This window comes from Streptomyces griseoluteus (assembly GCF_004784465.1).
In the GTDB taxonomy this organism is placed as follows: domain Bacteria; phylum Actinomycetota; class Actinomycetes; order Streptomycetales; family Streptomycetaceae; genus Streptomyces; species Streptomyces griseoluteus.
Window position 1 is genome coordinate 282,945 of the sequence record NZ_SRRU01000009.1, and the last position, 57,671, is coordinate 340,615.

The following is a 57,671-nucleotide window of genomic DNA, read 5'->3' on the forward strand; positions in this document are numbered from 1 at the left end:
ATGGTCATCCCTCGCTGAAGCCCTGTCTCTCACCTTTCCCTCTGGTACGGGGGTAGCGGGGGAGTGCGTTCAAAGAATGTGCGACCAGACGTCCGTTCCTGCCTTTTATTTCGACCGCGGTGAGCAAGTGTGCGAAAAAGTTCAGACGCACGGTGCTGGTAAGGGCTTCCCGTCGCGCCGAAGGTTCGCCGGCCCCCGCCGACGGTGGCCTCCCCTACCGGGAGGTCCACGGAAAACGACCTGTGACGTCCGGGCGCGGGGGCCGGTGCGGCTGACCGATGGCACGGCCGAGGCCTTCGCGCCGGCGGCGCCGCTGGGGGACGAGGGGCGGGTCCACCCCTTTGACGACCCGGTCGTCGTCGCCGTTCAGGGCGCGGTCGCCCGGGAGCTCGCGCGCGACGCCGACGACCTCACCGGCGTCCTGGTCGGCGTCATCGCCCCCGCACACCACCAGTCAGCGCCATCCCCCGGCTCCGACCCGCTCCACTACCCGCCGGACGGCCGGCAGGAGACACCTGGCGGCGGGCTCAGGCTCCTGGGCGGAGCGATCCGGGCTGCGCTGAGGAGTCCGAGGCTCGGCTGAGCGATGGACTCCGCGTCCCGCCCCCTCTGCCCTGAGCCTCCCTCGGACGTCCTGTGACGGTGACGACCGGGGCCTCGCGCAAGGTGAGCCAGCAGCTGCTCGATCCCCGTACAACGAGTGCGCCTCGCCCTGTTCGTGAGGAGTGGACGATTGCTGCGGGGCAACATTCCGGCCGCATGCGATGGGCGGAATGACAGGAAGAACACTTCGCTTTCCTGGCGGGTCCGCGACGCTTCCGCTCGCAGGGGCCTGACCGGTCGTAAGGGGAGGGGCTGATTCCTGCCCGCGTGGAGGGGGACTTTGTGGGCAGCACCCGAATTCCTGTGCGGTTTCTGTGACAGGTTGTGGGTCGCCCGTGACCGCTGGGGTCGCCGTGGCTCATCTTCCTGTGGGGGGAAGTCGTGCATTCACGTGTCTTCGGCGCGCCCTTTTGGCGTGCCCGCAAGAGAGCAACACACCTCGCCGCCGCGGCGGTTGTCACTACGAGTGCACTCGCACTGTCACTCCTGCCCGCCGCCGGCGCGGCCGCGGACGCCAGCAAGCCGGTCTCGGTCTGGGGCAAGGGCGCGCCCCGGTTCACCATGCCGGAGGTGAAGGTCGGCTCCACCAAGCCGGTAGCCACACGACCGGAGCGGCAGCCCTCGAAGGGGCTGGTCGCCTGGCGCAAGGAGCAGAAGGAACACGCCGTCAAGACGACCCGGTCCGGCACCGCACCCCTCGCCGCCGCTGAGGAAGCGGGCATCTTGAGCATGGTGCCGGAGGGACAGGGGGACGTGCCCTGGCACCGCATCACCGACTTCGCGATCACGGACGCACTCACTGCGCGGATCGACTACTCGACCGGCAACCTGATGCTCACCGGGACCGACTTCGACATCGCCGGCGTCGGGCAGCGCCTCACGCTCGCGCGCACCTACAACTCCCTGGACGCCCCGTGGGGGAAGGTCTCGCAGCGGTGGTGGCAGCAGTACGAGCGCTACCTCTCCCTCGGCAGCAGCGAGGCGGTCTTCTACGACTCCAGCGGCGCCACCGTCCGGTTCACCAAGAACAGCGACGGCTCCTTCACCACACCGAAGGGCTACTCGCAGGAGCTGAAGAAGAACAGCGACGGCACGTACACGCTGACGAACTGGAAGTCCGGCTCGAAGGACGCCTACGACGCGAACGGGACCCTGACGAAGGTCACCGACCGCAACAAGGGCTCGATCACCGTCACCCAGCACGACGAGAGCGGCGAGCACAAGGGCTTCAAGCTGACCGAGACCCGCTCGGGCCGGTGGGTGGATCTCCTCAAGACGAATGCCTCGCAGTGGCAGGCCAAGGACCACACCGGTCGCACCGCCGTCTTCGACCTCGACCCGTCCGGGAACCTCTGGAAGACCACGGACACCGAAGGCAAGACGACCGTTTTCGGCTACGACTCCTCCGGACGCGTCTCGAAGATCACCACGCCCGAGGGGCGGGTCACGGTCTTCACCTACGACGACGCCAACCGGGTCACCTCCATGCTGCGAGCCACGGGACTGAACGGCTCCGGGCACACCGGTCCGACCTGGACGTACCTCTACGACACGACCTCACCGGCCGACGCGGGCACGACGAAGGTGACCGACCCCGAGACCCACGCCACCGGCTACAAGCACAACTCCGACGGTGAAGTCTCCGAAGTCACGGACGCCAAGGGCCGCAAGCGCTCCACGAAGTTCGACGTGAACCACAACATCGACAGCGCGACGGACGCGATGGGGTCGGGCAGCACGCCGGGCAACGTGACCGAGTACGGCTTCAATACCCGCAACAACCTCGAAACCGTGACGCTGCCCACGGGCGGCACGACGACCAACCACTGGCAGACCATCGCCGGCGGTGACGTCCCCACGGACTCCACCAACCCGGACGGCGAGAAGACGGACTTCGGCTACGACACGGTCGGCAACACCACGTCCGTGGCCCAGACCGGCACCGGCGGTGGCAGCGTCACCTACACGTACAACAAGTCGACCCCGACCTGCGGTGGCTTCGAGGGCCAGCGCTGCAAGCAGCAGACGAAGATGTCGTCGACGAAGACGGTCACCACCGACTTCCACTACGACGGCAAGGGCAACCTCGACACCGTCACCCCGCCCGCCCCACTGAACAGGACCACCTACACCTCGGACGATCTCGGCCGCACGAAGACCGTCACCGACGCCCGCGGCGTGACCGTCTCCTACACGTACGACAACCGTGACCGCATCCGCATCGTCGACACGACCAACAAGGCGCGCGTCGAGTACTGGTACGACGGCGACGGCAACCTCCGTCAGCGCAGCGACGGCACCGGCACGATCTCCTACGAGTTCGACCCGCTCCAGCGTGAGACGGTCCGCCACCTCCAGGACGGTTCGCAGACGTTGCTGGCCTACACGCCGGCGGGCAACGTCGACTACTACACGGACCCGTCCGGGACGATCGACTTCACCTGGAACGAGGTCAACAAGCTCCACCAGCTCAAGGACCAGCAGGGCAGGACCACGACCTACGGCTACAACAACAACGACGTCCGCATCACCACCACCTACCCCGGCGGCACGGTGCAGAAGGTCGACCCGGACAAGTCCAACCGCCCCAAGTCCATCAAGGCGACCTCGCCCCAGGGCACGCTGGTCGACCTCGCCTACACCTACGGCTACGGCGCCAACGCGGCCACGGACGGCAGCAAGATCCGCACCTCCACCGACAACGTCTCCGGACTGAAGCGCACGTACAGCTATGACAGCGCGGGACGCTTCTCCTACGCCAAGGAGGAGAAGAACGGCACGATCGCCGACTCCTGGCAGTACTGCTACGACCTCGCCGGCAACCTCACCTCCCAGGGCACCGACCCGGGCTGCCCGCGCGGCACCACGTACACGATCAACGACGCCCAGCAGATGACCGGCAAGTCCACCTCGACCGGCACCTGGTCCTACGACCAGATCGGCAACGAGACCGCCGCCGACTCGACGCCCGACTACACCCGCACCGGCGAGACGTGGACCGACCACTCCCAGCTGTCGGCGATCACGGTCAACGGCAAGACGTACGCGGGGCAGTACGGCTCGACCGACCAGAGCGAGCGCGTCAAGCTCGGCGACACCGTCTTCCACAACGGTCCGCTCGGCCTGTCCGCCAAGACCACCGCCGGCACGGACATGGGGTTCAACCGGGAACCCGGGGGCACGCTGAATTCCATGGCTACCGGGGGCAAGACGTACTTCTACCTCACCGACGCTCTCGGCTCGGTCGTCGCCCTGGCCGACATCGACGGCAACAAGGTCGACTCCTACACCTACAGCCCCCGCGGTGTCCGCATCCTGGCTCAGTCCACCGAACTGGTCGCTCAGCCGTACCGATTCGCCGGCAACTACCAGGACCCCACCGGGCTTTACCACCTTCAGGCCCGCTATTACGACGCCAACATCGGCCGCTTCACCCAGCCCGACCCCTCCGGCCAGGAACAGAATCCCTACCTCTACGCCGAAGGTGACCCCGTCAACCGTATCGACCCCGACGGCCTGCTCAGCCTGGGCGGCATCGGGGACGGACTCGGCATCGCGACCATCCTCTACGAAGGATTCACCGGCGGAACGGGAGCAGCCGAGAAGGCCACCGCGGGCATGATCGCGGACATCGGAATCACAGGCCTCTGCGAAGCTGGGGCCGCGGCGTTCACCGGACCGGGTGCCGTCCCCGCGCTGCCCTACTGCATGGCTATCGGCGCGGCTGCGGGCGGCTACATCGGTGCCACCTACAAAAGCTGACGGGTGAATCGCGGGTGCCGGCGCCGGCATTGCCCTGCGCCGGCACCCGGACCTATCGAACGGAGAGAATGAGATGATCAGGTCAGGAAGAGGGACTCAGATTCTGCTCTTCGGCACGCTGGCTCTCGTCTGCGGCGCACTTCTTCTGGCCATCTCTTCCCGCGGCCCGGCAGGAGCACTCGGATGGCTGCTCCTTGTGGGTGGTGCCCTTTGCCTGCCTGCGGGGCTGATCAGCAACAGGAAGGGGCAAGATTGATGGGGTCTCTTTCTGCCCCGCCGTTGCTGCAGGATGGACGATCAGCGCTCTTCTTCACCCTCGGATTCATCGTGCTGGTAGGGGCCGCTCTGTTCCTCTTCGGCAAGAGGAACAGGTGAGGTCCCTGTGACGCCGTAGCGCAATCGCCGCCGGCGCGGTCGCCCAGAGGTACTCGCACACCGGGACGCATGACGCGCCCGCAGCGTGGAGTTTCAGCAGTGCGTGCCTACCCCGGAGCCTGACCGTCACAGCACCTGGTCGTCCTGGCCCAGGGCCGGCCGTGCGGAAGGCTCCAGGGAGACTCGCAGGGCGTTCCCGCTCAGCGTTCGCGTGAGGGCTCAGTCGTCCGAGCCGGGCGGCGGCCGCTCGATGAGGTTCTGCACCGCCCGGCTCAGCACCAGCACACCGCCGACGATGAAGAGCGCCCCCAGCGCCTCCGGCACCAGCCACCAGCCGGTGCGGATGCGCTCGTGGAAGAGGAAGACGCCCAGGGCCAGGCTGACCACCGCGTCCCCGATGGTCAGCGCCGGCTGGGCGGCGGCCAGTGGACCCGCCTGGAGCGCGTTCTCCAGCAGCAGCACCGCCGCCGTGCCCGCCAGCGCGAACCCGTACGTCTGCCAGGCCGTCATGAACGCGAGGAACCCCTCGTCCGCGAACGTGCCCGTGGCCGACTTCAGCAGAGCCGCCGTCAGCGCGTTGGCGATCGCCGAGCCCGAGGCCAGCAGGGCGGCGCGACCGGTCGCCGGGCGCTCGTGCCGGGCCAGCAGCGTGACCACCACGACCGCCCCCACGCCCACCACCAGCGCCGGCACCCAGCGGGTGAGCGGCGCCTGGTTACCGGCCCCGTGCGGCGCGGCCGCCGCCAGCAGCACGGCCAGGCCCACCACCACCCCGCCGACCCCCCACCAGCCGTAGCGGGGGAGGTGCCGGTGCAGCAGCGGGCCGACGATCAGCAGCGCGAACGGCAGCTCCAGGATGAACAGCGGCTGCACCAGCGCCAGCGGCCCGTTGACCAGCGCCAGGCTCTGGAACACCGCGGCACCGATCACCCCGGCCATGCCCAGCACCCACGCCGGACGGCGCACCAGCTCCGCCAGAAGCTTCACGCCGCCGCGCTCGCTGGCGGAGGCCGCCTTGCGCTGGAACGCCGTACCCATGGCGTTGCTCGCGGCACCCGCGACGGCGAAGGCCGCGGCCAGTTCGATCACTGATTTCTCCCGCCTGCGTAAAGGCCATGAAAAGCCTACGAAAGCCCTGCCCCGCGCGCCGCTGGACCGCGCCGGGCGCACCCGTCCGCGCGAGGCCCTGGCGGAAGCCCCGGCCCGTATTCACTCGTTCGGGTACTTTCTGTGCTGATGTCCGGGTCCGGGTGCATGGCGCGTCACTGGACGGAGAGAAAACGGGCATGCACGAACCGAATCCGGGCAGCCCCCTCCCCGGTCCGCGGTCCGCCGCCGCTCCCGACGTGGTGTTCACCGCCGACTTCACGTCCGAACGGCAGTGGGTGGCGGGCCGGTCCTGGGCCTATCCCGACGGCGGCCCGGTGAATCCGGGCGACGACAAACTCGACCATCTGGTGGCCGACCCCGCCTTCAGCCGCTCGGGCGTCTTCCGGGCCAGGCGCAGACCGGACGGCCGGTGGAACACCGGACTGCTCACCACCGAGGGAAGCCAGGACGGCTTCGAGGTCCGCACCGGCGACATCCTGGAGGCGCGCGTCCGGCTGCCCCGCGAGATCGGCGCCTGGCCCGCCATCTGGACCTGGCGGGACGGCGGCCAGGAGGTCGACGTCTTCGAGTACCACCCCGACAACCCCGACCTGCTGGAGTTCACCAACCACGTACGCGGCAGCAACCGCTACTTCCGCGACGACATGATCAGCCCCGGCGCCTGGGCCGATCTGCGCACCGAGTTCGGCGCCCGCTCGGTGGTCTGGTGGGTAAACGGCAGACGGGTCTTCGCCGACCAGCGCGGCACCGGGCGCAACTGGCACGCCTACCTCATCGTCAACCTGTCCGTGTGCGGCGGGCGCTACCATCCGCCGCCCCGCCGGGAGACCTCGGAGATGTCGTACAGGGTGAGCAGACTCGTCGTCCGCCGCCCGGACTACGGACTCACCGCTCAGCCCCTGGGTGCCACCGCCGAGGAGGAGGGAGCCGACGAGCAGAAGGCCGGGGCCTGACGCACCGGAACCCGCTCAGTCCACCGGCCAGGTGTGCACCGGGGCGTTGAGGTGCATGTAGTCCATGTACATGTTGTCGGCGTGCGCGATTGCCGCTCTCACCTGCGACTTCGTGGCGTGCTCTGAGCCTGTGAGGCGCCCAGGGACTTCTCAGGGACATTCGGTTGTGGATCTTGACCGAACCACTCGTCCATGGCGGCGAGGCCCCGCTTGCCCGCCCCGGGCATGAAGTGAGCGTAGTGGGTCAGCGTGGTCTGCGGAGAGGCGTGCCCGAGCCACGCTGACACGCTCATGATCGACTCGCCGGCCTCAAGCTGGGTACTCGCGTACGTGTGTCGGAGGACGTGGAACATGTCCTCGCGGGAGAGTTCGTACCGACGGCTGCGGCCTCCGTACGTCTTGGCTTCCTCGCCGACCTTCTTCACGACGCCGGCCGCCCCGAGCGCGGGCCGCCAGCTCAGCTCGTTCCACTTCGAGTAGTTGATTCGATTCTCCTGCGAAGTGATCAGGACCAGCCGGACGCTGATCGGTTTGCGCTGTCGCGCTTCCAACTCGGTCGTCGGCGGTTCAGGGTTGCGCCACGGGAGCGTGCAGGCGACCGAAGGGAAGCGGTGCAGGTGGTCCTGGACACGCCTGGCGAGGTTGGGGGAGAGGGGAACCTCTCGCGTCTTGCCGCCCTTGGGCAGGCAGAAGTACGGCCTTCCCTTGGAGTCCCACCGCAGCTGTCGGCGGACGTGTACGACACCGGCATCGAAGTCCAAGTCGTCCTCGCCGAGGCCGAAGGCCTCGCCTTGGCGTAGGCCGAGTCCGACGCCGAGGTCCACCGCGATGCGGTATCGATCGTGGAGGCCCGCCCGGACGGCATCCACGGTCGGCCTGGTCCATGCTTTGGCCTTCCTCTTCGCAGGTTTGGGGGCCTTGACAGTCCGGCTGGCCTTGCAGGGGTTCTTGACGAGGCGGCCGTCGTCGACGGCGGCTTCGAGGATCGTGGAGAGGTGGATCCAGATGACCTGGGCCGTGGACGACTCGACCCGTGTCAACAACTGGGTCTTCCAAGCGCGTAGCACGGCAGCGTCGATGTCCCGGAGTGCCGTTGCGCCCAGGAACGGGATGATGTGGTTCCAGATCTTGCTGCGCATGGGGGCGGCGGTCGACGGTTCGTCCGATCGGCTCGGCCACCAGTGCTTCTCGATGTACTGGGCGAGGGGAATCGCGCCGTCACGGGGGTCGACGAATTCACCACGCGTGGTGTCGGTCTGCGCCTTGGCGAGCCACTGCTTCGCGTCCTCGCTCGTCTCGAACGAGCGGTCCCGGACACCCGGAATGCCCTTCACTCGATAGCGCTTGCCCTGGCCCCACAGGGCAGTTCGCTCCCGCTTGCCGGTGTCCCTGTTGGGCTTCTTCTTGAGCCAACGGTCTTCTATGTACCCCGCCAAGGGATTGTTCTCCTATGAACTCAGTTGGGTGTGGTCCTAGGTGTGGGTATCCACGTGCTGGCACTCCGAGTGATCGACGCACCGCTTTCGGGTCCGTGGGGAGCGCTCAAGGAGCGTGTATGGAGTGGTTCATCGGCGTTTGTGGGTGAGAGGATTGAGAGCAGTGTTGGAACGTGAATCTGCCTGCTCCTGCGCTATGACCCACTCATTCAGCGCTGAGATCCTGTACATGACGCGTCGGCCCATTCGGAAGCTCGGCGGGCCCTGTCGTCGGTGACGCCAGACATACAGGGTGTTCGACGAAATGCCCAAGTATTCGGCCGCCTTGTTCAGATTCAAGAAGGCGGCTTCATGTGTGGGTGCGATCTGGTCGTGAATCTGCGGCCTCCAAGCTGAGCAACGTTGATGAAGCCACGATCCGGATAAGCTTGGGCTTGGTGTAGCCGGGAGATTCTGGTAATGAGCGGATTCGCTCCCTCAGGGGAGAGGCTGAGGTGGAACTGTCGATCTCGGACTCGGCAGTCTATGGCGTTGAATGATCCTCTCGTTGAGCTGCGGCTTTGCCCGCATCCGTACGTTGGCATGGTGTTCACGCGGCCTCAAGTCATGGGTGTCTGCCGTAGGCGAACTGCCTTGAGCCCAGGGCTGGGTGAAGCGGCAGCGGCCTGATAACCGCGTGGGTGACTGCCTAGTGCCAGACGGCCGAGATTGAGTCGGGCAGGCCCTTGAGCCCGTCGCAGACGACCATGCACATGTCCTCGACGCCGCGTTTCTTGATCTCAGTCAGGACCTGGAGCCAGTACTTGGCGCCCTCGCTGCCGTCGCCGGCCCACAGTCCGAGGAAGTCGGGTGCTCTCCACCGTGAACGCCAGGACGACGTAGATCGGCCGGTTCGCCACCTGCCCGTCACGCACCTTCACGTGCACGCAGTCGATGAAGATCACCGGATAGACCAGGTCCAATGGCCGGTTATGCCACCCGTCCATGCCCTTGTCGGTGATGGTCGAGATGGTCTGCTTGGACACGCTCGCGCTATAGACCTCGGCCAGGTTGGCGGAGATGTCACCGTGCGTCAGGCCGCACGCGGACAGCGACAGGACCATCTCGTTTACGCCGGTCAGCCGCCGCTGCTGCTTCTTGACGATCTGCGGCGCGAAGCTGCCGTCTCGGTCACGTGACACCGTGACCTCCACCGGCCCGACGTCGGTCACCACGGTCCTGGACCGGCCTCGTTGCGGCTGTTGCCGCTGCTGGAACCGGCCGGGTCGTGCTTCTCATAGCCGAGGTGGTCCGTGATCTCGCCTTCGAGCGCGGACTCCAGCACGCGCTTGGTCAGTTGCTGCAGCATGCCGCCCTCACCGGTCAACTGCAGGCCGCTCGCGCGGGCCGGTCGACCAACTGTCCGATCAATTGCTCGTCCAGCACGTTCGCCGACAATTCGGCAGGCCGGAGCTCTTCAACCGCCTCGGAAGAGGCAGTCACGTCACTCAGCAGGTGCTACTTCCGTGATCGGGAGTACACCGAGACCGTAAAGCCCCTTGCCTGGTGTGCAGCGGCCATGGATCCTGAAAAGCTTGCCATAGTGGCAGGCGTTTGGGGGATGTGATGGCCCGCCCAGCGGTACGAGATGGCAGCGATCCCAAAGCCGTCCGCGACACTCGCGTCTTGATCGACTGTCTGCAGGAGCTGGTGCGGGGCGCCATCTCCAAGACCATCCGCGACTGTGCCAAGTACCCGGAAACGGTGTGGCTCGCGGACGCTCCCGATGGGACCGTGCGCCGTGCTGCGGACGCTGATCCTCGCATCATGGTGGTCAAGCACCGTCCGCCCCAAGAGGCACCGCGGCTGCCGGCGATCCTGCATGGCAGGGTCTCCGCCGAGGCCGCCGCCACCGCCGGACCGCAACCTCCCGGCCTGATCGACACTCCACAGAATGAACCTCAAATGGCCGAGGGGCAGGTGGTTCTGGACGAGAACCAGCTGGCACTGGAGAGCGGCAGCTCCGAAGAACGTAAAGCGTACGAGACGTGGGCCGGCAAGTGGATGCGATGGTCGCAAGAAGAGCTGGCGGCCGAGCCGCAGCGGCGACTGCACCAGCAGCTGTACCGGATGGCCAAGAAGATCGAGCAGGACAGTGACACCTTCGAAGTAGTCCTGGCCGTAGGTCTCTTGCAACTCGGAGCCGGTCGTCCCTCGGCCCGGGTCCGCCGGCACATCGTGACAACACCGGTGACTCTCACCGTTGAACCGGCATCGATCAACGTGACCGTTTCTCTGGTGCCCGAGCACCCCGGCCGTCTGGAAGACACCGACTTCCTCAGCGAGTCCGACGGCTACACGTCGGAGTTGCTGGGGGTCGTGCGCTCCGCTGTCGAGGACGTCCCCTTCCACCCGCTGTCGGACCGGGCGGCACAGGCCGTGCGCTCGTGGGCGCAGCGGGCTTTCGGAGTCGACCGCGTGCTCCCGTTCGACCCCACCGGCCAGCACCCCGACCTCACCGCTGAACCCCAGACGCGGTCCCTGCATCTCGCGCCCGCCCTCGTCCTGCGCGAACACAGCCAGCGCTCCGTCCTCGGCTTCTACGAGAGCATCGCCCGGGCGCTGAAACGTCCCGGAGCACAAGCGCCTTTGGGACTGGCGCAGCTGCTGTATGACCTTGAACCGGAGCACCGGACGGCCTGGGGGAGCAGGAATGGCTCCGTGCCGCCAGCACTGGGACCGGATCCGCTGTTCCCGATGGTCACCAACGCTGCCCAGCGCGATGTCCTGGACCGGCTGCAGCACGACACCAGTGTCGTGGTCCAAGGGCCGCCGGGCACCGGAAAGACACACACCATCAGCAACTTGATCGCCGCACTCCTCGCGGACGGCAAGCGAGTCCTGGTCACCAGCGCGAAGAGCCAAGCTCTGAACGTGCTGCGCGACCAGCTGCCGTCCAAGCTGCGCAGCATGTGCGTGATCCAAGGCGATCAGTGGCAGGGCGGTAACTCCGATCTGAGCCAGTCGCTGGGAGCATTGGCCCACCTGAACGCGACAACGAACCTTGCTCGGCTCCAACAGCGCATTGACGACCAGCAGACGCAGCGGCACCAGCTCATGGCAGAGCAGGCCAAACTCCAAGACCGCCTGCGTCAGGTACGCGAGGTCGAGTGGTACGAGCACCCCGAGATCGCGCCGGGCTACCGAGGGCGGCTCGACGACATCGTGCAGGCAGTGGAACACGGTGCAGCTGAATATCAGTGGCTGCCGCCCCTGGATGTCCAGGCCCCACAGGTCCCGCCCCTGACCACGGACGAAGCTGAGCGACTGTGGCTGCTCGTTGCCCAGCACGGCCCCGGAATCCTCGACGCCCGCATCCAGTACTGCCCGGACCCGGCAACGCTGCCGGATCCGATGGAGGTTTCCCGCTGCATCACGGAACTTCAGGGAGCGGAGCAAGCAGTCGGCCGCGAGCCGGTCACACCGCTGGCGCAGGAACTGGCGGACCACGGTGACGCGCGGCTCCTGGTACTGGAAGCGCTCCTGGACCGAGCTCAGCAGGCCCTGCAGAGGGTCGGGTTGTCCGCAGACCCCACCTCCTGGCAGGCGGATATCTGGTCCACGCGTGCGCTGCAGGACGGCATAGCCCAGCGATGGCAGCAGCTGTGGGACAGCATCCGAAACGCCTCACAGCGTGCACAGCAGACCCACGATGAGATAGCCGCGGCCTCCTTCCTGGAAGTGGAGATCCCCCGCCTGTCCGAAAGCGAGGAGAAGGAGCTCCTGATCGTGGGCCGCAATCTGGAGCAACACCTCCTGCGCACCGGAAAACTGAACACGCGATGGCCCCGGCCAGCCGTCGTCAAGCAAGCCCGATTCCTCTTGGAACAGTGCCGGGTAGAAGGCATGGCGCCAGCCAGCCGAGAGCACATCACCGCGGTCGTACGGCAACTGGAGATGCGTGCCCACGCCCGCACCCTGCGCGGCCGGTGGACCGGCGTCGGATCGGCCGTCGGACAGGACACCGCCGAACTGATGACGTCCGAGCTCCTGGACAGGGCCGTCATCCTGCAAGCCATCGACACCTGCGTGGAGGTCATCCGCCAGGTCCACGCAACCCTGCTGGCCGACGGAATCCCGACACCGGTCACCACCGCCGAGCAGTGGCGCGACATCCGCCAGGCCACGGCCCAGGCCCGTCGACTCCTGCACATCAGGACCGCAACACAACGCTTCGAAGAGCTCCTCAAGTGCCTTCCGCCGCCTCACCCGCATGGCGTGGAAGAGCTGCAGCGCGCGGCGGATGCAGCAACGGCCCGTGACGCGCAGGCCTACGCGCAGGCGGTGGAGGCACTGGCTACGGCTTACCAGCGTGAGGCAGATCGGCGCGAGACCGGGAAACTCTTCGAGTGCCTTGCCGAGACCCACCCCGAACTAGCCAAGGACTTCGCCGGCGATCCCCTCGCCCCGCACTGGCGCTTCCGGTTCGCCGTGCTGCCCCAGGCCTGGGCGTGGCGGCAGGCGCAGGAGTTCCTCGACACCCACCTGCTCCCAGGACGCGAAGAGCAACTCGAAGGCGAACTGGCTCAGATCCAAGGCCGGCTGCACGACCTGGTGGAACAGATGGTTTGCGACCGCGCAGCTTTCCATTGCGTCAGCCGCATGACCACCAAACACAAACAGGCCCTGGCTGCGTACGCCAGCGCCGTGGCCAACGCAGGCCAGGGAACCACCGAATACGGTAAACGCCACCAGCGTCACGCGCGCTCAGCCATGCAGACAGCGCAAGGAGCGGTACCAGCGTGGATCATGCCGCTGAACCAGGTAGCGGAAACGATCAGTCCAGAGCCGGACTCCTTCGACGTCGTCATCGTCGATGAAGCAAGCCAGGTGGGCTTGGACGGGCTGCTGTTGCTCTGGCTCGCACCCCGCATCATCGTCGTCGGCGACGACCGGCAATGCGCCCCGTTCTACAGCGGCAGCAAGCATGACCGGATCACCCAAATCTTCGACGAGCGCATGGCCGACCTCGAACCCTGGCAGCGCGAAGGCTTCGACCCCAAGTCCAACCTGTACGAACTGCTGCAGTCCCGCTTCACTGAAGTGATCCGTCTCACCGAGCACTTCCGGTGCATGCCGGAGATCATCAAATGGTCCTCCATGCAGTTCTATCCCGACAACCAGCTGGTCCTGCTGCGCCAGCATGGCTCCGACCGCCTCCCGCCGCTGAACGTCGTCCATGTGCCCGAAGGGCACTGCGAAGGACGCCGTGGCAAACTCATCAACCGGCCGGAGGCGGAGGCCGTCGTCAACGAACTGCACCGCCTCACCCAGGACCCTGCCTACGCAGACCGCAGTATCGGCGTGATCATCCTGCGCCACGGCGACCAGACACGACTGGTACAGGACCTCGTCGACCAGCGCATAGACGTGTCGGCACGCGAACGCCACAGCATCCTCGTCGGCACACCGGAGCAGTTCCAGGGAGGCCAGCGCGACGTCATCCTCCTGTCGATGGTCGTCGACGGAGCCAACGTCATCGCCGCGACCGGCCGCAACAATGAACGACGCTTCAACGTGGCCGCCAGCCGGGCCCGCGACCAGATGTGGCTCTTCCATTCCCTGACCGTCGACCAGCTCAGCAGCAAAGACCTGAGGCGCTCCCTGCTCACCTACATGGTGAGCCCGCCACCGCCCTACACACACCCATACCAGCCCGCCTACGTCAGCGCAGACCGACACTGCGAGCCCTTCGACTCGCTCTTCGAGCAGCGTGTCTTCCTGCGCATCAAGGAACGCGGCTACGACGTGGTGCCCCAGTGGGAAGTCAACGGAAAACGCATCGACCTCGTGGTCACCGGAGGTCACGGACGTCTCGCAGTGGAGTGCGACGGAAGCCCTCACCACTCCACCCCGAAGCAGATCCACGACGACGCCGAGCGCGAGCGGGAGCTTCGCCGCGCTGGCTGGACGTTCTGGCGCATTCGCAGCAGCGCCTTCGCCCTCTCACCAGACGAGGCATTGGAACCGCTGTGGGAACGCCTGACCGAGCTGGGCATCCATCCCCGCCCGGTCCGCGAGTCATCCATCGATGATGTGCCGACTGACATGCCCTGGGCTCCCGTCGGCCTGGCCGAGGCCGAACCCGACGAAGACGCGGACCCCTACGACGGCGAGCCGGACGAAGACAGCGAGGAACACTGACATGGACAACTTCGACGACAGCACCCTCGAAGAACTGGCCGCCATGGTCTGCGGTGACGAGCCGGGTATGAAACGCCGAGCGGGCTGGGAACTGGCTCCATTCCTCCGCCGGGCCGGCTGGGAAGACGTCCCCGACCACGACGGAAGCCCTCGCCACCGCTGGGTCCACACCATCCTGTGCGAACGGCAGGAAGACCAGACAGGAGACACCGAGCGCGTCATCCTGCGCCTGGCCAACCGACGGGAATACCAACAACAACCTGCCGACTACGACGCCGTCATCCAGCGCCTTCAGGAAGTCCTCGCCCTCGAAGGCCTCCGCATCGACTACCGGAAGGGGCAGCCCTTCCTCATCGAGTACGACCTCGACGAACCCCCTCGCCCCCAGCGCGTAGAACTGAAGGTGGCCATCACCGACATCGTCTCCGACCCGGACCTGGCCCGCGCCGTTCAGCTACGCCTCGACGAAGCCCGTATTTGCCAAGAACACGGCGCCTACACCTCCGCAGTCATCATGCTCGGAAGCCTCCTCGAAGGCGTCCTCGTCCACGCGGCCGACGTCAGGTCCGCAACTGTGCCGTTGCCAAGGGCCGCCCGCGATACCCGCCTGCAAGACCTCATCCAGCACGCCCACACCAATCTCTGGATCGACCAGGACGCGAAAATGGCCTCGGACCTGCTGCGGACCTACCGCAACCTAGTTCATCCTCTCGCGGAGAAACGAGCCAAGCACAGTGCAGACTTCGATACAGCCGACCTTTGTTGGTCCACGGTCAACGCTGTCCTCAATGATTTGGCGGCGAGCAGCCCCCATTAAGAGGGAGGGGCGATCTCCCTGGGGGCGCCTCCGCCTCTGCACCGCGCTCTGGTCGGCAGGATCCCAGGAACGGGTCCTCGGCCAGGAGCTGGGCCAGTCCCAGCTGTCTCGCCTGGGTGATGTCGGCTGGTGGGTGTGACTGAGTGCGCTGGTTAGCCACCGAGGGCCTCAGTTGGCCGATGTGCGTGTTGTGTCGAGGGGCTTGGGGCGTCGGGCCGTTCCTGGGCCCGTCGGGACGGCGGCAGTGGGTCCCGCAACCCAGGTGTCGGTGGCTTGCACGTACGGTCTGACCATGACTGATCAGTGGTGGGTGGGTGGGCGTGCGTCAGCGGGTCGGCGCGGCAGGTGCAGGGCCTTCCGGCAGCAAGGTGTTCGGGGCATTGGGGCACAGATGGATCGTGGAGGACCCGCGTACCCACGGCGAGCTTGCCGAACTCGAGGCTCAGACGGGCGTGCGGCTGCCAGAGGAGTACCGGGCCTTCCTGCTACACGTTGGCGCGGGTGGCGCCGGCCCCGCCTACGGCCTGTTCCCGGTTCGGCGCGTACAAGGCCGCTGGCGTTGGGAAGGCGACGGCGCGGACCTGGCCGACCTGTCGAGGCTTGCCGAGCCGTCTCCCGACCAAGGCCCGGACCCGAAGCTGCTCGACGAGCTTCGTGCCCAACGCCCCGAGGAAGAGGACTTCGACGACATTGAGGACTTCGACGACGCCATCGAGGCGTGGGACGAGCGGTGGGAGGTCATCATGTTCGCCCCGGAGCGCACTGCCGGCGCCATCGTGATCTCCCACCTGGGCTGCGCGCAGAGAGAGTGGCTGATCATCAGCGGCAGCCACCGTGGCACGATCTGGTCCGACTGCCGGGTGGACGACGTCGACCTCGCCCCGCTGCTCGACGACGACGGTACGCCGGTGACGTTCGCCCGCTGGTACACCGACTGGCTGGAGAAAGCCGAGCGCACAGCACTGTCGGCACCGTAGGTCCGTCGGCCTGTGCTGTTGAGCGTTGCGGTTGGTCAAGCTAAGTAGAGCCCTCAGCCACAGTGCGGCGGTGCGGAGACGGATGCGGCCACCGTTGATCGTCCTGACTTGTGTGGAGTAACGATGAGACGGTGGCCGCAGGTCACAGCATAGATCCCGTCCGCCAGCGGGAGGCGTTCGAGGCGGCAGTGAGCCGGATCGCGGGCCGGTTCGCCCGGGTCGAACCACGGCTGCGGGCCAAGCGGTTGGCGCTGGACCTACTGTCTGACCTGCCGCGCAAGAACTGCTGGACGATAGCGGAGTGGGCCGGTGAGAGCAGCCCGCACGGCATGCAGCATCTGCCGTGCCGGGCAGTCTGGTATGCCGATGGCGTCCGTGATGACGTGCGCGAATACCTCGTCGAGCACCTGTATGACGATGCCGCGGTCCTGGTTGTCGACGAGACCGGCGACGTGAAGAAGGGCACCCACACGGTTGGGGTCCAGCGCCCGTACACCTGGTCAGCCGGAACATCTCGCCAGCTCACGCTCTTGCACAGCACGTAAACGATGCCCCGCAGCGCAGCCCGGTCGTCCGCCGGCAACCGCCCGGGATACCGATACCGCCTCGCCGGACGAGCCGGCAGTAGCGGAGCCACACGTTCCCACAGGTCATCAGGCACAAGATCAGCAGACACCCAACAGATACTGCCGACACACCATTCAACTGCCAAGGCCCACAAGGAACTTCATTCTGAAACGATCAGTAAGACCGTGCCTCCATGGTCAGTTGGTCGTTCGACTGGTTATGGGGAGTGGGCGGTGGGGATGGATCGTGCCGGATGGCTGTGGGAGATCGCCAGGCCATTGTTGCCGCTGGCGCGGGTGCGGCCGCAGGGTGGCGGGGTCGCGAACATCGATGACGAGGCGGTGTTCGCCGCGATCATCTATGTGCTGGTCAGCGGCTGTGCCTGGCGGGCGTTGCCGCCGTGCTTTGGGGCGTCAAAGTCGACCGCGCACCGCCGGTTTCTCATCTGGTCCCGCGCCGGGGTGTGGGGACGACTGCACCAGAAGGTGCTCGAGCTCTTGGACGGCCAGAACCTCGTCGACCTGTCGCGCGCTGTCCTCGACTCCGCTCACGTCCGCGCTAAAAAAGGGGGCGAACTTGCAGGTCCGAGCCCCGTGGACCGGGGTAAGGCCGGTTCCGGTTCCAAGATGCACGTCCTGTCCGACGCGAACGGACTGCCTCTGCGCGTCGGAGTCTCCGCCGCCAACACCCACGAGAGCCAGGTCCTGAAGCCGATGCTGTCCCATTTCCACATGGGACACGAAGCCCACGTGACCGATTCCAAGCCCGGGCGTCTTCATGCGGACAAGACATCCGATGCGGTTGATCTGTCAAGCAGCAACGGAGAGTTGAGGGGCTTGTGGGACGGGGAAAGCGGTAGCTTCGTCGTAGTGGGTTCGTTTGGTGAGGCAGTGGTGCAGGCAGCCGAGCATGCGGTTGAAGAGGTTGCGCTGGGCAGCGGTGTGGCGGTCTCCGTCGGCCCGTCGGCGGTCGTAGTGGGCGCGGGCGCCTGGTGAGGCGGTCAGTGCGGCGAAGGCCCAGACGTAGCCGACCGAGGCCAGACGCTGGTTCTTGACCCGGCGGGCCATGACCGCGAGGCTTCTGCCGGACGCCCGGGTGACCGGTGCGGCCCCGGCGAAGGCTTTGAGTCCTTTCGCGTCGGTGAAGCGGGATCGGTCGTCGCCGATCTCGGCGAGCACCCGGGCGCCGGTGAGAGACCCGAGCCCTGGAAAGCTGGTGATGATCTCGGCGTCCGGGTGTGCTTCAAAAGACTCCACCGCAGCAGCGGTCAGATCGTCTGCGCTGGTGCAGGCGGCGTCGAGCTGTCTCAGCAGAGCGATGGCCTGGCGGCCCATGGCCTGTTCGACTTGCGGAAGCTGCCGCATCTGCGGAACCCGGAGGGCCTGGCGGAGCCGTTCGGCTTCCGCCTCGATGCCGCTGGCGGCCGGCCTTCTTCAGGAGCGAGCACAGTTGGGTGCGGGTGAGCTTGGCGGCCTGTTCCGGGGTGGGCGCGGCGGCCAGTACGACGCGGGCTGCCTTCGCGCACAGTCCTTCGCGTCGGGGCTGGAAAGCCGCGAGGAAGCCAGGGAAATATTCGCGCAGGTGGGAGCGGAGTTTGTTGCCGGCCTGAGTGCGGTCCCAGACGGCGTCCTGCTGGGCTCGGGCCAGGACGGCGAGGGCCTGGGCGAGTTCGCTGTCGTCGGGCAGCGGTCGGTGGGCGGCCCTGTCGGTGCGCAGGATGTTCGCCAGCACCATGGCGTCGAGGTGGTCGGACTTCTTGCGGGCGACCGCGCGCCGGTCGCGATAGCGAGCAGCTGCCATCGGGTTGATCGCGTAGATGGGACGCTTGGTGGCTCGAAGGCAGGCCACGAGCAGGCCGCGGGAGGTTTCGATCGCCACCGGGATCGGGTCGTCCTCGCTGTCGCCGTGGGTGGTGAGAAGGTCCAAGAGCTGTTGCAAGCCCGTAGCGTCGTCGGTGATCCGGGCCCGGGCTAACAAGGTTCCCTCGTGGTCGACCAGGGCGACGTCGTGGTGGTCGCTGGCCCAGTCGATCCCGCAGGTGACGGTCATCGTGTCGTTTTCGTCCTCTCGGTCAGGGGCTTGTTGCTGCTGGTCGCAGCCGTGCGGGGGCACGCGTCTCCCTAATGGAAGGGCTCGATGGCCCAGCATCCGATTAGCCGTTCGTGACCCCAGCGGCCCGCGGGGCCCTCGGTCTGCTCAGGAGCTCGAGGGCTCCAGGGTTTGTAAGAGGTGATCCCCGCAGGCGGCTCGGACCACGGATTTCAACGATCCGATCGTCGGACTGGATGCGGTAGTTGCGTTCGGTCTCGTGGTGGTGAACGGTGCCGGGGCCGGCGCTTGTCCAACGGCTCGAGGGCCCAGGCGTACTCTGCGGCTTCCCGGCACCGATCACCACCACGATGTATGGCGCTTGCTGAAGCGGGGCCCGCAGTCTCTTTCAGGGCCTCGACGGGCCGGGGTGGGCCTGGCGGTGCCCCGCTTCACTGCCCATTAGGCGTACGACGTGCCTCACCCGCGGCGATGGCTATAGGGCAAGCACATCGGCGTCCGCATCGCCCGCAAGGGAGTCGAGTCCAGCGAGTGACTCGGGCGCCGAAGGTGGGTCATCGAACGCACCATGTCCTGGCTGACCGGCTACCGCCGACTCAACCACCGCTACGAGCGGAAACCAGGCAACTACCTGGCCTTTCTCGGACTGGCCGCAGCCCTCCGCTGCTACAAACGACTCCTCAAACTGACCATGTAGGACACGGTCTTAACCGCGCGACTTTTACGTCCCGAACGAAGGAGCCGAGGGTCGCGGGATGCCACCCCGGTTGGGCAGTGGCCCTCTCGCCGGGCAGGCACCAACAGGGACAACCCCAGCCGTCAGGCGCGGTTGAACTTGCTCGGCCAGTGAGCCGCTCTGGTCCCGCCGATACATACTCACAGAGGCCGATATCGGCAACTTCGCCCGTAAGTCGAAGGTCAGACCACGTGCAATATGTGGTCGTCGGCGGATGATTTGGGTCCGTAGCAATAGGCGCCGCGACCTGTGGAGAGTAGCGGCGCGCCCAGTGATTCGGCGAGCAGGATGGATGAACAAGAGGCAAGGACTTCGGCGCCGACCAATCGGTGGTCGGTGCACTTCGCGTAGGACTGGCCTGCAGCGATGGTCTCGGTCACCGAGGACGGCGACAGCTCGAAGCCGCCTTGTTCGTGAAACGAGCGCAATTCTCTGGCCGGCAGCTTTGTGTGCTGTTCGACGCATTCGTAGTCCCAGCAGTCGCGCATGGCGGACGATACCGCCAGCGCGGCGCTCGACGCGATAAGCCTGATCTCGCCCCGTAACGCGGCTGCGCGAATCACGGCTGATCTGGGAGAATGGGACGTTGCTATGTTATACAAAGCGAATGAGTCGGTGACAGCTGTACTGTCCAGGGCGCCCAAGAGATCGTCTGGGGTAACCACCGCGAATGTTTCCTCGTCCTCGAGTAGGAATTCAGAGCGCACCCAGTGCCGCTGTTTACGGATCAGGTGCATTCGCACGCGCCCAGGGTCAGCTAGGCAGCAAGCGATAAAGACGCCGGATTATGTCCTGGGCGAGCAGGCGCTCGTGCTGGATGACGAAGAAGTGCCCGCCCGGCAGCACCGCTTCGGACACGCCCTCGCGGATCACTTCCGACCAGCTATTCACGTCACCGCCATCGGTGCCCGGGTCGGAGGAGCCGCGGTAGAAGGCAGCGGTGGTGTCGAGAGCTTCGGGCCGTTCAGATCGACGGTATGTCTTGCATATCCCGAAGTCCGCCCGGACCGCGGGCATGGCAAGCTCACGGAGTTCGGGATCGGCAAGCACATGCCTGTCCGGGCTTTCCAGTGCTTCCATCCTCAGCATCACGGCTTGGTCGTCGTCGCAGTCGATGTCCAGGGGCTGTACCCGGTGTGGTGCTTTGCACGCGGCCAGAAACAGCGGGATCCCCGGGATTCCATGTGCGGTCTGCAACCGCGTGGCGACCTCGAAGGCCACCAAAGCTCCCATGCTGTGCCCGAAGAAGGCCAACGGCCGGTCGGCAAGTGGCAGGAGGGCGTCAACTGCCGAGTCGGCGAGTTGGCCCATGGAGCGGGCAGGTGGCTCCCCCAAACGCTCCTGCCGGCCCGGGTACTGGACGGCTACCACGTCGATCTCGGTGGGGACCGCCCCGGGCCACGAGCGGAAGAAGCTGGCGGCCGAGCCGGCCGGTGGAAAGCAGACCAGACGCACCTTCGCGTGCGCTGGCGAGGGACGGTAATGGCGAATCCAACGGGCACGCAAGTCATCGGTCGACGTGCGGGCTCCGTAGGGAGGGGGATCACTCTGACGTTGCGCCAGCGGAGTACCTGGTATGTCCACCCCGCTCTTCCTCCTGTTCCTCGCGCGTTCGCACCCGGATCCGCCGGCGTTCCTGTGACCCGGTCAGACGGTGCTTTTGTGTTCCTGATGGTTTGTCAACTTGTTTTGTGGTGAACGAACTTACGTGGAACATACGTCCTTGACGAAGCGGATGGCCATCCTTACGATCATCGCCTAAGTAGTCAAGACTGTCCGGAGTCCCTACGCGGGAGTCGACGGAGCTTCGTCTGCGGGGGAATCGGGACGGATGTGTCCTGGTTGATGTGTTGATCGGACACCTGTCTCACGGTGTTGTCAGTACCCCTGCCGCGCCCTGTCGCCGGATCCACCGACATCGGAAGAACAAGGTTGCGGCATGACGAACCCGTTCGAGGACGCAGACGGAACGTATCTGGTCCTGATCAACGATGAGGACCAGTACTCCCTATGGCCCAGCAACATTGAGGTGCCCGCCGGGTGGCGGATCGTGCTCGAGGCGTCCCCCCGTCAGGAGTGCGTCGAGTACATCGATGCCCATTGGGTCGATATGCGGCCCAGAAGCCTCCGTGAAGCCATGTCGTCCGGCTCCTGAGCCGGACGACAACTGCTGAGGCTGGGGGACCGAGCACAGACGCGGCCGGCTTCTTTCGACGATCAGATCCGTAGCCCAGGGCCGCTGACCACAGATGCCTGGGAGTTTCGTTCATTTCAGGGGAAGACTTCAGGTGTCTGGTACTCGTGTGTCCTGGCCGCTGTCCGCTGCTCAGTCGGGCATATGGTTCGCCCATCAAATCAGCGTCACGGATCTCGAGTACAACGTGGCGCAATGCGTCGAGATTCATGGCCCCGTGGACGTGGCAGTCTTCCGGCTGTCCATAAACCAACTTCTGGCGGAAATGGAGACGTTCCGAGTCTCCTACACCGAAGAAGAAGGGGAGGTCCGTCAAACCCTCCTGCCTGAGCGCGGCTCGGGCCTGGTGTTCCACGATTTTTCCGGGGAACCGTCGCCCGACAACGCCGCCGAGTCGATCATCCAAGCGGACCTGGCCCGTAGACTCGACCTTCTGAAGGGTGACTGCCAGTACGCCTTCCTCCTGCTCAAACTCGCCGAGGACCACCATTTGTGGTACCAACGCGCCCACCACGTGGCCGTGGACGGCTACGGCGGCGCCCTGTTCACCCGCCGCCTCGCTGACATCTATAACGCACTGATCGCCGGCACCACCCCGAGCGACACCCCCTTCGGTTCCCTCGCGGACCTCCTGAGCGAGGAGCGCGCCTATCGGGCTTCCGACGCCTTCGAACAGGACCGTGCGTACTGGTCGTCCCGCCTCGCGGACCATGAACCAGCGGCACCCGCGTGCACCCCGCCCAGGGCCAGGACCGTCGGACCGGAGGGATCTCCCTTGCCCGCCACCGTACGGATCACCGCCCACCTGCCGACCAGCATCGGTGAGACGCTGCGCTCCATCGCGCGCGAAGCCAGGACCCACTGGTCAGTCGTCCTCACCGCCGCCACCGCCGTCTACTTCCAGAGCCTGACCGGCTCCTCCGACGTCCTCCTCAGCCTGCCCGTCGCAGCCCGCACGAGCCCGGTGTCACGCCGCACCCCCGGCATGCTCTCCAATGTCGTACCCCTGCGCGTGCCCGTGCCCGCGCACCACACGTTCCGGCAGACCATCACCGAGACGGCACGCGAGATGAAAGCGGCACTGCGCCACCAGCGCTACCGCCACGAGGACATGGTGCGCGACACCGGAGCCGGCTTCGGCAGAGGTCACTTCTTCGGACCCATGGTCAACGTCATGCCCTTCGACGACGGCCTGTCCTTCGGTGGCCACCGAGCCACGATGAGCAACCTCGCAAACGGCCCGGTGGACGACCTCGCCTTCGCGGTGTACGACCGCGCCGGTGAGAGCGGCCTGCGCATCGACCTCGACGGCAACACAGCCAGGCACACGGCCGAAGAAGTCGCCCTGCACCTGGAGCGGTTCCAGCGCGTGCTTCTCCTGCTGCTCAGCGATCCGCAGACTCAGGCCGGGCACGTCGATGTCCTGTCGGACGACGACCGCCGCCGCATTCTGCACGAGTGGAACGACACGGCGACCGACCATGCCGCCGACACTCTGCCCGTGCTGACCGCGGCCTTCGAACGGCAGGCAGCGCGCACCCCCGACGCCACCGCCGTCGTGTACGACGACACCCGGCTCTCCTACGCGGAACTCAACAGCCGTGCGAACCGGCTCGCCCGGCTGCTCGTCGAGCACGGCGCCGGCCCCGAGCGCACGGTGGGACTCGCGCTGCACCGGTCCGTGGACCTCGTCGTCGCCATGTACGCGGTGGTGAAGGCGGGAGCGGCCTACCTCCCGCTGGACCCGGACTATCCGGCCGACCGCCTGCGCGGCATCCTCGCCGACGCCGACCCTGTCAGCGTGATGGCCTGCGACGCCACAGCGGGCCTGCTGCCGGACGGCACCCGCCACATCCTCCTCGACGATCCCGGCGTACGTGCGGCCCTGCTCACCGGCCCCGACACCGATCTGACCGACGCCGACCGCACCGCACCGCTGTCGCCCTCCCACCCCGCCTACGTCATCCACACCTCCGGCTCCACAGGGCGTCCCAAGGGCGTCGTTGTGACACACGCGGCTGTCGACAACCGGCTGGCCTGGATGCAGGCCGACCATCCGCAAGGCCCCGGAGACCGCGTCCTGCAGAAGACCCCGGCGGGCTTCGATGTCTCGGTGTGGGAGTTCTTCTGGCCACTGCGGGTCGGAGCGACCCTGGTCCTGGCGAGGGCCGGCGGACACCGGGACCCCGCGTACCTCGCGGAGCTGATCCGCACCGAGCGGATCACCACCCTGCACTTCGTGCCGTCGATGCTCGCCGTGTTCCTGGCGGAGCCCACTGCCGCCCGCTGTGCGGAAACCGTACGCACCGTGTTCTGCAGTGGTGAGGCCCTGCCGCTACCCCTCGCCGCAGCCTTTCGCACCGCCTTCGGCACCACCCGGCTCGTCAACCTGTACGGTCCCACCGAGGCCGCGGTGGACGTGACCGCCTGGGAGTGCCGGGACAGCGTTGAGACCGGGAGCGCGCCGATAGGCCGCCCCGTCGCCAATACCCGGGTCTACATCCTGGATCGCCGTCTGCGGCCCGTCCCGGTGGGCGTGGCCGGGGAACTTTACCTTGCGGGGATACAGCTGGCCCGTGGCTATCTGGACCGCCCCGCCCTGACCGCCGAGCGCTTCGTCGCGAACCCCCACGGCAACCCGGGCGAACGCATGTACCGCACCGGCGACTTGGCCCGCTGGCGCGCCGATGGCACCGTCGAGTTCCTCGGACGCGTCGACTCCCAGGTGAAGATCCGCGGCTTCCGTGTCGAACTCGGCGAAGTCGAGGCCACTCTCACGACACACGACGGTGTGGCCCGGGCCTTCGTCATGCCGCACGAGCGGCACGGCGACACTCACCTCATCGCCTATGTCGTCCCAGCCCCCGGCACCGAGATCGACGGCTCCGAACTGCGTCGAGCCCTGAGGGAGCGCCTGCCCGAGTTCATGATGCCGTCGGTGGTGTCCGTGTTGGACGCGCTCCCGCTGACGGCCAACGGCAAGGTGGACCGGCGTGCGCTGCCAGTGCCGGAGTTCGGTGCCGCAACGCTCACGCGTGCGGCGCGCACGGTACGGGAGGACGTGCTGTGCGGAGTGTTCGCTCAGGTCCTAGGTGCGGAACGGGTCGGGGTCGAGGAGAACTTCTTCGATCTGGGCGGCCACTCGTTGTCAGCGACTCGTGTCGTCAGCCGCGTACGCGCGGTGCTCGGCGTGGAACTGCCACTGCGGGCAGTGTTCGAGGCACCGTCTGTGGCGTTGCTGGCGGAGTGGATCGATCGTGCCGAGGGTGCGCGGGCCGGGGTGTCGGCTGTGGAGCGGCCGGCGGCCGTGCCGTTGTCATTCGCTCAGCGGCGCATGTGGTTCCTCAATCGGCTGGAGGGCACCGACGCCTCCACCTACAACGTCGCCTTCGCCTTGTGGCTCGACGGCACGCTGGACCAGCAGGCGCTGGCAGCGGCGTTGGCAGACGTTATCGATCGCCACGAGTCCCTGCGAACCGTGTACCCGGAGGACGCGTCCGGCCAGCCGTACCAAAAGATCCTGCCCACGCACGCGGTAGCGCCGGCACTGACGACGGCCACCGCCGCCGACGCCGGCCTGCGGCGCGTCATGACTGAGTTCACCACCCGTGGCTTTGACTTGGCCACCGAAGTTCCCTTGAGGGCACGGCTCTTCAGCCAGGACGAGACGTCGAACGTCTTGGTGCTCGTTCTCCACCACATTGCCGGTGACGGTTGGTCGATGGCACCTCTGGTCCGTGATGTGGCTACCGCCTACGAGGCGCGGATCGCTGGCAACGCGCCGGAGTGGGCGCCGCTGCCGGTGCAGTACGCGGACTACGCCTTGTGGCAGCGGGAGTTGTTGGGTGAGGAGTCCGATCAGGAAAGTGTGCTGAGTCGGCAGGTGGGGTTCTGGACGCGCGCGTTGGCGGGTGTGCCGGAGCAGTTGGAGCTGCCGACGGATCGGGCGAGGCCGGCGGTGGCCACGTTCCGTGGGGACACGGTTGCGGTGGAGATCGGTCCGGAGCTGCATGCGGGTCTCGTGGGGTTGGCGCGGGAGTCGGGTGCGAGTGTGTTCATGGTGCTTCAGGCCGCGTTCGCCGTGTTGTTGTCGCGGTTGGGGGCGGGTGAGGACATTGCGATCGGTTCGCCGATCGCCGGCCGTATGGATGAGGCGCTGGATGATCTGGTCGGGTTCTTCGTGAACACGCTGGTTTTGCGGACGGACGTGTCGGGTGATCCGACGTTCCGTGAGCTGATCGGGCGGGTCAGGGAGACGGACCTGGCGGCCTACGCGCATCAGGATGTGCCGTTCGAGCACTTGGTGGAGGTGCTGAACCCGGCGCGCTCGATGTCACGGCATCCGCTCTTCCAGGTCATGCTCGTCCTCCAGAACAACGAGCAGGCAGACCTTCGCCTTCCGGGGTTGGAGTTGGGGGTCGAGCAGCTGGGGACGCAGACGTCCAAGTTCGATCTGTTGCTCTCCGTAGGTGAGCGGTTCGGCGTAGATGGTCGGATGCTCGGGTTGGAGGGGCACCTGGAGTTTGCGGTCGACCTGTTCGACAGGGCTTCGGCCGAGCGGCTGGCCGAGCGGTTCGTCCGCGTGTTGGGTGGCGTGGTGTCGTCGCCGGATGCGCGGGTCAGTTCTGCTCGGCTGTTGTCGGTGGGTGAGCGTGCGGAGTTGGTCCGGGGGTTCAATGACACGGCGGTGGAGGTGCCGTGGGTGTCGTTGCCGGAGTTGTTCGCGCGTGGGGTGGGGCGGTGTCCGGATGCGTTGGCTGTGGTGTTCGGTGATGTGCGGCTGACGTATGCGGAGTTGGATGCTGTTTCGGATCGTCTGGCGCATGTGTTGCGTGGCAAGGGTGCGGGGCCGGAGTCGACGGTGGCGTTGATGCTGCCGCGCTCGGAGTGGTTGCCCATTGCGTTGCTGGCTGTGGTGAAGACCGGTGCGGCGTATCTTCCGGTGGACCCGGAGTATCCCGCGGACCGGATCGCGTACATGTTCGCGGATGCGGAGCCGGTGTGCGTTATGGCTGTCAGCGCGACCGTCGGGCAGGTGCCGGAGGGGGCATCGGCTGAGCGGATTGTTGTTGACGCGGCCGGTTTCGGGGAGGTTCTTGCCGGGGTGCCGGCTGGTCCGGTCGGGGTGGGTGGTCTGCGGCCTGAGCATCCGGTGTATGTGATTTATACGTCGGGTTCGACGGGGCGTCCGAAGGGTGTGGTGTTTCCTGCGGGTGCGTTGGTGAATTTGCTGGTGTGGCATGCGGGGGTGATGCCTGCTGGTGGTGGGGTGCGGACGGGTCAGTTCGCGGCGTTGAGTTTTGATGCGGCGGCGCAGGAGTTGTTCTCGGCGTTGTGGCAGGGCAAGACGTTGGTGGTGCCGGGGGATGAGGTGCGGCGTCATCCGGTGGAGTTGGTGCGCTGGTTCGAGGCGCACGGTGTGGGTGAGTTGTTCGCGCCGATGCCGATGGTGGAGGCGGTTGCGGAGGCGGCCGCGGAGCTGGGTGTGGTTGTGCCGGCGTTGTGTGATGTGGCGCAGGCGGGTGAGGCGCTGGCGGTGCATGAGCGGGTGCGGGAGTTCTTCGCTTCGGTGCCGGGGCGGCGTCTGCACAACTATTACGGGCCGACCGAGACGCATGTGATCACAGCGCTGACGCTGGAAGGCGATCCCGGGTCGTGGCCGGTGTTTCCCTCGATCGGCCGGCCGGTGGCCAACAGCCAGGTCTACGTCCTGGACGACCGGCTTCAGCCGGTACCGGTGGGGGTGACCGGTGAGCTGTATCTGGCGGGTGTGCAGCTCGCGCGGGGCTATCTGAACCGTCCCGGGCTTACAGCGGAGCGCTTCGTGGCCAGCCCGTTCGGGGCTGCGGGTGAGCGGATGTACCGCACGGGTGATGTCGCCCGCTGGAATGCCGACGGCACGGTGGAGTTTTTGGGGCGGGCGGACTTCCAGGTGAAGATCCGCGGCTTCCGAGTCGAACTCGGTGAGGTCGAGACCGCTCTCGCCGCGCACCCGCAGGTGGCTCAGGTCGCGGTGATCGCACGGGAGGACCAGCCAGGGGACAAACGGCTGGTCGGATACGTCGTACCGGCGAGTCGTGCAGAGGAACCGGATCCGATCGCGCTGCGGCGCTACGTCGGCGAAGTTCTGCCGGAGTTCATGGTCCCGGCTGCGGTGGTCGTGCTGGACTCACTGCCGGTGACGGCGAACGGCAAGCTTGACCGGCGCGCGCTTCCCGCCCCCGAATACACAGCGGCAGCCACCTCCCGCGCTCCGCGCACGCCACGTGAGGAATTGCTGTGCGCGGTCTTCGCCGAGGTGCTGGGTCTGGACAGGGTCGGGATCGACGACAGCTTCTTCGACCTCGGCGGACACTCTCTCCTCGCCACCCGTGTCATCAGCCGCATCCGCACCACCCTCGGCGTTGAGCTGCCCCTGCGTGCAGTCTTCGAGACGCCGACCGTCGCCCAACTCGCCGAGTCGATCGAGGGTGCGGGGTCGGCTCGTACGGCTCTGCGGGCTGTTCAGGAGCGGCCTGCGCAGATCCCGCTGTCGTTCGCGCAGCGGCGGCTGTGGTTCCTCAACCGTTTCGAAGGCGCCGAGGCAGCGACGTACAACCTGCCCATCGCCCTGCGCCTCACCGGCGCACTCGACCACACCGCCCTGGAAGCAGCCCTCCGGGACGTCATCGAACGCCACGAATCCCTACGCACCATCTACCCCGAGAGCGCCGACGGCACGCCATACCAGAAGGTCGTCGGGGTGGACGAGGCGTGGGCCGGGCTGGACATCGTGAATGCTGCCGACGGTGAGGTACGGGCTCTTGCCGCTGACCTGGCCCGGCGGGGCTTCGACCTGATCGTCGAGTCTCCGCTCCGCGCACGACTGCTCAGGGTTGATGCCACCTCGCACGTCCTGGTGGTCGTGCTGCACCACATCGCAGGCGACGGCTGGTCGATGGCGCCGCTCGCGCGGGACATTGCCACCGCGTACGCGGCGCGCACCGAGGGTCGTCTCCCGGACTGGGCGCCGCTGGCTGTCCAGTACGCCGACTACACCCTCTGGCAGCAGACGGCCCTCGGCGACGATTCGGACGCTGGAAGTGTGCTGAACCGACAGGTGGTGTACTGGACGCAGACCCTTGCCGGTCTGCCGGAGCAGCTCGAACTCCCTTGGGACCGACCGCGTCCCGCCGTCGCCTCGTACCAGGGCGGCACCGTTCCCTTCGATATGGATGCCGATACCCACGCCGGACTTCTGAACCTGGCACGCGAGTCGGGTGCGAGCCTGTTCATGGTGCTCCAGGCCGCGCTGGCCACGCTGTTGTCACGCATGGGCTCCGGAACGGACATCGCGATGGGATCGCCTATCGCCGGCCGTACAGATGAGGCGTTGGACGATCTGGTCGGGTTCTTCGTGAACACGCTCGTCCTGCGCACCGACCTGTCCGGCGATCCCACGTTCCGCGAGCTGATCGCGCGTGTACGCGAGACGGACCTTGCGGCCTACGCCCACCAGGACGTGCCGTTCGAGCACCTGGTCGAGGTGTTGAATCCCGCGCGCTCGCTCTCTCGCCACCCGCTCATCCAGGTGTCCCTGATCCTGCAGAACAACCCTCAGGCCGAACTGACTTTGCCAGGGCTGACACTGGCCGATGAATCGACGCATACCGAAACGGCGAAGTTCGACCTCTCTCTCGGCATGCGGGAACGCGTCTCGGCGGACGGTTCTCCTGCGGGATTGTCGGGCGTATTCGAGTTCGCGGCTGATCTTTTCGATCACTCAACGGTCGAGTCGTTTGTCGTTTACCTGCGCCGACTGCTGGCAAGTGTGGTGGCCGATCCCGATCAGGTGATCGGTGGGGTGGAGATTCTGTCGGTGGGGGAGCGGCGGGATTTGTTGTCGGGGTGGCAGGGGGTGGAGTCGGATGTGGTGGTGGCTCCGTTGCCTGTGTTGTTTGAGCGTCAGGTGGTGTGTGATCCGGATGCTGCGGCAGTTGTGTGTGGGGGTGAGTCGGTTTCGTATGGGGAGTTGAATGCGCGGGCGAATCGTCTGGCGCGTTTGTTGGTGGGGCGTGGTGTGGGTGGGGAATCGGTTGTGGCGTTGGTGTTGCCGCGGTCGGTAGATCTGCTGGTGGCAATGCTGGCGGTGTTGAAGGCCGGTGGCGCGTATATGCCGGTTGATCCGGAGTATCCGGCGGAGCGGATCGCGTACATGTTCCGGGATGCTGCTCCTGTTCTGGCGCTGGTGGACGACAGCACCATGTCCGTGATTCCTTCAGATTCCCCCCGGGTCAAAATAGGTGAGGCTGTCGGACTTTCTTCCGGGAACCTTTCGGTTGGTGAGCGGCTGTCGGTGGATGGTGCGGCGTATGTGATTTATACGTCGGGTTCTTCGGGGCGTCCTAAGGGTGTGGTGGTGTCGCATCGGGGTGTACCGAATTTGGCTGCGGATCATATTGCGCGGTTGGGGGTGTCGGCGGGGAGTCGGTTGTTGCAGTTTGCGTCGCCGAGTTTTGATGCGGCGGTGGCGGATATTTGGCCCGCGTGGTTGGCGGGCGCGGCGTTGGTGGTGGGTTCGGGTGAGGAGTTGGTGCCGGGTCCGCGGTTGGTGGAGCTGGTGGTGGGGTCGGGGGTTACGCATGTGACGTTGCCGCCGGCGGTGTTGCCGGTGCTGGAAGCGGAGGGCGGTCTCCCGGCGTCGGTCACGGTGGTTGTCGCGGGTGAGGCGTGTGCGCCGGATGTGGCGGCGCGATGGGCTGTGGGCCGGCGGTTGGTGAATGTGTACGGGCCGACCGAGGCGACAGTGGCCTCGACGGCGAGTGCTCCGCTGGTGGGCGGTGTGGTGGGGGTACCGCCGATCGGGCGGCCCTTGTGGAACACCCAGGCTTATGTGCTGGACGCGAATCTGCGGCTGGTTCCGCCAGGAGTGACGGGTGAGCTGTATCTCGCGGGCGTGCAGCTGGCGCGAGGCTACCTCAACCGTCCCGGCCTGACCGGGGAGCGGTTCGTCGCCAGCCCCTATGGAGCACCGGGTGAGCGGATGTACCGGACGGGCGATCTGGCCCGCTGGCGTCCGGACGGAAACCTGGAGTACGTGGGCCGAGCGGATGACCAGGTGAAGCTGCGGGGCTTCCGTATCGAGCTGGGTGAGGTCGAGGCCGCGGTCGCCGCTCATCCGCAGGTCGCTCAGGCGGCAGTGCTGGTGCGCGAGGATCGTCCGGGGGACCGGCGCCTGGTCGCCTACGTCGTCCCGGCCTCCGGCGAGACCGTGGTCCCGGCAGACATACGCCGGTTCGTGTCCGCGCAACTGCCGGAGTTCATGGTCCCGGCCACCGTGATGACGTTGGATGCTTTCCCCCTCACCGTCAACCGCAAGCTCGACCGCCACGCCCTCCCCACACCTGATTACCTGGGTTCCGCTGCCGAAGCACGGGCGCCGCGCGATTCCCGCGAGGAGACGCTGTGCGCGATCTTCGGTGAGATCCTGGGGCTGGAGACGGTCGGGATCGACGACAGCTTCTTCGACCTGGGCGGGCACTCGCTGCTGGCCACCCGCGTGGTCAGCCGTATCCGGACCGCCCTCGGGATCGAGGTGCCACTTCGCACGCTGTTCGAGGCACCCACCGTCGCCCAACTCGCCGAGCACATCAACACGGCGGCAACGGCTCGCGCCTCTCTTGTCGCCGGTGAGCGACCGACGCGGGTCCCGCTGTCGTTCGCGCAGCGGCGCCTGTGGTTCCTCAACCGCCTCGAAGGCGCGACGGCATCGACGTACAACATGCCGATCGTGCTTCGTCTGACCGGTGCCCTCGACCGTGCCGGGCTCCAGGCCGCCTTTCAGGACGTGGTCCTGCGGCACGAGAGTCTCCGCACGCTCTTCCCGGAGGACTCCGTCGGCGAGCCCTTCCAGTGCATCCTCGCCTCCGATGAACCGCAGGTGACAGGACTTGAGGTGGAGGACATCGCAGCAGCGGAGTTGGCGGAGCGCCTCGCGACACTCGTCCGCGACGGATTCGACCTGCCGACCGAAATCCCGTTGCGCGCGCGGCTTTTGGCCATGGACACGACCTCGCACGTCCTCGTCGTTGTGCTGCACCACATTGTCGGCGACGGCTGGTCGATGGCGCCGCTCGCGCGGGACATCGCGACAGCGTACGAGGCACGAGCCGAAGGCCGTGTCCCCGACTGGGCGCCGCTGCCGGTCCAGTACGCCGACTTCAGCCTCTGGCAGCGCGACCTGCTGGGCAGCGAGGACGATGCGGACAGTCTGGCCTCGCGCCAACTCGCTTACTGGCGCGCGGCCCTGGACGGCGTACCGGACGAGCTGGAGCTCCCGACGGACCGGCCGCGCCCTGCCGTTGCCTCCCATCGAGGCGACGCCGTCCCGTTCACGGTGGACGCGCCGACGCACGACCGCCTGACCGCGTTGGCGCGGGAGTCGGGTGCGAGTGTGTTCATGGTGCTCCAGGCCGCTTTCGCCGCCCTCTTGTCGCGGTTGGGGGCGGGTGAGGACATTCCGATCGGTTCGCCGATCGCCGGCCGTACGGATGAGGCGCTGGATGATCTGGTCGGTTTCTTCGTCAACACGCTGGTCCTACGGACGGACCTGTCAGGTGATCCGACGTTCCGTGAGTTGATCGGGCGGGTGCGGGAGACGGATCTGGCGGCGTACGCGCATCAGGACGTGCCGTTCGAGCACCTGGTGGAGATGCTGAACCCGGCACGCTCGATGTCACGGCATCCGCTCTTCCAGGTCATGCTGGCCCTCCAGAACAATGACGCGGCCCAGCTGAGCCTGCCCGGCCTCACCGTGTCGGCGGGAGCCGACGAGGCGGCCGGTGTTCCCGCCGCTCGTTTCGACCTCACCGTCAATGTCTCCGAGCGTCACACGGTGGACGGCGAGGCGGCCGGGTTGTCGGGACTCTTCGAGTACGCGACGGATCTGTTCGACCGCGCCACCGTGGAGCGTATGGCCGAGCGGTACGGCATTCTCCTCGCGCACGCCCTGAGTGACCCGGACGCACGACTGGCGGAACTGGACCTTCTCTCAGAGCCGGAGCGTCACCAGCTCCTCGTCACCTGGCAGGGCCCCGACCGGCCGACAGACGAAACTCCGGCGATCGACGCGGCACCGGCCACCCTTCCGGCGATGTTCGCGGCCATCGCGGCCCGTACGCCAGACGCGGTGGCCGTCGAGTGCGGTGACGTCCGGTGGACGTTCGCCGAACTCGATTCCCGCTCACGGGCATTGGCCGAGTATCTGGTCACACTCGGTGTCACCGCGGAGACTCCGGTCGCCGTGCTCATGGAGCGCTCGGCGGACCTGATCGCGGCGCTGCTCGCGGTGCTCCGTGCCGGCGGCACGTACGTACCCCTGCATACGGGGTACCCGGTCGCCCGCATGCGGGCGGTGCTGGAAGAAGCCGGTTCGCCCGTCCTGCTGACGGATGCCGCGTTCGCGGGACACGCCGTGACCGCCGAGCAGCAGGACAAGGGCGTCGCGGTGCTCGTCGTAGGCGACACCGCCACGGCTGCCACTTCCGCCGTCCCCGAGGTGGCCGTGCTCCCGGACGCGCTGGCGTACGTGATGTACACATCCGGTTCCACGGGCGTGCCCAAGGGCGTGGCGGTCTCCCACCGCAACATCGTGGATCTCGTCGTGGACTCGGGCTGGGGCGTGGGCCGCGGGGACAGCGTGCTGATGCACGCCCCGCACGCCTTCGACATCTCCGTGTATGAGATCTGGGTGCCCCTGCTGAACGGCGCCCGCGTCGTGGTGGCACCCGAAGGCACCCTGGAGTCCGCCGACCTGAACCGCCTGGTGCGGTCGCACGGCGTCTCGCATCTCCACATCACGGCTGGTCTCTTCCGCGTCATGGCCGAGGATCTGACCACGGCCTTCGCCCGTACGCGCGAGATACTCACCGGCGGCGACGTGATCTCGGCGGACGCGATGCGGCATGTGCTGGACCAGTGCCCGGACACAACGGTGCGCACGCTGTATGGCCCGACCGAGGCGACCCTCTGCGTGACGAGCACGGTATGGCGGTCCGCGGCGGAGGTGACCAGTCCGGTGCCACTGGGACGGCCGTTGGAGCGGACACGCGCATACGTCCTCGACCACTCGCTGCGACCGGTGCCCGCCGGGGTCACAGGTGAGCTGTACCTGGCGGGGGCGGGACTGGCCCGCGGCTATCTGCGTCGCCCCGGTCTGACGGGCGAGCGCTTTGTGGCCGATCCGTACGGGGCACCCGGTGAGAGGATGTACAGGACCGGTGACCTGGCCCGCCGCCGCTCGACCGACGGCGTGCTGGAGTTCCTGGGCCGCACCGACGAGCAGATCAAGATACGTGGCTTCCGCGTCGAGTTGGGTGAGGTGGAGTCGGCTCTGTCGGCCCATCCGCAGGTGAGCCGCGTAGCGGTGATCGCGCGTGAGGACCGGCCGGGTGACAAGCGCCTGGTCGCCTACGTCGTTCCCCCCAACGGAGCCGGAGAGCTCGATCCGGTCGCGCTGCGGCGGTACGCCGGCGAATGCCTACCGGAGTTCATGGTGCCAGCCGCCGTGGTCGTCCTGGACGGCCTCCCGCTGACTCCCAACGGCAAGCTCGACCGCAGGGCGCTGCCCGCGCCGGTCTTCGAGACGACGGCGGCCTTCCGCGCACCGCGCAACGCTGGTGAGGAAGTGCTGTGCGCCGTCTTCGGTGAAGTCCTGGGGCTGGACAAGGTCGGGATCGACGACAGCTTCTTCGATCTGGGCGGGCACTCCCTGCTGGCCACCCGTGTGGTGAGCCGTGTCCGTACCGTGCTGGGCGTGGAACTGCCTCTCCGCGCGTTGTTCGAGGCACCTGCCGTAGCCGAGCTGGCAGTCCATGTGCAACAGGCGAACGATGCGCGTTCGTCGCTTGTCGCGGGTGTGCGGCCGGCGGCGGTGCCGTTGTCGTTCGCGCAGCGTCGGATGTGGTTCCTGAACCGGTTCGAGGGTGCGTCGGCGGCGCTGTACAACATGCCGGTGGTGTTGCGGTTGGACGGTGTGCTGGACCGTGGGGCGCTGGTTGCCGCGTTGGAGGATGTCGTCGGGCGGCACGAGTCGTTGCGGACGGTGTTCCCGGAAGGTGCGGACGGAGTTCCGTTCCAGGAGATCCGTCCGGCGAAGACCGGCTTGGTCGAGGTCGAGACGACCTCGGCGACGGAGGAGTCGCTGGCCGGTTTGCTCACCGAGTTCACCGACCGCGGCTTCGACCTGACCCGCGAACTGCCTATGCGTGCGGCTCTCTTCCAGCTCGACAAGGAAAGCCACGTGCTTGTGGTGGTGCTGCACCACATCGCGGGTGACGGTTGGTCGATGGCGCCGCTGGCGCGGGACATCACGACCGCGTATGAGGCGCGGGTCGCTGGTCGTGCTCCGGAGTGGGCGCCGTTGCCTGTGCAGTACGCCGACTACGCGTTGTGGCAGCGGGAGTTGCTGGGTGAGGAGTCCGATCCGGAGAGTGTGCTGAGCCGACAGGTCGCCTACTGGCGGGATGCGCTGGCCGGTCTGCCGGAGCAGTTGGAGCTGCCGACGGATCGGCCGAGGCCGGCGGCGGCCACGTTCCGTGGGGACACGGTTCCGGTGGAGATCGCCCCGGAACTGCACTCCCGTATCGCCGCTCTGGCAGGCGAGTCGGGTGCGAGTGTGTTCATGGTGCTTCAGGCCGCGTTCGCCGTGTTGTTGTCGCGGTTGGGGGCGGGTGAGGACATTCCGATCGGTTCGCCGATCGCCGGCCGTACGGATGAGGCGCTGGATGATCTGGTCGGGTTCTTCGTCAACACGCTGGTCCTGCGGACGGACGTCTCCGGCGATCCGACGTTCCGTGAGCTGATCGGGCGGGTCAGGGAGACAGACCTTGCGGCCTACGCGCATCAGGACGTGCCGTTCGAGCACCTGGTGGAGATGCTGAACCCGGCGCGCTCGATGTCCCGGCACCCGCTCTTCCAGGTCATGCTCGCCCTCCAGAACAACGACCAGGCAGACCTTCGCCTGTCCTCATTGGAGATGACTGCGCAGGCAAACGAGAGCACCACCGCCAAGTTCGATCTGTTCCTTACCCTGAGCGAGCACCGGCCGGACGGCGGCGTCGAGACGGCGCTGTCGGGTGTCCTGGAGTTCGCGGCCGACCTGTTCGACCGGGTGTCGGCCGTGCGTCTGGTGGAGCGGTTCGTTCGTCTGTTGGTCGATGTGGTGTCGTCGCCGGATGCGCGGGTCAGTTCTGCTCGGCTGTTGTCGGAGGCTGAGCGGGTTGAGGTGGTGTCGGACTTTAATGCCACGGCGGTGGAGGTGCCGTGGGTGTCGTTGCCGGAGTTGTTCGCGCGTGGGGTGGGGCGGTGTCCGGATGCGTTGGCTGTGGTGTTCGGGGATGTTCGGCTGACGTATGCGGAGTTGGATGCTGTTTCGGATCGTCTGGCGCATGTGCTGCGGGGCAAGGGTGCGGGGCCGGAGTCGACGGTGGCGTTGATGTTGCCGCGCTCGGAGTGGTTGCCGGTGGCGTTGTTGGCCGTGGTGAAGACCGGTGCGGCGTATCTTCCGGTGGACCCGGAGTATCCCGCGGACCGGATCGCGTACATGTTCGCGGACGCCAATCCGGTCTGCGTGATCACGGCCGTGGACACGGTGGGCGCTGTTCCCGCCGAGGTGTCCGCCGAAAAGATCGTCGTCGATGAGCCCGGCTTCGGTCGGACCGTGGCCGAGGCCCCGGTTGGCCCGGTCGAGGTACGCGGTCTGCAGCCTGAGCATCCCGTCTACCTGATCTACACCTCCGGCTCCACCGGGCGCCCGAAGGGCGTTGTCTTCCCGGCAGGCGCCATGACCAGCCTGCTGGCCTGGCATGAGCGGAGTCGCCCGGGCGGTGTCGGAGTGGTCACGGCCAACTTCACGTCGATCAGCTTCGACGTGGCGGCGCAGGAGCTGTTCACCACCCTGTGGTCCGGACGCACCCTGGCCGTTCCTCGCGACGAAGTACGCCGCCACCCCGCCGACTTCGCGCTCTGGCTGGATCAACACCGGGTGAACGAACTCTTCGCCCCCAACCTGATGATCGAGGCTGTCGCCGAAGCCACCGCCGAACTCAAGCTCCAGCTTCCCGAGTTGCGTGACGTGGTGCAGGCGGGCGAATCCCTGGCCGTGCACGCGCGAGTGCGGGAGTTCTTCGCGGGGGTGCCCGGCGGGCGTCGACTGCACAATCACTACGGCCCCACCGAGACACACGTCGTCACGGCATTCGCCCTGCGGGACATACCCGAGGACTGGCCGGTGTCCCCGTCGATCGGTGCGCCGGTGGACAACACCCAGGTGTACGTCCTGGACGGTGCTCTCCAGCCCGTACCTGTCGGAGTGACCGGTGAGTTGTACCTCGCGGGCGCCCAGTTGGCGCGTGGCTATCTCCATCGTCCAGGTCTGACGGCGGAGCGGTTCGTCGCCAGCCCTTACGGCATCACCGGTGAGCGGATGTACCGGACCGGTGACGTGGGCCGCTGGAACGCCGACGGGACGCTGGAGCTCCTGGGGCGGGCGGACTTCCAGGTGAAGATCCGTGGCTTCCGAGTGGAGCTCGGTGAGGTGGAGGCGACCCTCGTCAACCATCCCCAGGTGGCTCAGGCGGCGGTGATCGCGTCTGAGGATCGCTCGGGTGACAAGCGGCTGGTCGCCTATGTCGTGCGTCGGAGCGGAGCCGGAGAGCCCGATCCGGTCGCCCTGCGGCGGTACGTCGGCGCGTCCCTGCCGGAGTTCATGGTGCCCGCTGCTGTGATGGTCCTCGACCATCTGCCGCTGACGGTCAACCGGAAGCTCGACCGCAGGGCGCTGCCCGCCCCGGAGTATGCCTCGGAAACCGCCTCGCGGGCGCCGCGCACTCCCTACGAGGAAGTGCTGTGCGCGGTGTTCCGCGAGGTGCTGGGCCTGGAGCGGGTGGGGGTCGACGACGGGTTCTTCGACCTGGGCGGGCACTCCCTGCTGGCCACCCGCGTGGTGAGCCGTGTCCGCACCCTGCTCGGGGTCGAGCTGCCCCTGCGGGCGCTGTTCGAGGCGCCCACCGTCGCCCAGCTCGCCAGGTGCCTCGGCACGGCGGGCGCGGCTCGTGCGGCACTCGCCCCGATGGAGCGGCCCGAGCGGCCGGGGCTGGCCTTCGCGCAGCTCCGGATGTGGTTCCTCAACCGGTTCGAGGGCACGGGCGCGTCCACGTACAACCTGCCCGTCGCACTGCGGCTGAGCGGCGCCCTCGACCGTTCCGCGCTGGAAGCGGCACTTCGGGACGTCGTCCACCGGCACGAGTCGCTGCGCACGGTCTTCCCCGAAGGCGCTGACGGTGCTCCGTACCAGAAGATCCTGGAGGTGGAGGACGCGTGGATCGAACTCCTCTGGACCGAGGTGGACTCGGCGCGTGAGCTGGCGGAGAGGCTCACCGAGGAGGCGTCGCGCGGTTTCGACCTGACGTGTGAGATCCCGCTGCGCGCCTCCCTCCTCGCCGACGAGGACGGGACGTGTGTCCTGTTGGTGGTGCTGCACCACATCGCGGGTGACGGGTGGTCGATGGCGCCGCTGGCGCGGGACATCACGACCGCGTACGAGGCGCGGGCCGCTGGTGCCGCGCCGGAGTGGGCGCCGTTGGCGGTTCAGTACGCGGACTACGCGCTGTGGCAGCGGGAGTTGCTCGGTGAGGAGTCCGATCCGGCGAGTGTGCTGAGCCGACAGGTCGCCTACTGGCGGGATGCGCTGGCGGGTCTGCCGGAGCAGTTGGAGCTGCCGACGGATCGGCCGAGGCCTGCGGTGGCCACATTCCGTGGGGACACCGTCCCGGTGGAGATCGTCCCGGACGTGCACGCACAACTCGTGGCGCTGGCGCGGGAGTCGGGTGCGAGCGTGTTCATGGTGCTCCAGGCCGCGTTCGCCATCCTGTTGTCGCGCTCGGGGGCGGGTGAGGACATTCCAATCGGTTCGCCGATCGCCGGCCGTACGGATGAGGCGCTGGACGACCTGGTCGGTTTCTTCGTCAACACGCTGGTCCTGCGGACGGACCTGTCAGGTGATCCGACGTTCCGTGAGCTGATCGGGCGGGTCCGGGAGACGGATCTCGCGGCGTACGCGCATCAGGACGTGCCGTTCGAGCACCTGGTGGAGGTCTTGAACCCGGCGCGCTCGATGTCCAGGCATCCGCTCTTCCAGGTCATGCTCGCCCTCCAGAACAACGACGAAGCCCACCTGCGGCTCCCGGGGGTGACGTCGGCTGGTGAGTCCGCACGGTCCGCCGTGGCCAAGTTCGAGCTGTCGCTGGCGCTGCGTGAGCGGCATGCGTCAGACGGTGCGCCGGGCGGTATCACGGGCGGGCTGGAGTTCGCCACCGACCTGTTCGACGCCGCCACGGTGCGCCGGCTCGGCGATCGGTGGACCCGCCTGCTCGCGGCCCTCGTGGCCGATCCCGACCAGCCGATCGGGGACGCGGACCTCCTCACCGCGGATGAGTGGAGAGAACTCGTCGGGGAACCGGTCCCGGCGGTGGAGGGCCCGGTCGCGACGCCGGCCGAGCTGTTCGAAGCGCAGGTCGCCCGGACGCCGGACGCCGTGGCGGCCGTCGGCGACGATGTGCGGCTGACGTACGCCGAACTGGATGCCCGGGCCGAGCGTCTGGCGCGGCTGCTGGTGCGGCGAGGTGTGGGTCCTGAGTCGGTGGTCGCGCTGCTGCTGCCCCGGTCCGTGGAGCTGCTGGTGGCGATGGTCGCCGTCGCCAAGTCCGGCGGCGCTTACCTTCCGGTCGACCCGGACTATCCGGCTGACCGGGTCTCCCTGCTGCTGTCCGACGCGAAGCCGGCGCTGGTGCTGACCGATGGTGCGGCGGCCTCGGCGGCAGGGCTGGACTCGGAAGTGACGGTGGTGCGGCTTGCCGACACCGAGCGGGAGCCTGCCACCGAGGATGAGGGCGAACGGCGGGCGGTGCCGAGCGGCGACCACCCGGCGTATGTGATCTACACATCGGGTTCCACCGGCCGGCCCAAGGGAGTCATGACCACCCAGCGGGGCGTCGGCGGGCACCTGGCCTGGATGGCCCGGCAGTATCCGCTCGACGGCGGGGACAAGGTGCTCGCGCGTACGTCGCCGAGCTTCGACGCGTCCGTGTGGGAGCTGTGGCTGCCGCTGGTGTGCGGGGCCACGGTGCAGGTGGTCCCGGCCGTGGTGGCGGCGGAACCGGAGCGGCTGGCGGCCTATATGAGCGAGAACGGGACGACCGTCGCCCAGCTGGTGCCCTCCCTGGTCCCCGGGGTGTGCGACGCGGCGGAGGCGGTCGGCGGGCCCTGGGCGCTGCGCCGGTTGTTCCTGGGCGGTGAGGCGGCTCGGGTCGGGCTCGTCGAGCGTGTGGCCCGGGTCTGGGGCGTTCCCTGCGTCAACCTGTACGGCCCGAGCGAGACGACCGTCCAGGTCACTCACCACGAGACGGGCGCCGTCACCGGCGGGTCCGGCGACACGGTCGTACCGCTCGGAGTGCCGGTCCCGGGGATGCGGGCGTATGTGCTCGACGGTCGTCTGCGGCCGGTGCCGGAGGGGGTGGCCGGCGAACTGTATGTGGCGGGCCCCCAGGTGGCCCGCGGTTACCCGGGGCGCCCCGGTCTGACGGCGGAGCGGTTCGTCGCCGATCCGTACGGCCCGGCCGGCGGCCGGATGTACCGCACGGGCGATGTCGTACGGCGTCGTGACGGTGAGCTGGAGTTCGTAAGGCGGGCCGACGACCAGGTCAAACTGCGCGGTCTGCGCATCGAGCTGGGTGAGGTGGAGACGGCACTGGCCGCACGGCCGGAGGTCGAGGGCGCGGCGGTCGCGGTGCGGGACAACGGGCGGGGTGAAGCGGTGCTCGTCGCCTACGTGGTGGCGGCCCGGGGCGCGGCGGTCGACCCGGGGGAGCTGCGGCGCTCGCTCCTGACGGCACTGCCCGACTTCATGGTGCCGACGGTGTTCGTGGCGCTGGACGCGCTGCCGCTGGGGCCGCACGGGAAGCTGGACCGTGGTGCGCTGCCCGCACCGGACCCTGGCGCCGGGGCGACATCTGGCCGGGCCGCGCGCAATCCGCAGGAAGCGGCACTGTGCGGGCTGTTCGCGGAGGTGCTGGGGGTCGCGTCGGTGGGAATCGACGACAGTTTCTTCGCGCTGGGCGGCCACTCGCTGTCCGCGGTGCGTCTGGCCGGCCGGGTCCGGTCGGTCTTCGGTGTGGAGCTCCCGGTACGCGCACTGTTCGAGGCGCCGTCGGTGGCGGAACTGGTCCACCGTTTCGGCACGGCGGGGGGTGGTCATGACGGCCTCCAGGTGCTGCTGCCGCTGCGCGCGGCTGCCAGAGGTGCGGGGCCCGGCCCCGCGCCCCTGTTCTGCGTGCATCCGGCCGGTGGGCTGAGCTGGCCGTACGCGGGAATGCTCCCGCATCTGGAGCCCGACCAGCCCGTCTACGGACTTCAGGCGCGGGGCATCACCGGGGCCGCCGAACTCCCGGGCAGCATCGAGGAGATGGCCGCCGACTATGTGGCGCACATCCGCACCGTGCAGCCCACCGGCCCGTATCGCATCCTGGGCTGGTCGCTGGGAGCGGTGATCGCTCACGCCATGGCGACCGCACTGCAGGCGCAGGGCGAGACGGTGTCGCTGCTCGCCCTGCTGGATGGTTACCCGGCGGCGGCGCCCGTCGGGGCGCTCACCGTCGCCGGCCAGGAGGCAGCGGGACGGCGGGTCCTTCGCGGCCTGCTGGAGGGCATGGGCCTGGTGGACGCGTCGGCGGAGCCGGGCTACGAGCCGTCGCTGTCCGAGGTAGTCGCGCTGTTGCGCGGTCAGGGCGGGGTGCTGGCCGGATTCGACGAGACGACCCTGACGGGACTGCTGGCGGCCTGTGTGAACGGGACACAGCTCGCGGGCCGGTTCACCCCCTCGGTCTTCCAGGGCGACGTCGTGTTCTTCACCGCGGCCGCCGACCGGGCGGCCGACAGCGCCGGGGTCGACTTCTCCGCGTGGGAGCCCTATGTGAGCGGCTCCCTGGTGAACTACGACGTCGACTGCGCGCACACCGACATGACGGCCGCCGGGCCGATCGGGGAGATCTCCAGGGTGATCGCCCAGGAACTCCGCAAGCGCGGCTGACACCCCCCCGGGGCGCGACGAGCGCCCGGTCCTTCATGGATGACATGACCCGTGCCCTGGCGCTTGCCACGGGCACCTGCCGGAGCAAGAGGAAGAAGAGAGCGAACGGATGCAATACAGCCCTACAGGGGAAGGCGTACGGCTCGATCACGTCGAGTTCTTCGTGGCGGACGCGGCTGCCCATGCCGCCTCGCTGGTGGACGAGTTCGGCTTCCGCGTCTGCGGCGGCACTGGCCTCGACGACGAAAGCCCCGGACGATCCGTGGTGGTGCGCCAGGGGGACGCGGTCATCGTGCTGACACAGGGCGTGGCGGAGGAGCACCCGGCCGCCGTCTACGTCACCCGGCACGGTGACGGCGTCGGCGGGATCACGTTGCGCGTCGACGACGTACGGGCGGTCTTCACCCACGCCGTGGCCAACGGGGCCACCGTCGTCGAGGAGCCGGTGGACTTGACGGACGACGTCGTTGCGACCACCGCCGTGATCGGCGGCTTCGGCGACGTCGTGCACCGCCTGGTCCAGTCCGTGCCGGGAGCCGACGCCCGTGGCGTCCTGCTCCCCGGCTTCGAGGCGGCACGCGACATGGCTGCTCCGTCCACCGCTGAGCGAGGTGTGATCCGCGGAATCGATCACTTCGCGGTGTGTCTGCCGGCCGACGGTCTCCTCCCGGCCGCAGAGTTCTACCGGCGGGCACTCGGCTTCCGGGAGATATTCGAAGAGCGCGTCCTGGTCGGGTCCCAGGCGATGCTCTCCAAGGTCATGCAGAACGCGGCCCGCGACGTGACCTTCACCTTCCTCGAACCCGACCTGTCGGCCCAGCCGGGCCAGATCGACGCGTTCCTCAAGGATCACGGCGGGGCGGGTGTCCAACACATCGCCCTGGCCGCCCGCGACATCGTCGGCACGGTGGCGGACCTGACGGGCCACGGTATCGGCTTCCTTTCCACACCCGGCGCCTACTACGACATGCTCGGTGACCGGCTCTCGCCGAAGGCCTACACGGTGGAGCAATTGCAACAGCTGGGGATCCTGGCCGACGAGGACCACGGCGGACAGCTCTTTCAGATCTTCGCCAAGTCGACGCACCCGCGCGGGACCTTCTTCTGGGAGGTCATCGAGCGACTAGGCGCGAAGACCTTCGGCTCGCGCAACATCAAGGCCCTATACGAGGCGGTGGCCCGCGACCAGGAACAGGACCGTCCGGACCAGGAAGGCGGCCACGCGTGAGCACCCTCGACACCGCGCTGCGCGCCGAGCAGCCGCGCCTCCCGAGCAGCACCCACTGGCTGACCTCCGCCGACGCCCGACGGGCGGCCGCTTCGGTCCTGCCCCAGGGCGTGTGGGACTTCCTGGAGGGCGGAAGCGGGTCCGAGGCCACGCTCGCCGCCAACCGGGCCGCGTTCGACGACCTCTTCCTCGTGCCACGGGTCCTGGCGGACGTCTCCGGCACCCGTACGGCGGCCACGGTCCTCGGCGCTCCGGCGGCCATGCCGGTGGGTATCGCGCCCATGGCCTACCAGCGGCTGTTCCACCCCGACGGCGAGTCGGCCGCCGCACAGGCGGCGGAGACGGCTGGCGTCCCCTACGTGGCGGGGATGCTGAGCACGTACGCGCTGGAGGAGATCACCGCGGTCTGCTCGCGGACGTGGCTACAGCTGTACTGGCTGCGTGACCGTGTGCTGCTGACGGATCTGATCGACCGCGCCGAGGCAGCGGGGTGCACGGCGCTCGTCCTGACGGTGGACGTGCCGCGGATGGCGCGGCGGCTGCGGGACATGCGCAACGCCTTCACCCTGCCGCCGGATATCGTGGCGGCCAACTTCCCCGCCACCGCGACCCGTTCCGCACGTCGCGGCGAAGCCAACACCTCTGCGGTGATGGTGCACACCAGCGAGGCGTTCGACCCGACCCTGACCTGGAACGACGTGGCCTGGCTGCGCGGGCAGACCGAACTGCCCCTCGTCCTCAAGGGGGTTCTGCACCCCGAGGACGCGGCGCGCGCCGCTGGACTCGGCGTCGACGCCGTCGTGGTGTCCAACCACGGAGGCCGGCAGCTGGACGGAGCGGTGCCCGCCCTGAACGCGCTGGCCGCCGTGTGCGCAGCCGTCGAGGGCAGCACGGAAGTGTTTCTCGACGGCGGCGTGCGCGGCGGAACGGATGTACTCAAGGCGCTCGCGCTGGGGGCAACGGCGGTGCTGACGGGCCGACCCGTCCTGTGGGGTCTCTCAGCCGACGGGCAGCGCGGCGTGGAGCGCGTCCTGTCACTGCTGCGCGCCGAACTGGAGGACGCGCTGGCCCTGTCGGGTTGCGCGGACGTGTCCTGGGCGAAGGGCCTGACCGTGGTGTCGGGGAACGTGCCGCTGTCCTCGGCCTCGGTGCGCAGGGGGCCGCGATGGTGACGCCGGAGCTGTTCGCGGCCGAACTGCACTCCTCACTGACCGACGCGTCACTGTCGTCGATGAACTTCCTCAACGAGGTGGCCCAGCGGTTCCCCGAGGCGATCTCCTTCGCCGCCGGCCGGCCGCACGAGGCCAACTTCGACGTGGCGCTGATCCATGAGTACCTGGACACCTACTGTCGCCACCTCGCAGAGGCCGAGGGCCGTACCGAGGAACAAGTGCGGCGCGCCCTGTTCCAGTACGGCCGTACTAAGGGCATCATCCACGATCTGATCGCCCGCAACCTGGCGGCCGACGAGGATGTCGTCGTCGACCCCGAGTCGATCGTGGTGACCGTGGGCTGCCAGGAGGCCATGGTCCTCACCCTGCGGGCGCTGCGCCGCGACGAACGTGACGTCCTGCTGGCCGTGTCGCCGACGTACGTGGGCATCACCGGGGCGGCACGCCTGGTGGACATGCCGGTCGTGCCGGTGTCTTCCGGGGACGACGGCGTCGACCTGGACGACCTCACCGCCGTGGTGCGGCGCGTGCGCGGCGAGGGGTTGCGACCGCGCGCGTTCTACCTCGTCCCCGACTTCTCCAACCCGGCGGGCAAGAGCCTGCCGACCTCGCGACGCCGTGAGCTTCTGCGGCTCGCCGACGAGTTCGACCTGCTGTTGCTGGAGGACAATCCGTACGGGGTGTTCCGCGCGCGGGGGGAGCGGCTGCCCACGCTCAAGTCGCTGGACGCCACCCGCAGAGTGGTCTATCTCGGTTCGTTCGCCAAGACGGGCATGCCCGGCGCCCGTGTGGGGTTCGCGGTCGCGGACCAACTAGTGGGTGACGCGGCGGGCGGCGACCCAACCTTGTTCGCGGATGAACTGTCCAAGATCAAGAGCATGCTGACGGTCAACACTTCTCCCGTCGCCCAAGCGGTGATCGGCGGCAAGCTGATCGCGCACGACTACAGTCTGCTGCGCGCCAACGAGCGCGAGATCGCCACCTACGCCCGCAACCTGGCCCAGTTGCTGGACGGGCTGGAGCGCCGCTTTACCGGGCCGAGCCGCGATGCGGTGCCGCGGGTCACCTGGAACACTCCGGCCGGAGGCTTCTTCGCCGTGGTGACCGTACCCTTCGACGTCACCGACGAACTCCTGGCGCTCTCGGCGCACACGTACGGCGTGATCTGGACGCCAATGCGCCACTTCTACGACGGCGTGGGCGGCGAGCGTCAACTGCGCCTTTCCTGCAGCCTGCTGGACCCGGACACCCTTGACACGGGACTGGACAGGCTGGCCGCGTTCATCACGGACCAGGTGTGATGAGCCGAGCGAAGGAGCGGCCCGACGCCGCACCCGTGCCGGCGGACCGAGGGCTGCGCCGGCTGCTGGCCTACAGCCTGCGCCATCGCGCGACGGTCGCCGGCGCGCTCGCTGCCACGCTGCTGGCCACCGGAGCGGCGCTGCTGGTGCCGCTGATCCAGCGCACGGTGGTCGACCGGGTCGTCCTCACCCGCGAACTGGGCCTCCTGCCCTGCGTCATCGCATTGATGGCCACCGGAGTCGTGCGCTTCGCGGCGGGCGCCGGGCGGCGCTACCTAGCTGCCCGGCTCTCGTACGACGTGCAGTACGGGCTGCGCAACGACATCTTCCGTACCCTGTCGCGGCTGGACGGCGTACGTCAGGACGAGCTGCGCGCCGGGCAGCTCGTCAGCAGGGCGATCTCCGACCTGACCATGGTCCAAGGGCTGTTGATGCTCTTGCCCCATGTCCTCGCGGGTGCGCTGATGTTCCTCCTGGCGTTGGGCGTCATGGTGGTGCTCTCGCCCGCCCTGACCCTGGTCATGCTGCTGGTGCTGCCGCTCCTGCTGTTCACCGCGCTGCACAGTGACCGGCGCATGTACGGAGCGGCCACCGAGGCGCAGCAGCAGGAGGCGGTGGTCGCCGGAGTCGTGGACGCCTCCGTCGCAGGCGTCCACGTCGTCAAGGGTTTCGCGCAGGAGGCCTACGAGACACGCCGCCTCGAGGCGGCCGCGCGCCGGCTGTTCACGGCCCGCTCCCGCATCGTACGGCTCAACGGCCTGTACGGTGCGACCCTTCAGGGCCTGCCGCTGCTGGGGCAGGCCGGCGTCCTGGCCCTCGGTGGTTGGATGGCGGCCCGAGGGAGCATCTCGGTCGGCACACTCGTCGCGTTCTCCGCCTACCTCGCCGAGATGGTCGCGCCGATGCGCGGCCTCGCCGCCCTGGTGACCGGGGTCCACCAGGCGCGTGCCAGCGTCGCGCGGGTCTTCGAGGTCATCGACACCCGCGCCCTGGTCACCGAGGCACCCGGCGCGGCCGCCCTCTCACCGTCGGCACCGGCCACCGTCGAACTGGACGACGTGACCTTCGGCTACGGCTGCGGGGCGCCGGTCCTGAACGGGCTCACGTTGAGCGTCACGGCAGGGGAGACCCTCGCCCTGATCGGCCCCGCAGGTTCGGGCAAGTCGACGGTGATGGCACTGCTGACGCGTTTCTACGACGTACAGGGCGGAGCAGTGCGGGTCGGCGGCGCCGATGTGCGTGACCTGACCCTCGGCTCACTGCGGTCCGCGTTCGGGCTGGTGCCCGAGCACAGTTTCCTGTTCTCCGGCACCATCCGGGAGAACATCGCCTACGGCCGGCCCGACGCTGGCGACGAGGAGGTGCGCGCGGCGGCTCGTGCCGCGGGAGCCGACCTGTTCGTGTCGGCCCTGCCCGGAGGGTACGGCACGCCCGTCGGCGAGCGGGGGCTGTCGCTGTCCGGCGGCCAGCGACAGCGCCTCGCGCTTGCCCGGGCGCTGCTCGTCGAGCCTCGTATCCTGCTGCTCGACGACGCCACGTCGCAGGTGGACCCGCACACCGAGGCCGAGATCCACCAGGCGCTGCGGGACGTCACCCGCGGCCGTACCACCGTGCTCGTCGCGCGCCGCCGCTCCAGCATCGCGTTGGCCGACCGCGTCGCCGTGCTCGACGAGGGGCGGCTCGTGGACGTGGGGACCCACAGCGAGCTCATGGCCCGCTGCGCCCGCTACCGTGTCCTGCTCGCGCAGCAGGAGGAGCCGGCGCCCGCACCGATGCCGACGACTCCCGACCCCGTGCCGTCGCCGGCGGAGTCCGAGCCGGTGGCCGCGGGAGCCCCCGGCGACACCCTGCCGTCGCACCCCGAGGCCCGCGCGCCGGCCGGGCTCACCGGAGCGGCAGTCGCCCCCGCCCTGCGGCCCGAACCGGACTACGGCCCAGCCCAGTTGCTGCGGCCCTTCAGGGTGGCCCTCGCCGTCGGTGCACTGCTGGTGGTGCTCGACGCCCTGAGCGGTGTCTTCTTCCCGCTGTTCATCCGGGGCGGGATCGACGACGGGGTCCGGCAGGCGGCCACGGGGACCGTCCTGGGCATGGCGCTGGCGGCCGGTGCCGTCGTCGTCGTGGGCTGGGGGATCAGTTTCGCGCAGATCCGCGTCAACGGTGCCACAGGCGAGCGCATCCGCTATTTCCTGAGGCTGCGGGCCTTCGCCCATCTGCACCGGCTCGACCTCCAGTACTACGAACGCGAGGCGGCCGGGCGGACAATGACCCGGCTGACCAGCGACGTGGAGGCCGTGGCCTCGTTCGCGCAGACCGGCTTCGCCACAGCCGCCGTCAGCGTCCTGTCGATGCTCGGCATGCTGGTGCTGCTGTTCTCCCTGGACTGGCCGCTGGCCCTGGTGGCGTGTGGGGCCGTTCCGGTCCTGCTGCTGGTGACCTTCCTGTTCCGGCCCGCCTCGGCCAGAGCGTACGACGCGGCGCGGGAGCAGGCCGGCGTGGTCAACTCCCTGCTGCGCGAGAGCACCGAAGGACTGCGCCTGGCCCAGTCCTTCGGCCGTACCGGCGTCGACGCCGCACGTTTCGGACAGCACGCTGACGTGTACCGCGCGGCCCGTCTCAGAGCGCAGCGCCTCATGGCGCTGTACTTCGGACTTGTGGAGTTCCTGCCCGAAGCGGTCGCCTCCTGCGTACTGGTAATCGGCGCGAGCCGCGTGGTGCACGGCGCCGTCTCGGTGGGCACCCTTGTCGTCCTGCTGCTGTACGTGTCGGCGTTCTTCGCCGCCTTGCTGCAACTGGCCCAGGTCCTCGACGGATATCAGCAGTCAGCGACCAGCTTCCGCCGCATCCAGGAGCTGTTCCGCGACCCGGCGGGCACCTCGCAGGCGGCCACGCCCCTCGTGGTGGAACGACTCGCCGGGCACATCGAGTTCCATGACGTCCGCTTCCGCTACCGGGGCGCGCACCGCGACGCCGTGGCGGGGATCGACCTCACCGTCCCGGCGGGGCAGTGCCTCGCGGTGGTCGGTGCGACAGGGGCGGGTAAATCGACCCTCGTCAAGCTCGTGGCGCGGTACTACGACGCGACGTCGGGCACCGTGCGCGTGGACGGGTACGACGTGTGCGAGCTGGACAGCACCGCGTACCGGAAGCGCCTCGGCGTCGTCCCCCAGGAGAGCCACCTGCACGAGGGCACGGTCGGGGAAGCCATCGCCTACGGCCGCCCCGACGCGAGCGGCACCGAGGTCGAGGCCGCGGCTCGGGCGGTCGGAGCGCACGACGTGCTCTCCCGACTGCCCGGCGGCTACGCGCACCCGGTCACCGAAGGCGGACGGAGCCTCTCCGCGGGGGAACGCCAGCTGATCGCCCTGGCCCGGGCCCAGCTGATCGCACCGGACGTACTCATCCTTGACGAGGCGACATCCGCCCTCGACCCGGCCACCGAGGGGGCCGTGTCGGATGCGATCGGCAGGCTCAGCGCCGGCCGCACCGCGCTGATCGTCGCCCACCGCCCGGACACGGCGGCACGAGCGGACCGCGTCGTCCTCGTTGACAGCGGTCGCATCGTCGCCTCGGGCACGCACCAGGAACTGATGGCGGAGGAACGCTACGCCCGGCTGTGGCAGCACGAGGCACGCGCCCACGCACCCGCCGTCCCATGACCCTGCTTCATCCTGCCCGTCGCAAGACGCCGACGACCTCTCCCGAGCATCGCAAGATCTGGGAACCGACGAACGAAAGAGGAGTACCTTCATGACCGTTTCCACCCTCGTGGGCACGCCACTGACCGAGTTGAAATCGGCCTATGACAAGCACGGGCACTGCCCGCTGCCTTACCGCTTCACCGAGGACTCCGTCGAACTGCTGCGCCGCCGTGTGGCCCGCATCAGCGCTCAGGTCAGGCCCGAAGTAGTGCACGAGAAGGACAAGGACACCGTAAGGGCCATACACGGCTGCCATGAGTTCGACGACGTGTGCCGGGCCCTGGTGAGCCACCCGGTGCTCGTGGAACTGGCCGAGACTCTGACCGGCGGCCCGGTGTACGTCTACCAGTTCAAGGTCAACCTGAAGCAGGCACGCGAAGGCACGGCCTGGCCGTGGCACCAGGACTACGCGTTCTGGAGCGAGGAAGACGGCATGCCTCGCCCCGACGCCGTCAACTTCGCTCTCCCGCTGGACGATGTCCATGAGGAAAATGGCCCGTTGATGGTGATCCCCGGCTCGCACGACCTGGGCCTGTTCGACCTGCCCGACCGCTCGGAGCGGACCTCGGATTGGCGCAAGCACGTCTCCAACGATCTCGCTTACACGGTGAGCACGGAGCGTGCCGAGCGGATGTTCGAGGAGCGGGGAAAGGTCCCCATCCTGGGTGGCGCGGGCTCCCTGCACGCGTTCCACCCCAGCATCGTCCATTCGTCGTCCAGCAACCGTTCCGCCGACCGGCGTGCGTTGCTGCTGATCACCTATAACGCGGTTAACAACGCTCCGGCCAACCCCACGCGCCCTCGGTTCTTGGTCGGCCGGGACACGACGCCGGTCGTGGCCCGTGATGACGAGCGGCTTGTCCTGGAGACCGCGTGACCCGCGGGTTGATCAGGCGGTGGGGGACCGCAATGAGGCGCCTCTTGCGGAGCGTGGCGGAACCGGTGTGCTGCCCTGTCTGCATTTCCGTCTACGCCCGGGGCCTGCGTCCACCCAGCCACTGAAAGGAGTGGTGGGACTTCTGCCAAGCCTGGCGTCCCAACAGCCTGGAGGGCCGGGGAGCGGCAGTTGTAAGACGAGGATCGTCGGCCAGTATGGCTCGGGCGTCTCCGGGAGACGCCCGAATACTGGCAGCGGTACCCGCTCGGCTCGCGCCGTCGTGTCCCCGCCGGTTTCGGCGGTCGCCGCGTGACGGTCCAATGCCGCTCCGGACGGCACCCACGCCTGCCCGTCCCACACCTCGACACCGCGGGGCGCGTCCGGGGCGACGTGCGCGCCCCGCAGTTCGCCCGCGAGAGGCGCCGGACGCTGCTCCCCGACGCGGGGGCGCCGCGCGTCCCGCCGGGCGGCCCAGTTCTCCAGGGGTTCGTCCTGCTCGGCCATGCCGTGCCCTTCTCTTCCTCGTCCGCCGGTTCAGTCTGCCCGTATCCGGCTGCCCGGAGACCGGCGCCGTCAGAACGTCGCAGTCCACCCGTCCCGGCTCAACGTGGTCTCTCCTCCCGGCGCGATGGTGACCTGCGCCCCGTACCCGGGGAGTTCGCCGCGCTGCAGCCACCGCCAGCGGATGTTGCCGTCGACAATGGGAATCCTGTGCATGGGCCCTATTCTCCGTCGCCGCCGTGCAGGATCGCAGCTCTCGCTGCCCAAGCCAGGATGCTCTGCCCGCGCATGGAAAATCCGAGCCGGTTCCAATGGAAGATCACGTGGTAGCTGAGCACCTGTCGCAGCCCGCGATCCAGTGACCCGTTCTGGACGCCGTGGGCGAGTGCTTGGCCGGCGCTACGGAACGCGGCGGCCCATTCGGTAACGGATTCCAGCGGCCCCCCGTAGCGCAGCAGGGCGTCGCTATCGGCGAGAAGGAGGGTACGGATCTCGCAGGCTCGGGCGTCGAGTCGTTCCGCTGGAACGTCGCTGATGGCCGAGCGGTGTTCCGTCGTGACGACGCGGTCCCAGACATCGCCCTGCTCGTACCACTCCAGCCGGGCGGCGCGCATCATGATCGTGCACAGCAGGACGGAGAGTTCCCTGGGCCCGACGGTGAGATCGTGGCGCTGGCGCAACTGCTGGATCTCGCGGCTGTCGGTGACGAACAGGGCGTGCGCGGCCGTCATGCTGGTCTTCCCGCCAAACGCAGGAGTCTCGGGTTCGTAGATGCTGGGCCACCAGCGCTGAAGGTGTCCGTCGGAGACGAGGCGGTCGAAGCCGGCGCCGATGGCCGGCTTGGCGCCGCCTACCGGCTGGACCTGGAGGCGCAGACGCCAGCAGGGGTGTTTTCTGGTGTACCACCAGCCGTCGGTGGCCGCTTCGCGCAGGATGGGCAGGACGTGCGTGGTGAAGGTGGTGTCGGCGTTCTGCCAGTCGGTGAAGTGGAGGTATGTCTGCCACCAGTCGGTGGTGGCCGCGTGGCGGGCCAGCGCTTCCCGGCCAGCCTGGTCATAGACAGCGATCGCGTCGGAGAGGACCACGGGGTCCATCCGGTACTGCTGGGATGCGTCGGCGAGCGACAGGCCGGTGAGGACGGCGAGGACGGCGTGCTGCGTCGGGCTTGACTCGGTTGCCTCAGTCAGTTGATCAAGAGACATGCGTCCCATCCAGTGGTCGGTGCCTGCTGAGAGGCGAAGGTGGTGAGGGCGAGCGCGGTGCCGGCGGCGCCGTTGATCAGGCCGGGAGCCGATGAGGGGCAGGGCTGGCCGGATGCGATGAGGGCGTCACCAAGGCGTTTAGCGAGGTTGTGCAGCCGCGGGTCGAGCGCGTCTGCGGCTGCTCGGTGAGCGGTCTGATAGATGCCCGCCCATCCGTGGCAGAGGCCGTTGTCGGTGACCAGGGCGAGTTGCGCGGGATCCGACAAAGCCCTGTGCAGGGCGTCCTCGTAGAACTTCTGGAGCGTGGGTGAGCGCAGGGCGATCCCCGCGAGCTGGCCGGCCCGTGCGATGCCTGTCGTGCCGTAGCACCAGCTCGGACGGGTGGGGGCGTCATGGTGGGGGTGTCCGCGGTCGAGATCGCGCCGCGAGATGTGTTCGGGCCACCAAGGGCCGGATTCATCGTGCTGGCACCAGGCGTCGAGGTGCTCGCAGATGGTGAACATGGCGTCCTGGTGGCCATGGACGGTGATGCCGTGGCGCATGGCCTGGGCCAGGAGGAGGAGCGGGCCGGTAATGCCATGCGCGGCACCGAAGTTGCCGTGTCCGCCGGGGAAGTGGGGGGACTCGCCGCGCCCCGGGTCGTGACGGACCCACCAGCCGGGAAGCCCCCGGCCGGTGAGGGCGAGCGGCCGGGTCAGGGCGACGAGGTACTGCAAGATCCTCTGCAGGGCTGGGCCTTCGGGCTCGGTGCGCAGGAGGTAGGCGCCGATCCCCGTGAGGCCGTAGAAGAGGTCGTACTCCGCGAAGGACGGCAAGTCCCCCCTGCCGATGCGGGCGAGCGCGGCGTCCGCCCGGCGGTTGGCGAGGTCTGTGATGTGCTGGTGCAGGATCGTGTGCGCTGAGGCGTACAGATGCTGGTAGGCCGGAGGGACGGCGCTAAGGAGGAAGCCGACGGCCGGGGCGCCGAGGAACAGGCCCGTCTGGTCGGCCGCGCTGATGGGCCTGGACGCCGCGCTCGTGATCCACCGGTGGGCGGAAAGCCAGGAACCGCCGTACCGGCTGGCCGTCTCGATGTGCAGCAGGCTGATTCCGGCGGCGCCGTCGGCGAGCGATTGCACTGCCCAGGGCTCCTCCGGGGGCGGGGGAGGGGGTTCTGCCAGATGAGCGGTGTACTGCTTCAGGAACGCTGCGGCGGTGGTAGCCAGTGTGGTCATCGGGCCCCCATCCGGTGCTGGCGGGCCGCCGTTCGCACGAGCCGGATCGTGGTTTCCTCGGCGCGTGGATCGACGCCCAGAGCCCGGACGTGGTGCTGGTGCAGCAGCGATCGGGCGACGTCGAGCGGCTCACGCTCACTGGTCAAGACCGTCCGGTAGGTGTGCACGGCCGCGGTGCGGGACCGCCACGCTTCGGTGACCTGTGGGCCGCCGGGGAGGGCCGCGAGCGCGTAGGTACCGTTCTGCGAGGCAAGTTCCAGTACCTGGCTGCGCAGGGTCCGGCTTAACCGTCCGGTGCCCTGGGGGAGGTTGCGCACCAGCCACTCTTCGGCCGCCGCAGAGTCCGGTGCCAGAGGGGTGACGAGGCGCAGGGCGCTGGCGGCGGCGAGAGCCTGCGGGGCGAAGGCGTCGGTGCGCTCGGTGAGCTGGATCTGCGCGAGAGCGGCGGCGGAGTCCGCGGCGAACACCTGGTGTGCGGTGTCCATGGTTGCCTCGCTGCCGAAGCGCCCGGTCTGCGGCTGGTACGGGGCCAGGACGAGACCGGACGCCAGACCAGTCCTGTGCAGGCTGTCCGCCCAGGTGCGGACGCGACGTGCGCCGGCCCCGTGCGCGTCTGGCGGCAGGTGCAGGGTGAGGTCGAGGTGCTGGTCGGCGTCCGGCCGGGCCATCTCTCGGTGGCGGGTGAACCACCAGGTCGGCGGCTCGTCTCCGAACGCGGCGAGCAAGTGGGGGAGGTGGTGGCTAAGGATCTCGTCGTAGCGGCGCGGATGGGCGTGGAGCTGCGCGAGAAGGACGCCGCCGGCCCCCGGGAAGTGTCTCCCGGTTGCCGTCGCCGCCAGGCGCGGCCGGGGCACGTAGGGGGTGTCCGGCTCGGTCCGGCCCAGGGAGAGCCAGATCTCGTGTGCCCGCCCGATCCAGCCGTGGGCGTTTGTGTCCGGGACCTCGCGCAGCTCCACGCGCCGGGCGTTGTCGAGGTGGGCACGTAGGACCCGTAGTTGGACCGGGTGGGACAGGTCGAGGGGGAGGCGCTGGTCGTACTCGATCACGGCGACCTGCATCGGGACTCGCAGCCGCTCCCGCCAGGTGGTGAAGGCGTCCTCCCACTCCTGCCGCGGAGCTTTGCGGCCGGGCAGGTCGTCGGCCATCAGCAGCCATCGGGCTTGCGTGAGGATGGTGCGGCGGTAGCGGACCCGGGGGAGGAACGGGAGCCGGGAGCCGGCGCCGAAGTCGAACGGCTTGTAGGCGGCGTACCGCCCGTGTGCCACCTCGGCGAGGAACCGTGCCAGCGGCGGGGTCTGGGTTCCGCCTTCCAGGGCGTGCAGGACCCGCACGTCGATGCGCCGCCCGGTGGAAAGCTGCACGAGGTGGAAGCTGCGCGGGTCGGCGGTGACGGCGATGTCGGCCAGCCGGATTGTTGTCTCGTGGCTCTCTTGGTGGCCAGACAGCTCGATGATGTGCGGCAGGAGTCGCGGTGTGCGGGTGACGTTCTCGTTGCGGTGCCGGCGCGGCGGGAACACGAGCTGCGCCGTCAGGCCGTCCGGTGCCCCGCTGTAGGTGGCGGCGAGGGCGTCTTGATGCTCGGGCGGCAGGATGTGGGCGAACCGGCCCGCCATGCTGCTGCCGGGGCGGGGCGCCGCGGTGAGCAGGAGGTTGAAGGTGCCGTTGGACAGCGCCCGGGTGCTGGGGGAGTGGACCTCGAAGGCGGCCTCCACTCGGGGCACGAACAGCCGCTCGTCCGTTCCGGCGGCCTTCTCCAATGCGTGCACCATGTCGTCGGTCAGCCGTAGTTCGTCGCGGCCGTCGAGGAGGACCTGCTGCATCAGCGCGAGTAGCAGGTCGTCGCGGTCGGTGCGTACCTTCATGGCGGCACCGCGTTCGGAGCCGACGTATCCGGCGGGCAGCCCGAGACCGCTGTCGGCGACCAGGTCCATCACCGGCACCAGGGCGCCGACGCCGTACCGGGCCCGCAAGCGGCGGTGATAGTCGCGCCAGTGCTGGTAGCCATAGGGCTGTGGGGTGGTCCGGTAGAGGGCCGACACGGCTGCCTGCGCTTCCGCGATCACGGCCGGCGGGAGCTGGGTCTCGCAGTCGAGGGCGGTGTCAATGAGCAGCGGTGTCGGCGTGACGGTGGTGAGGGCGCGCATCCCCGTGGCGATGGCACTCACGCTGGCGTCGGAGAGCGTCGGCTGGTGGGCGGACAGGTCGTCGCGCAGGGCGTACAGCGCGTGGACCAGGTCCCGCACCTCGGGGACGCTGTCCGCCTGGTGCCGTTCCAGTTCGCGGCACAGGTGCTGGAAGGCGTCCACGGTGGTCATGGGCGCCCAGAGGCTAGTGACGAGGAACTGCTGCTCGACCAGGCTGTTGAGCAGTGCGTCGATCTTCTCCGGGGTGGTCCGTGAGAAGCGGTCGCGCAGGTGGCTGTGGAGGTCGCCGTAGAGGATGAGGGCGCGGGCCGCGTCCAGGGCGGCGGCCACCGGTCGGGCGTTGCGGACGGATATCTCGACCGGGGCCAGGAGGAGGGCATGGCCGTCGGAGGGCGGGCCCGGCGCCACGAGCCGATCACCGCGGGCGCGGGCGGTGTTGTTGGCGACGAGGGGAAGCCGCTTCAGTAATGCGGGGGTGCGTTGGAGCCGAAGGACCAGGTCCGTGACCCACTCGGAGTCCGGCCGGATCAGCACGCGGTGCTTGTCGCGCCACCGCGCGCTCGTACGGGGCCCGACGGTCATCGGGGCGGTGCCGGCGAACAGGCCGAGTGGGGTCGGTCGGTGCTGCCACCGAAGGAGGTAGGAGACGGTCGACAGCGCGGTGCGGCGGACGTGGCGAGGCTCAGTCTGCCGGCCCTGGATGGCTGCCTCGATGGCGTCGGATAGGACGGGGGTGGCCAGCTCCAGCGCGCTGCGGAAGTCCTCGCGCTGCCAGATGCGGTTCAGCCATCCGCGGGTGACGGCCACGTTGTCCAGGTCGAGGGTGCGGGGGATGTCTGCCGGCCCGGGGCTGGTGGTGGCGCGCAGCATCGCAACGCCTTGCCACAGGTATCCGGCGGCTGCTCGGGAAGCCATGAGGCCCTTCCATGAGACGGCGCGGGAGGGGAGAGGGGCCTGTGGGCCGGGCGAAGCGCTTCGCCCGGCCCACAGGTGAGGAGTCGGCCTGGATCAGGCCGGGTCCTCGGTGAAGGAACCGCAGGCGGAGGCACCGGTCGCGCACGTGGTGCCGCAGCCGTCGCCCGTGGAGCACATGAGGTGGCCGTAGGAGTGCTCGGCGATGACGACCTTCACGTCCAGAGGGGCGAAGTCGTCTTCCAGGTCCGCCGACGGCGTGACCGGGGGCGGGGCGAGAGTGGCGCTCGTCATGATGTGCCCTTCTTCCTGTCGGGGTGGTGCGGGATGACCTGGCTCCCGGCGTTACGCCGGCGGCCAGGAGAGCGAGATCCGGCTGTACACCTTGTCGATGACCCGGTCGGACGGGATCTGGTCATCGGGGGTGCCGGCCGGATAGACCCGGATCACCGGGCTGGGGCCGCCGCGTCGGTTGGCCTCCCAATCGCGCAGCATGTCGGCGAGCTTGTCGGCGAGCTGCTTCGCGTGCGGGCCGAGGGCGTGCACGCCGTACTCGATGCGCTTGTTGTCCTCGGTGCGGCGGGTGACGAGGTAGGCGAAGGTGTCCTCCTCGACGGCGGCAAGGGAGAACCGCTTGTTCACGGGGGCGACCAAACCCGTGTCCAGGCCCTCGTCGACCGCCATCGTGCAGAAGCCGGGCAGGCTGATCGCCATCGCCATCTGAAGGGTGTCGATGAGTTCCGAGAGGCCGATGACGACGCCGGTCCACAGCTCATGCCGCGGGAACGTGACCGCGTTGTCCAGCCGGTGCGGATCGGCTGGCAGACCGTCATCGAACTTCAGCCCGATCTCCGGCGTGCCGTTGACCAGGAGGAGTTCTTCGCGGTGCCCGGTGGAGCCCTGCATCGGGACGAAGCCGCAGATCCGCGCCGACTCGCTCTCCAGGTAGGGGCCGTGCTCGCCCGTGACCTGGGTGAAGGCGATCGACCGGGTCAGGCCACGCATCCGCAGCGGCACCACGAGTCGGCCGCCCTGCTTGAGCTGTGCGATCCACGCCGGGGCGATGTCCCAGGCCCCGGCGGTCACCAGGACGACATCGATCTCCTCGACGGGGAGGGGTTCGGCCGCGTCGGCGGTGAGGACGCGGACCTTGTCGTACCCGTGCTCCTCCAGCAGTCGCGACGCGCGGTCGGTGACGGAGGGGTCGATGTCCACGGTGATGACTTCGCCGGCCGGGCCGACGAGTTCGGCGAGGTATGCCGCGTTCAGGCCGCCCGAGCCGATCTCCAGCACTCGCATCCCGGGCTTCACCTGGGCCTGCTCCAGCATCATGGCCTGGATCTGAGGGGCGGAGACGGAGCTGAGCTGCACACCGTGCTCGTCGGTCTTGGTGATCACGGCGACGTACGTGTCGTACGCCTTGTCGAGCGGGGTGTCGGGGATGAACGCGTGGCGGGGCACCTTGCGCATCACGGCTTCGACCTCCGGGGAGGAGATGTTGCCGTCCGCGCACAGCTCGTCCACCACTTTGTTCCGCA

The 57,671-nt window shown here is 68.3% G+C and carries 25 protein-coding genes and 7 pseudogenes (2 of these 32 cut by a window edge); 16 read left to right on the forward strand and 16 right to left on the reverse strand.

The window, feature by feature from the left end; translation table 11 throughout:
* On the reverse strand, positions 1-8 hold the 5' portion of the coding sequence (locus E5082_RS24675; RefSeq protein ID WP_135793447.1) for a serine/threonine protein kinase. The gene continues 1,576 nt to the left of window position 1, outside the view; only the first 8 of its 1,584 coding nucleotides appear in the window; it begins with the start codon at positions 6-8; its stop codon lies beyond the left edge, outside the window.
* Between the two features lie 257 nt (positions 9-265).
* Between E5082_RS24675 and E5082_RS24680 the strand changes: the two are divergent.
* Positions 266-433 (forward strand): annotated as a pseudogene (locus E5082_RS24680) (threonine/serine dehydratase); the annotation flags it as partial.
* 731 nt (positions 434-1,164) lie between these two features.
* A complete protein-coding gene (locus E5082_RS24685) occupies positions 1,165-4,365 on the forward strand; it encodes an RHS repeat-associated core domain-containing protein (protein WP_167514128.1) in 3,201 nt (1,066 codons plus the stop codon).
* 594 nt (positions 4,366-4,959) lie between these two features.
* On the opposite strand, the gene E5082_RS24695 is transcribed toward E5082_RS24685, so the two are convergent.
* Positions 4,960-5,829, reverse strand: a complete 870-nt coding sequence (locus E5082_RS24695; RefSeq protein WP_135793449.1) for a DMT family transporter — start codon at positions 5,827-5,829, stop codon at positions 4,960-4,962.
* Between the two features lie 197 nt (positions 5,830-6,026).
* On the opposite strand from E5082_RS24695, the gene E5082_RS24700 reads away from it, so the two are divergent.
* Positions 6,027-6,803 carry a LamG domain-containing protein gene (locus E5082_RS24700; RefSeq protein WP_135793450.1) on the forward strand — a complete coding sequence of 259 codons (777 nt, stop codon included), beginning with the start codon at positions 6,027-6,029 and terminating at the stop codon, positions 6,801-6,803.
* A 98-nt stretch (positions 6,804-6,901) separates the two neighbouring features.
* On the opposite strand, the gene E5082_RS24705 is transcribed toward E5082_RS24700, so the two are convergent.
* From E5082_RS24705 to E5082_RS24715, 3 genes and pseudogenes are all read right to left on the reverse strand, one after another.
* A complete protein-coding gene (locus tag E5082_RS24705) occupies positions 6,902-8,239 on the reverse strand; it encodes a tyrosine-type recombinase/integrase (protein ID WP_135793451.1) in 1,338 nt (445 codons plus the stop codon).
* Between the two features lie 129 nt (positions 8,240-8,368).
* Complete coding sequence (locus E5082_RS24710; RefSeq protein WP_190045218.1) at positions 8,369-8,578, reverse strand: helix-turn-helix transcriptional regulator; 210 nt, start codon at positions 8,576-8,578, stop codon at positions 8,369-8,371.
* Positions 8,579-8,933: 355 nt separating this feature from the next.
* Positions 8,934-9,677: pseudogene (locus E5082_RS24715) on the reverse strand (IS256 family transposase); the annotation flags it as partial.
* Between the two features lie 227 nt (positions 9,678-9,904).
* Between E5082_RS24715 and E5082_RS24720 the strand changes: the two are divergent.
* From E5082_RS24720 to E5082_RS24735, 4 genes and pseudogenes are all read left to right on the forward strand, one after another.
* Entirely contained in the window at positions 9,905-14,422 is a 4,518-nt protein-coding gene (locus E5082_RS24720; protein WP_229918738.1) for an AAA domain-containing protein, read from the forward strand.
* 1 nt (position 14,423) lies between these two features.
* A complete protein-coding gene (locus E5082_RS24725) occupies positions 14,424-15,239 on the forward strand; it encodes a hypothetical protein (protein ID WP_135793453.1) in 816 nt (271 codons plus the stop codon).
* 368 nt (positions 15,240-15,607) lie between these two features.
* Complete coding sequence (locus tag E5082_RS24730) at positions 15,608-16,216, forward strand: SMI1/KNR4 family protein (RefSeq protein ID WP_190045226.1); 609 nt, start codon at positions 15,608-15,610, stop codon at positions 16,214-16,216.
* A 188-nt stretch (positions 16,217-16,404) separates the two neighbouring features.
* Positions 16,405-16,725, forward strand: a pseudogene (locus E5082_RS24735) (transposase); the annotation flags it as partial.
* A gap of 29 nt (positions 16,726-16,754) precedes the next feature.
* Here the strand turns inward: E5082_RS24735 and E5082_RS33775 are convergent.
* A pseudogene (locus E5082_RS33775) lies at positions 16,755-16,892 on the reverse strand (IS5/IS1182 family transposase); the annotation flags it as partial.
* A gap of 110 nt (positions 16,893-17,002) precedes the next feature.
* Here E5082_RS33775 and E5082_RS33055 point away from each other — a divergent pair.
* Positions 17,003-17,592: pseudogene (locus E5082_RS33055) on the forward strand (IS5 family transposase); the annotation flags it as partial.
* Here E5082_RS33055 and E5082_RS24750 read toward each other — a convergent pair.
* Positions 17,593-18,832, reverse strand: a pseudogene (locus E5082_RS24750) (IS110 family RNA-guided transposase).
* 499 nt (positions 18,833-19,331) lie between these two features.
* On the opposite strand from E5082_RS24750, the pseudogene E5082_RS32695 reads away from it, so the two are divergent.
* Positions 19,332-19,529, forward strand: a pseudogene (locus E5082_RS32695) (transposase); the annotation flags it as partial.
* Between the two features lie 221 nt (positions 19,530-19,750).
* Here the strand turns inward: E5082_RS32695 and E5082_RS24760 are convergent.
* Both E5082_RS24760 and E5082_RS24765 read right to left on the reverse strand, forming a co-directional pair.
* The gene (locus E5082_RS24760; protein ID WP_135793456.1) at positions 19,751-20,311 is read right to left on the reverse strand and encodes a hypothetical protein; all 561 of its coding nucleotides are present in this window, start codon (positions 20,309-20,311) and stop codon (positions 19,751-19,753) included.
* Positions 20,312-20,321: 10 nt separating this feature from the next.
* Positions 20,322-21,152: a thioesterase II family protein gene (locus tag E5082_RS24765; protein ID WP_135793457.1), complete on the reverse strand. Its 831-nt coding sequence runs from the start codon at positions 21,150-21,152 to the stop codon at positions 20,322-20,324.
* A gap of 355 nt (positions 21,153-21,507) precedes the next feature.
* Between E5082_RS24765 and E5082_RS24770 the strand changes: the two genes are divergently transcribed.
* The 7 genes from E5082_RS24770 to E5082_RS24800 all read left to right on the forward strand — a co-directional run bounded on the left by E5082_RS24770 (position 21,508) and on the right by E5082_RS24800 (position 50,160).
* Positions 21,508-21,723: an MbtH family protein gene (locus E5082_RS24770; RefSeq protein ID WP_135793458.1), complete on the forward strand. Its 216-nt coding sequence runs from the start codon at positions 21,508-21,510 to the stop codon at positions 21,721-21,723.
* A 148-nt stretch (positions 21,724-21,871) separates the two neighbouring features.
* Positions 21,872-41,884, forward strand: a complete 20,013-nt coding sequence (locus E5082_RS24775) for a non-ribosomal peptide synthase/polyketide synthase (RefSeq protein ID WP_167514129.1) — start codon at positions 21,872-21,874, stop codon at positions 41,882-41,884.
* A 109-nt stretch (positions 41,885-41,993) separates the two neighbouring features.
* Positions 41,994-43,112 carry a 4-hydroxyphenylpyruvate dioxygenase gene (gene hppD / locus E5082_RS24780; RefSeq protein WP_135793460.1) on the forward strand — a complete coding sequence of 373 codons (1,119 nt, stop codon included), beginning with the start codon at positions 41,994-41,996 and terminating at the stop codon, positions 43,110-43,112.
* Positions 43,109-44,284: an alpha-hydroxy acid oxidase gene (locus tag E5082_RS24785; protein ID WP_229918741.1), complete on the forward strand. Its 1,176-nt coding sequence runs from the start codon at positions 43,109-43,111 to the stop codon at positions 44,282-44,284. The genes hppD and E5082_RS24785 overlap by 4 nt, the downstream gene beginning before the upstream one ends.
* The gene (locus tag E5082_RS24790) at positions 44,278-45,585 is read left to right on the forward strand and encodes an aminotransferase-like domain-containing protein (RefSeq protein ID WP_135793461.1); all 1,308 of its coding nucleotides are present in this window, start codon (positions 44,278-44,280) and stop codon (positions 45,583-45,585) included. Before E5082_RS24785 ends, E5082_RS24790 begins: the two co-directional genes overlap by 7 nt.
* A complete protein-coding gene (locus E5082_RS24795) occupies positions 45,585-49,241 on the forward strand; it encodes an ABC transporter ATP-binding protein (protein ID WP_208766252.1) in 3,657 nt (1,218 codons plus the stop codon). The genes E5082_RS24790 and E5082_RS24795 overlap by 1 nt, the downstream gene beginning before the upstream one ends.
* A gap of 91 nt (positions 49,242-49,332) precedes the next feature.
* On the forward strand, positions 49,333-50,160 hold the full coding sequence (locus E5082_RS24800) for a phytanoyl-CoA dioxygenase family protein (RefSeq protein ID WP_135793462.1): 828 nt from the start codon (positions 49,333-49,335) through the stop codon (positions 50,158-50,160).
* A gap of 12 nt (positions 50,161-50,172) precedes the next feature.
* Here E5082_RS24800 and E5082_RS33780 read toward each other — a convergent pair whose 3' ends face one another.
* From E5082_RS33780 to fxlM, 7 genes are all read right to left on the reverse strand, one after another.
* Positions 50,173-50,664 carry a DUF6087 family protein gene (locus E5082_RS33780; protein WP_350881887.1) on the reverse strand — a complete coding sequence of 164 codons (492 nt, stop codon included), beginning with the start codon at positions 50,662-50,664 and terminating at the stop codon, positions 50,173-50,175.
* Positions 50,665-50,733: 69 nt separating this feature from the next.
* Positions 50,734-50,877 carry a hypothetical protein gene (locus tag E5082_RS32465; protein WP_167514130.1) on the reverse strand — a complete coding sequence of 48 codons (144 nt, stop codon included), beginning with the start codon at positions 50,875-50,877 and terminating at the stop codon, positions 50,734-50,736.
* A gap of 5 nt (positions 50,878-50,882) precedes the next feature.
* Complete coding sequence (locus tag E5082_RS24805; RefSeq protein ID WP_135793463.1) at positions 50,883-51,863, reverse strand: thiopeptide-type bacteriocin biosynthesis protein; 981 nt, start codon at positions 51,861-51,863, stop codon at positions 50,883-50,885.
* Positions 51,845-53,077 carry a lanthionine synthetase C family protein gene (locus E5082_RS24810; protein ID WP_135793464.1) on the reverse strand — a complete coding sequence of 411 codons (1,233 nt, stop codon included), beginning with the start codon at positions 53,075-53,077 and terminating at the stop codon, positions 51,845-51,847. Before E5082_RS24810 ends, E5082_RS24805 begins: the two co-directional genes overlap by 19 nt.
* Positions 53,074-56,136, reverse strand: a complete 3,063-nt coding sequence (locus E5082_RS24815) for a lantibiotic dehydratase (protein ID WP_135793465.1) — start codon at positions 56,134-56,136, stop codon at positions 53,074-53,076. The genes E5082_RS24810 and E5082_RS24815 overlap by 4 nt, the downstream gene beginning before the upstream one ends.
* 93 nt (positions 56,137-56,229) lie before the next feature.
* Positions 56,230-56,427: an FxLD family lanthipeptide gene (locus E5082_RS24820; protein WP_135793466.1), complete on the reverse strand. Its 198-nt coding sequence runs from the start codon at positions 56,425-56,427 to the stop codon at positions 56,230-56,232.
* Positions 56,428-56,478: 51 nt separating this feature from the next.
* Positions 56,479-57,671: the 3' portion of a methyltransferase, FxLD system gene (gene fxlM / locus E5082_RS24825; RefSeq protein WP_135793467.1), read on the reverse strand. 40 nt of this gene lie beyond the right edge of the window; only the last 1,193 of its 1,233 coding nucleotides appear in the window; its start codon lies beyond the right edge, outside the window; it ends in the stop codon at positions 56,479-56,481.

Coding starts and splice junctions, on each gene's coding strand:
- E5082_RS24685 (WP_167514128.1), top strand. CDS start 1,165: ATGCCGGAGGTGAAGGTCGGCTCCACCAAGCCGGTAGCCACACGACCG.
- E5082_RS24700 (WP_135793450.1), top strand. CDS start 6,027: ATGCACGAACCGAATCCGGGCAGCCCCCTCCCCGGTCCGCGGTCCGCC.
- E5082_RS24725 (WP_135793453.1), top strand. CDS start 14,424: ATGGACAACTTCGACGACAGCACCCTCGAAGAACTGGCCGCCATGGTC.
- E5082_RS24770 (WP_135793458.1), top strand. CDS start 21,508: ATGACGAACCCGTTCGAGGACGCAGACGGAACGTATCTGGTCCTGATC.
- hppD (WP_135793460.1), top strand. CDS start 41,994: ATGCAATACAGCCCTACAGGGGAAGGCGTACGGCTCGATCACGTCGAG.
- E5082_RS24790 (WP_135793461.1), top strand. CDS start 44,278: ATGGTGACGCCGGAGCTGTTCGCGGCCGAACTGCACTCCTCACTGACC.
- E5082_RS24795 (WP_208766252.1), top strand. CDS start 45,585: ATGAGCCGAGCGAAGGAGCGGCCCGACGCCGCACCCGTGCCGGCGGAC.
- E5082_RS24800 (WP_135793462.1), top strand. CDS start 49,333: ATGACCGTTTCCACCCTCGTGGGCACGCCACTGACCGAGTTGAAATCG.
- E5082_RS33780 (WP_350881887.1), bottom strand. CDS start 50,664: ATGGCCGAGCAGGACGAACCCCTGGAGAACTGGGCCGCCCGGCGGGAC.
- E5082_RS32465 (WP_167514130.1), bottom strand. CDS start 50,877: ATGCACAGGATTCCCATTGTCGACGGCAACATCCGCTGGCGGTGGCTG.
- E5082_RS24805 (WP_135793463.1), bottom strand. CDS start 51,863: ATGTCTCTTGATCAACTGACTGAGGCAACCGAGTCAAGCCCGACGCAG.
- E5082_RS24810 (WP_135793464.1), bottom strand. CDS start 53,077: ATGACCACACTGGCTACCACCGCCGCAGCGTTCCTGAAGCAGTACACC.
- E5082_RS24815 (WP_135793465.1), bottom strand. CDS start 56,136: ATGGCTTCCCGAGCAGCCGCCGGATACCTGTGGCAAGGCGTTGCGATG.
- E5082_RS24820 (WP_135793466.1), bottom strand. CDS start 56,427: ATGACGAGCGCCACTCTCGCCCCGCCCCCGGTCACGCCGTCGGCGGAC.